The following is a 56,124-nucleotide window of genomic DNA, read 5'->3' as shown; positions in this document are numbered from 1 at the left end:
ACCGCTTTCGACGCCGCGCAGCGCGGACAGCCGCGCCGCATAATGCCCATCGAGCTTGAAATCCCAGGCCGGGACCAGCATCGCCCGGGCCTGGCGCTGGCCGTATGCGCGGCCCATGCCGGCAAAGTGCATGTCCTTGCAGATCGCCAGGCCGTAAGGCGTGCCGCCGATGCTGCGCACGTCGTACTCCGCGCCGGGCAGGAACTCGCGCTCGGGCGGTGCCATGTGATGCTTGGCGTAGCTTGCGTCGAGCTTGCCGTCGGGCGCGAACAGCCAGGCCAGGTTGCGCTTGCGGCCCGCCTCGTCGGTACCGATGCCCACGGCCAGCCACACGCGGTTGCGGGCCGCCAGCGCGGACAGCCAGGCAGACAGCCGGGCGGCTTCATCCGGCGGCACGACCGCGATTTTTTCCGGCAGCACCACGATGCGGGCACCCTGGGCAGCCAGCGTATCCACGTGGCGCTCGTACTGCGACCAGATGCGCCCGGCATGCGCCGCCGGCACGCGCGGGCCGATGAAGTCGTCGATCGCGGCCAGGCCGATGCGTTCCTTTCCCGCCGGCGCCGTGGCCGGAATGCGGGTGTAGCCAAAGGCAAAGAGGATGGCCGTGAGCGCGAGCGTGCAGCCAAGCACCGTGCCCATGGCAGGCCAGCCGCGCGTTGCCGCGAACGCAATCGCCGACGGTACCAGCGATACCGCGAACACCAGCCCGGCCATGCCCGTCACCGACACGATCTGCACGGCCGGCGCGAAGTCCGCCTGCGAATATGCCAGGCTGCTCCAGTTGCCGTCCGGGTGCAGGGCGGCCAGCAGCGTGTCCACGGCGCACCACAGCAGCGGGTAGGCCAGTACCGACCAGGGCGAAGCGGTGCGCAGCATCACGCGCCGCGCCAGCAGGATCACCAGCACCCATGCCAGCGCCAGCAGCACGGTCACCAGCACGGCGGCCGGCACGGGCATCAGCAGCGAGAAATAGGCAAACGAGCCGGTGGTGGCGATCAATCCTGCCAGCAGCGTGAGCAGGCCCGCGGCGGCGGTACCGCTGCGCAATGCGGCGACCAGCAACGGTGCGGGGGCGATCCAGGCCAGCCACCATACCGGCTCCAGGCCGAACGCCAGCCGCATGGCGAAGCCGCCGGCCAGTGCCAGCGCGGCATTGACGATGGTTTGCTGCGCGAGGCTGCTGGAATCCTTGCTGAAAGCGCCGCTGGTATCGACGGGCATGGCTGCTCCACGAATTGACGTGAGCGCTAACCTATCATGGCCGGACCGGACGGTAAATCAGGGCATGCGCGCGAAGGCAAGGAACAGCCATGCCACGGTGATGACGACCATGCCCGTCACCGTCACGCACGACCAGGTGAAGAACCAGGCCGACAGCAACGTGGCCTGCACCACCTTTTCAAACAGGATGCCCAGGCAGAAATCGAACGCCGCCAGCACGGACCAGCGGCGCAGGTAGACCGGCAGGTAGCGGCTCATGCGCTGGTTGTGCTGGCGCGCGGCATGGCGCTCGAACAGGTCGCGCGCCGCGTTCACGTCGCGGAACAGCCAGTCGAAAAACAGGAAGCGGTACAGGAGCTGGCCGAACGTGAGCTCCGGCTTGCCCGGCTCGGCAGCTGGCGGTGGCTGGAGTTCGCTCGTCATGATCGGCGGCCCAAGTAGGTGTGGAGGCGATGGGTGGAGGCGGCGGATGGATATACGCGGCAGTGACCATACTATGTCGAATCCGGCTGCAATATCAATTGCCGCGCCAATCGTGCTCGCGGCGCACGCCTGCCTTGTAACTTTCAACTTTCCAGCGGCTATGCCGGCGCCAGGCGTTCCCTGGCCGCCCTGGCGTCCCGCACCGGCGTGGTGCCGAACAGCCGCCCGTACTCGCGGGTAAACTGCGGCACGCTCTCATAGCCGACCGTGAACGCGGCACTGCTGGCCGAGGCGCCTTCGGCCAGCATCAGGCGGCGCGCCTCGATCAGCCGGAGCTGCTTCTGGAATTGCAGCGGCGACAGCGACGTCACCGCGCGGAAATGCTGGTGGAAGGAAGAAGGACTCATGCCCGCCACCTCCGCCAGCCGCTCGACCGGCAGCGTGCGGGCGAAATCCTTGCGCAGCAGTGCCACTGCGCGCGCCACGCGCTGCGCCGGCCCGTTCGGCCAGCCCAGGCGCCGCAGCGCGGCCCCGTGCCGCCCCGCCAGCAGCCAGTAATGCAGTTCGCGCACCAGCTGGGCATGCAGCACCGGCACGGCGGCCGGCCGGTCCAGCAGGCGCAGCAGCCGTAGCGCTGCATCCGCCACTTCGGCATCGGTGGTGTCGACACGTACCGGCGCATGGGTCTCCCCGGGAGCCGCGCCCATCTGCACGCCCAGTTCGGCGATCAGGGCCTGGTCCAGTTCCAGTACCAGCGACAGGTAGGGCGCCGCCAGGCTGGCCTGGGTGATCTGGCTGACGATCGGCACGTCGGCGGTGATCAGCAGCGATTCGCCGGCGCTGAAGTCCACCGATGTCGCCCCCATCGTCACGTTCTTGCTGCCCTGGACCACCAGGCAGACGATCGGCTTCGCGATCGCGTGCTGCAAGCCGCTGGGCGCGAATGCGCGCACGGTCATCAGGCCGGGAATGGCGGAGGTGCCGAGACCGCCGGCATCGGTGTGGATGTCGGCGTAGCGGCGCACGGCGTCGAGCAGGGTCGTCATGGTGCAAGCGTAACCCGAAAACCGGGCATGGCGCCGCCGTTTGGAGGATCAGGCAAAAACGCCGTGGTTTCGGGAAATTCCGGCCGGGCTCGCAGCCGCATCATGACGGCTCACCACCACGCATTCATCCAAGGAGCCCAGCATGACCACGATTTCCCTCGTTACCGGCGCCAGCCGCGGTCTCGGCCGCAACACCGCCCTCAGCATCGCCCGCAGTGGCGGCGATGTCATCCTGACTTACCAGAGCCGCGCCGAGGATGCGCAGGCGGTCGTGGCCGAGATCGAAGCGCTGGGCCGCAAGGCGCTGGCGTTCCGGCTCGACAGCGGCGACACCGCATCCTTTCCGGCCTTCGCGGAAACGCTGCAGGGGGCATTGCGCGACACGTGGCAGCGCGACACGTTCGACCACCTCGTCAACAATGCCGGCCACGGCGAATATGCGCCGCTGGCCGAAACGGCCGAAGCGCAGTTCGACCGACTGGTCGACGTGCATTTCAAGGGGGTGTTCTTCCTGGTGCAGGCGCTGCTGCCGCTGCTGGCCGACGGCGGCCGGATCGTCAACCTGTCGTCCGGGCTGACGCGCACCACCATCCCCGGCTATGCAGCGTATGCGGCGGCGAAGGGGGCGGTGGAAGTCATGACGCGCTACATGGCGAAGGAATTCGGCGGCCGCGGCATTACCGTCAACACGGTGGCGCCGGGCGCGATCGAAACCGATTTCGGCGGTGGCGCGGTGCGCGACAACCCCGACCTGAACCGCATGCTGGCGCAGATGACGGCGCTGGGCCGGGTCGGCGTGGCCGAAGACATCGGACCGATGATCGCCAGCCTGCTGTCGCCCGGCAACCGCTGGGTGACGGGCCAGCGCATCGAAGTGTCGGGTGGCCAGGCGCTGTAGGCATTCCCGTGGGACCTTGTCGCCAACAAAAAAAGGGGCCGAGCCGCACAACAGTACCCATGCCGTGGGACTATCGCTGTAGCACGACGGTATGGACCGTCACATGCACGCGGCATCGACCGCTTCCCGACCAGGAACCACGACATGAAACCAGTCCTGCCCGCCCTCCCCGCCCTGCTACTCGCATTCGTGCTGGCGGCACCCGCATGCACGAGTGCGCAATCCATCGACCCCGCGCGCCCCGGCACGGCGGTGCGCATCGACGCCCTTTTCACGCCGGACATCGGCGGCATCCGCCAGGCCATCGAGATCAAGACCGACGATGCCAGCAAGCCCGTGCTGCTGTTCCTGTCCGGCGGGCCGGGAAGCTCGATGATGAACAATTCGGATTCTTTCTCGAACATGCTGAAGAAGAAGTTCACGATCGTTCACTGGGACCAGCGGGACGCGGGCAGGACATTGAAACTGAATGCTTCGCCGAGCCAGCCCACGGTCGCGCAGATGGGCAGCGATACGCGGCAGGTCATCGAGTTCCTGCGGAAAAAGCTGAACAAGGAAAAAATCTACCTGCTGGGCAGTTCGTGGGGGAACGTGCTCGGCTTCCACATCGTCAGGCATCACCCTGAACTGATCCACGCATATTTTGCCGTGAATCCGGTCGTCAGCCAGCTGGCGAGCGAGAAGGAACTGCTGGCGGCGCTGAAGCGCCATTTCCAGGACGACCCAGTGGCGGCCGGCGAGCTGGCCAGCGTCAAGCTTCCGTTTGAAGATGACGACGACCTGTTTTTCCTGAGGAAATGGCTTTTCTACAAGGACGGCATGCGCCAGGCGACCAGCGAAGAATTCAGGACCGGTTTTCTGCAGTGGTCGAAAGCATGGTCGCCGGTGTGGCAGGAGGTGATGCGGATCGACTTGCCGAGGGAGTTGCCCAGGGCCGACTGCCCGGTGTATTTCTTCGTCGGTAAAAGCGATATCCAGACGTCCGCCGCCATCACCGGGCAATACTTCAGGCAACTGGAGGCGCCGAAGAAGGACCTGGTCCTGTTCGAACATTCCGGACACCAGATACACAAGGACGAGCCGGAAAAATTCCAGCACGCGATACTCGCCATCGCCGATGCGGGGCCAGGCGGTTGAGCCCGTGCTGCCGCGCTGTCGACCCGCGAGCGGGATGGCAGCGCGGTAAACGGAGACCGCCTTACAGGCTGGCGCGCAACGTCAGCGAGACATAGCGCGGATCGCCGTAGTAGTAGCTGATGCCGGTCGGCGCGAATTTCTTGTAGTACGTCTTGTCGAACAGGTTGTCCACGTTCAGCTGCACCGAATAGCGCTCGTTGAACTTGTAGCTCGCCATCGCGTTGAAGATCGAGTAGCCGCCCTGGCGCGCCGTCAGGCCGCCGGCGGTCACGTAGCTGCCATCCTGCGAGCGCACGCCGCCACCGACTGTCAGGCCGGCCAGCGCGCCATCGAAGCGATAGTTCGAGAACAGGTTCAGCTTGTGGCGCGGATCGATGCTGCGCAGCGGCAGGCCGGTGTTGGCGCTGCTGGTGTCGGTGATGTACTTGGTGCGGGTGTTGGTGTAGCCCGCCTGCACCTGCCAGCCCGGCAGGATCTCGCCGGCCACTTCCAGTTCCCACCCCTTGCTCTGCGTCTTGCCGCCGGCCACGCGGCAGAAGCCCGCGATGTAGTACGGCAGGCAGGGATTGATCGACGTGACATCCTCGACCGCCTTGCCTTCGTTGGTGATGTGGAAGATGCCGGCCGATGCCGTCAGCCTGCCGCCGAAGAAATCGCCCTTCACGCCGGCCTCGTAATCCTCGCCGCGGATCGGCTGCAGGATATTGCCACCTACATCCTTCACGTTTTGCGGGGTGAAGATTTCCGTGTAGCTCAGGTAGGCGTTCAGGTTCTGGTTGAAGTCGTATACCAGCCCGGCGAACGGCGTGGCTTCGCGCTCGATCTTGTAGTTGCTGGCCGGGGTGCGCGGCACCGCGTATTCCCACCACGACAGGCGGCCGCCGACCAGCAGCGTCAGCGGATCGGTGATGGACAGGCGGGCCGTGCCGAACACGCCCTTCTGGCGCGTGAAGTTCGGGTTGGCGCTGCCTGGCGTTGCCACGTCCCGCTCGGCGTAGGTGGTGTACGGGTCGAAGCTGCGGATGTCCACCACCTGCGGATACAGGTTGCCCTGGCCCCAGCTGTCGGTCGCCTCCGTGCGCAGCGCTTCGCCGCCCACGATCAGCTCGTGCTTGCGGCCGAACAGCGTGAACGGGCCGTTGGCCACCAGGTTGAAGACCTTCTGCGTGCTTTCCGAGCCGGTGTATTGCGCCGACGCCACGCTGAACAGGTATGGATTCGTGGTACCGGCGACGCGCGAGAAATACGACTGCTTGAAGCCGCCGTCCTTCAACGCCAGGTGCACCCAGGCGACGCTGGCCTTGGCCGTCCAGCCGTTGGCGAAGCGGTGCTCGATCTCGGCCTGGGCGATGTCGTTGTAGCGGTTCCAGCGGTTCCAGTCCACGCCCAGGTAGGTATCGCGTGGCAGGTACAGCGGCGAACCGTCGAAGTTGCCCGGCATGCCGCCCCAGGCGCCGGTGGCATCCAGGTCGGTGTGCTGCAGGCTGGCGGTGACCGTGGTGGCCGGCGCCAGGTCGTATTCCACCACGCCGTACAGCACTTCGCGTTTTTCCTGCTTGGCCTTCTGGAAGAATTCCTTCTCGTCCGCCACCACCACGGCGCGGGCGCGCAGCGAACCGGATGCATTCAGCGCACCGGAAATGTCACCCTCCACGCGATGGCGGTCCCAGCGGCCCACGGTGGCCGCGCCGGACAGCTGGAATTCCCGCGTCGGGCGCTTGCGCACCATGTTCACCGTGGCCGACGGGTTACCCGATCCACGCAGCATGCCCGAGGCGCCGCGCAGCACTTCCACGCGGTCCAGCACGGCCGTATCGGGCTGCACGAAGTGGGAACCGCTCTGGTTGATCGTGATGCCGTCGACCTGCAGCGCATCGATCTGGTAGCCGCGCGAGTGGTACGACACGCGTTCGCTGTCGGTGTAGTCGACCGACACGCCCGGCGTGTTCTGCAGCACGTCATGCAGGTCGAGCAGGTTGCGGTCGTCCAGCAGCTGGCGGGTGATCACGGTGACCGGCTGCGGGATATCGCGGATCGATTCGAAGCCCTTCATCACGCTGGCCTTGCGGGTGGCGAGCGAGCCGGTGTTTTCCGTGTTGTTGTCGGCGGTGCCGGTCACGGTGACCGTCTGCAGCGTGGTTTCCGCTGCCGGTGCTTCCGCGGCAGATACTTCGACGGCAGATGCGTCGGCCGCGTGCAGTGCCAGCGGATAGGCCAGCGACAGGCTTGCGCACAGCAGCGTCAACCGGGTGCCGCGCCTGCGGGACTGCGGGCGGAACGGGTGCGGGGCGGGACTGGCTGCGCGATCGGAAAACATTGACAACTCCTGGAGTGTGGACGTAATGAGAATACAAATGAGAATCAATCTCAATTATAAGTTGCATCCAGATAGTTTGTCGATGCCCCTTTCCGGTGATTGCGCGCTGAACGCGTTGCGATCGCGCGTTGTGTTCGCGCGTTGCCTGCCTGCTCGGCTTGCCGTCGGGAAGCGTGTCCTCCGGCGTTCACGACCGCTGCGCCGCCCCGATCGCGGATCGGGTAACTTGCACGGCTTCCGCATCCATTGAAAGGTGGTCAGCCATGAAGCAGGACACGTTACGCGTCGTCATTACCGGCGCATCGAGCGGCATCGGTGCCGCGACGGCAATCGCTTTCGCCAGGCAGGGCGCGCACCTCGTACTTGGCGCCCGCGGCAGGGAGGGACTGGAAGATATCGCCGGCCGTTGCCGGCAGGCGGGTGGACAGGCGACAGTGCAGGTGGTCGATGTCACCGACGCCGCCGCGGTCGCGGCGTTCGCGGCCGACGCGCGCGATACGCTGGGCGGCATCGACCTGTGGTTCAGCGATGTCGGCATCGGCGTCGTCGGCAAGTATCTCGATGTGCCGATCGCCGACCACCGCCACGTGGTCGAGACGAACCTCGTCAGCCACATGAACGAGGCGCATGCCGTGCTGCCGGTCTTCGTGGCCCAGGGCCGCGGCACCTGGGTCAACATGATCTCGCTGGGCGGCTACATGACGTCACCCTACGCGGCAGCCTATGCCGCCAGCAAGTTCGGCCTGCGCGGCTTCAGCGCGGCATTGCGCGGCGAAATGCGCGACCACCCGCACATCCACATCTGCGATGTCTATCCGACCTTCGTCGATACCCCGGCGGTCTACCACGCCGGGAACTACACGGGCGCCAGGCTGACGTATCCGCCCGGTGCGCTGGCACCCGAAAAGGTGGCCGACGCCGTGGTGAAACTGGCGCGGCATCCACGCGCCAGCACCGTGATCGGCATGCCGGCGACCATGCTGAAACTCGGCCAGTTCGCCAATCCGCTTGCCGCCACGCTGATGAACCGCTTCATGAACCGGTGGTCGAAGCGCGCCGAATCCGTGCCTGAAACCACCGGCACCATGTACACGCCACCGGCCGGCGCCAGCGGCATCCACGGCGGCCAGCGCCGGGCCGGCGGGCAGCGCAACACGGCGCTGGCGGTGGGCGCGGCGGTGGTCGGTGTCGCGATTGCCGCACGCCTGCTGAGCCGCCGCTGAACGGATACCCGGTCATGGACCAGGCCAGTGGTAGCTGCCTGTGCGGCAGCGTGCGCATCGTGGCGACCGGCCAGCCGTATCGGGTAGGGATCTGCCACTGCCTCGACTGCCGCAAGCACCATGGCGCGCTGTTCCACGCTTCGGCGATCTTTCCCCAGGATGCGGTAACGATCGAAGGCGAGACGCGCGACTACGCCGGCAGGTTTTTCTGTCCGCGTTGCGGGGCATCGGTGTTTTCGCGCAGCGCTGACGAAATCGAAGTCAGCCTCGGCGCGCTGGATGCGCCGGGCCAGTTCGCCCCCACGTACGAACTGTGGACGATTCGCCGCGAGCCCTGGCTGCCGGCGTTCCCGCTGGCGAAACGCTACGAGCGCGATCGGGACGGCGGCGGCCGCCAGGAAGGCTGACCGGTGCCGCTATACTGGCGGGCACCCACAGCCGCCCGCCAGCATGACGAACCGCAGTTCCCTGAGCATCCTCGTCGTCGAGGACCACCCGGCGATCGCCCGCCAGATCGTCGATTTCCTCGATGGCCTTCGATGGCAGACCGACCATGCCGCCACCGGTGCGCTGGCCATCGATCTCGCCACGCGCGAACCCTACGACGTGATCCTGCTGGACCTGAACCTGCCCGACATCGATGGCATCGAGGTGTGCCGGGCGATCAAGGCGCAGGCGCCGCGCAACGTGCCGGTGCTGATGCTGACCGCCCGCGATGCGTTCGAGGACAAGGCACGCGGCTTCCATGGCGGTGCCGACGACTACCTGACCAAACCGTTCGACCTGCGCGAACTGGCGCTGCGCTGCGAGGCGCTGGCGCGGCGCGGGCAGCTGCATGTCGACCGCGAACTGCGCGTAGGTCCGCTGACGCTTTTCCCCAGGGAGCGGCGTGCCCTCTGCAACGGCGCAACGGTCGCGCTGACGCAGGCCGGTTTCAGGATCCTGCTGATGCTGTGCGCCGCCCACCCGCGCGCCGTGGCGCGGTCGGCGCTGATGCACGAACTGTGGGGCGCGAACCCGCCGGACAGCGACGCTCTCAAGTCGCATATCTATGCGCTGCGCCGGCAACTGGAGCTGGCCGGCGTGCCGCACGGGATCGTGACCATTCCGCAGCTGGGCTACCGGCTGCAAACCGGTGTGGCGCGCGATGTTTAAGTCGATCCGGCATGGCCTGTTTGCCGCGCTGGCCGGCTTCGCGGTGCTGATCTGCGTCTGTTATACCGGGCTGGCGCTGGTCATCGCGTATGTGACGGAAGACATGCTGATCGACCGGCTGCTGCAACGGGAGGCGGCCGCCATCACGGCGCATTTCCAGGCGCGCGGCGAAGTGAAGACGCCGGGCCTGGATCTCATCAGCGTCCATCGCCGTTTCGATACGCTGCCGCCGGCCGTGCGTGCGCAGGCCGCCGGCAAGGCGCGCGCCGAAGTGTTTACGGACTCGGGCCGGCACTATCACGTGCGCGTGCTCGACCTGCACGCCGAAGGAAAAGCCCGCACGCGTGGCGCGCAGCGCATCTACCTGCTGGCAGATGTCGGCCCGCTGCTGGTGGTGGCAAAGCTGATCGGGGAAGTCGGCGGCGTGCTGCTCGGCGTCGCCCTCGGGCTGGTGGCGCTGGCGCTGCTGGTGGCCTGGCTGCTGGCCAGGCGGCTCGTCTCGCCGTTGCTGGTGCTGGCGCAGGAGGTACGCGCCGTGACGCCGGACGGCGCGGCCAGCTTCAGCGCCCGTCAGCGCCCGGACGAAATCGGCTACCTGGCGGAAAAGCTGGGCACCACGATCGCCGGACTGCATGCGGCCCTGGGTCGGGAGCACGCGTTCACGCGCGACGTCAGCCATGAATTGCGCACGCCGCTGACGGTGATGAACAACGTGCTGGGCCAGGCGTCCGCCCGCCCGCTCGACGCACCGGCTGTGACGCAGCTGCAGGCCAGCCTCGGCGAGATCCGCCACACCGTCGATGTGCTGTTCGCGCTGGCGCGCGCGGAGCATGTCGTCGAGGAGACGTTCGACCTGCGCGGCATCATCGAGGAAAGCCTGCTGCGGCTGGTGGACGACGGGGCCTGGAACGGTGCGGCGCTGGTGCTCGACCTGCCCGACCGGCTGGCAGTCACCGGCAATCGCCACCTGGCCAGGCTGCTCATCGATAACTGCCTGGGCAATGCCCGCTTCCACGGTGCGCCTGGCCTGCAGGTAGGGTGGCACGACGGGGTGCTGAGCATGACCAACACGGTCGACCCGGGCCGCACGGCCACGATGCAGGGTTTCCAGCATGGCCAGAACCTGCTGGCGCGGATCGCCGCGGCGATGCGGTGGCGGATCCGCTTCCATGCCGGTACCGCAAGCTACCGCGTGGCTATCGTGCCTGCTGGGCCAGTCCTGCCGCCGCCCGTGCGCTGAACGAGGGCTGTCAGAAACCGATCTTCAGGTTGGCCCTGGCGCCGGTGGCGTTGGTGGCCTTGCCGAACGTACTGGCCGCGTCGCCGTGCCTGCCGTATTGCGCGTCGATCGACGCCTTCTCGCTCAGCTTGTACTGGGCCCCTGCGCCCAGGTAGCGGCCCCGGTCGATCTCCTGCCTGCGCGCCGGCGTGGAGCCGGCGTGGCCGTCATCCAGCGCCATCTGATGGCCGGTCCGCGTCCTCACGCTGTGGGCAACGCCGACCTTGCCGAAGGCGCTCAGCCTGTCGGTCAGCGGCACTGTGTACTTGACGGCCAGGTGGCTGCTGAAATTATTGGTGTTCAGGCCGCCCGGTGCTTCGTCGGGGCCCGGTTCGATGCGATGGAAGCCGCGGTCCAGCAGGTAGACATAACCCGCCTCGATGGCCAGGTTCGGGAACAGTTCATAGCCGCCGACCAGGCGGGGATCGCGCTTGAAAAGCCCGTCGAACGCCTTGTCGTTGGGACTTGCCGCTTCGTTGCCGCCGTAGGCGCGCGGATAGGGCCGGTAAGCCTTGTCGAACAGTGCCTGCGTGGCCGACTGTCCTGGATTGGTGAACGTGCCCGGCGCCTGGTCCACGACCTGCGCGTGCGCGGAACCGGCAAGGAGGATTGCTGCTGCATGGGCCAACCGGTGCAATGTCATCGTTTCCTCCGTTGATTGTTCGTGGTCGTCGGCGGCAATGCTGTCACAGGCCTGGTTGAATGACAAGCACGGTAACAAGTCATCACAGACGCTATGCAGGATGCATTCCGCGAAAGGTGAACTCCGGCAGCATGCAGCGTCACGATGCCGCCTTCAGCCAGTCCCGTCCCTTGTCGTCGAGCGCGGCGTCGATCACTTCGGGCGGCAGGCTGTACACCGTGGCCCATGTGGCACGGCCATCGGCGGCATTGGAGGGGAAACTCGTGGTGTCGATCGGCCAGTGGTATTTGCGCTTCAGCGCGCGCACGATCGCGGCAAGCGTGACGCGGCCGCGCAGCGGTTCGGCGCCGGCCTGGTCGGCATTGGACAGGAGCACGGCCAGCACGGCGCCACGGGCGGTGCGGGGGCCGGGAAAGATGGGGTTTTTGCGGGGCATGGCGATATTCTAGCGGCAAGGCGGTGCCGAAGCGGGTCCGGCAACGGCGCGGCCGGGCGGTGCGGCTGGGCGGTACGGCTGGGCGGTGCAGCTGTATACTCGCGCCCATGGATATCAATCACATTATCGCCCAGCGCCTGCGCGAACTGCGCAGCGCGCGCGGCATGACCCTCGCGGTGCTGGCCGAACACAGCGGCGTGAGCCGGTCGAACATTTCACTGATCGAACGCGGTGAGAGCAGCGCCACCGCGACGGTGCTCGACAAGCTGGCCGCCGCCCTCGGCGTGCCGGTGGCATCGCTGTTCGAACGACCGGTCGACGCGACGTCGCCGATCGCGCGCGCCGATGAGCAGCCGGTCTGGACCGATCCCGGCTCGGGCTATGTTCGCCGCACCCTGTCGCCCACGGTGCCTTCGCTGATCCAGATGGTCGAGATCACCTTCCCGGCGGGCGCGCGGGTCGCCTATGAAACCTCGTCGCAGGACATCGACCGGCAGCTGTGGATGATCGAAGGGCAGATGGAAATCACCGTCGGCGACACCCGCTGGGATCTGGCCGCCGGCGACTGCCTTGTCATGCGCCTCGACGAACCGAGCACCTATCACAATCCTGGCGCCATCCCGGCGCGCTACCTGATCGCCCAGGTCATGCAGGCACCCATCGTTCCCCGCACCGTGGTGGAACGCCAATGACGAGCTAGCCCGCCAGCGCGCGGATCGCCGCCACCAGCGCATCGAGATCGTCGAGCGACGTATAGAGGTGCGGCGTCACCCGCACGCATTCCTCGCCGCCGATGCCGCGCACCACGGTGAAGATGCGGTGCTCATTCATCAGCCGTTCGGCCACCTCGCCTGCGGCGATGCCGGCGATGCCGAACGACGCCAGCGCGCCATGGCGGCATGCATCGCGTGGCGTGAACAGCCGCACACCCGGTATGCCGCGCACGCGGTCCATCCAGTAGCGGGCCAGGTAGCGCAGCCGTGCCTCCTTGTTGCGCGTGCCGATCGACGCATGGAAGCGCAGCGCATCCTCGATCGCCAGGATCGGCGCCGGCGGTACCGCGCTGAAGTGGCCGAGTTTCACGATGTCGCCCGGCGCATGCCCGACATCGCCGAACAGCGGAGCGATATCGGCGATGCGCTCCCTGGCGATGTAGAGCAGCCCGGTGCCGAGCGGTGCGCCGACCCACTTGTGCAGGTTGAACGCGGCGAACTGCACGCCCAGCCCGGGCACCGTGTAGTCGATGTGGGCCAGCGAGTGCGCCGCGTCGACGATGACGTCGATGCCGCGCCCGCGCGCCATCGCGGCGATCTTCGCCACCGGCATCAGCTGGCCGGTGCGGTGGACCACGTGGGTCAGCAGCAGGAGCCGGGTGCGCGGCGTGATCGCCCGCTCGTACAACGCCACGATCTGCTCGTCGCTGTCCGGATCGAGCGGCACGTCCACTGTCACCAGTTCCAGTGCCTTGCGCTCGCCGACCATGCCGAACGTGTCGATGACGCTGTCGTAATCGTGCCGCGCCAGCAGCACGGCATCGCCCGCCGCGAACGGATAGCCCTGGATCAGGATGTTCAGCGATTCCATCGCGTTGCGGGTGAGCAGCAGCTCGTCGCGTCCGACGCCGATGAACGCGGCCAGCGTTTCCATCACCCGCGCCAGCCGCTCGGGAAAACGCACGCGCAGGAAGTACGCATTCTCGCGGTCCACCTGGTCCTGGTAGCGGCGCAATGCGCGCTGCACAGGAATGGCCGGCATACCGAAATAGCCGTTTTCCAGGTTGATGAACGCATCCGATGGGGTGTACTGGCGGCGAATGGCGCTCCAGGACCATTCGTCGTCCGGGGCGATGCAGGCGGGATGACCGGTCAAGACGTGCTCCTGTGATATGGAAACAACAAAACTGGCGGTGTGCATAATCCAGTATACAAGATTAACCTGTCCGGTATACTGGAATTGCCAATGTGATTGGCGATGGCCAAACCAATTTTATAAGCCAGGAGCAAGGGATGAGCAACGAGGCCGCGGCGCAATGCCGGGAGGATGCCGCCGGAATACCAGTGCAGCAACAACGGGACGGGCAGGCACCGGACGCCCGCACATCGCCGGTGCCGCCGGCACCGCGTCGCACCATCGCCGGCGAAATCGTCCGGCTGCTGGCCGCCCTGGCGACCCGCTGAGCGAAGATCAGCTGCGCTTCAGTACAGGCTTCCCATCTGTACGGTACTTCTGACGCTGACGACACGGGTCCGTGTCACGTCGGCGCTGACGGTACCCTGGTAGCCGCTGCCGAAGTAACTATCCACGATCAGCCGCGGACCATTCGCGGAACTCAGTTCCACGTGCGAATCCGAAGTGGCGGACACATCGACCGACGTGGTGCCGCCGGCCGCGATATCGCCCACGGCGTACGAGCGGCCCGTGACGTGCACGACCGCCGAGCGCAGCGGCTCATTGCCGACGTTGACCAGCGTGACCGTGACATGTGCTGGATTCGGCCAGGCCAGCAAGGCAAGCAGCGCAAGTATCAGCACGCCAAGCGTCACCAGGCCAACGGCAGGCAGCAGCTTCACGGCCATCGCGGCGCGCACCGTCCGCGGCGCATCGGGCGCGTCCTGCAACGACCGGCTCATGTGCTTTCCTTGGCGACCGGCATGCCCTCGATCTTCCAGCGCAGCATGCCCCCGGCCAGGTTGGCCACCTGGCCGAATCCCGCCTTGGCCAGCAGCACGCATGCCTGCGCCGAACGCACGCCGGAGCGGCAGACGGCGACCACCGGGCGTTCCCTGTCCAGCTCCTCCAGGTGTTCCTTCAGTTGCGACAGCGGCACCAGCCGCGCATCGGGCAGGTGGCCCAGCTTGTCGATGAACTCCACCTCTTCGCGCACGTCGACGATCTGCGCCTTCGCGCCATGTTCGAGCAGTGCCATCGGCTCGATTTCCCATACGCCGGAAAAACGCAGGGTCAGCGGCGCCCAGTCGGGGGCTTCCGGCGGCAGCGCGCCGTCTTCCGGCTGGCCGCAGCGCAGGTTGGCGGGAACCGCCACCGCGATCAGTTTCGGATGCGGCAAATGCAGGTTGTCCATATGGCCGGTGAAATCGCCCACGTCCACTTCGCCGCCCAGGCGCGGGTTGAAGCGGCGCTCCTCGGCCACGCTGGTGACCGTGATGCCGCGATAGTCGTGCGCCGGATACAGCAGGCAGCTGTCGGGCAGCGACAGGATCTGCTCGCGCACGGACGTGAACAGCTGCCGCGCGCTGCCCTGCTGGAAGTCGGTGCGGCCGCAGCCGCGGATCAGCAGGCTGTCGCCCGTAAAGGCCATGCTCGCGTCGTCCAGCACATAGGTCAGGCAGCCGTTGGTATGGCCCGGCGTGGCCCGTACCTCCAGGTGGCGCGCACCGAACTCGATGCGGTCGCCGTGCCGCAGCGGGCGATCGACCAGGTCCGCGCCGGCCGCCGCGGCCAGCCCGATGCGGCTGCCGCAGCGCTGGTTCAGGCGCCACGCGCCGGTCACGTGGTCGGCATGCACGTGCGTGTCCAGCGTGGCCATCAGTTTCACGCCGAGTTCCTGCAGAAGCGCCAGGTCGCGCGGTACCTGTTCGTAGACGGGATCGATCAGCAGCGCCTGGCCGCCATCGGCGAGCAGGTACGTGTAGGTCGACGACGTAGGGTCGAATAACTGGCGGAAAATCATGTCGGGCTCCTGGCGAACGGCCGGCTTCGTGGACCGGCCCGATGGCATGCCAGGCGGGTTGCCTGGTCGTGCGCAGATAGGTTCGACCATTGTAAAGCCGGGGACCGGCCGTTCGGCCTTCTTCGGTGCCCGCGACCGGCGCGATGATCACGTCATCGTCGCGGTGTGTGGGTCCGGCAGGTGCTCGCCGGCCCGTGTTATCGATCCAGCCGCGCCACCGAGGCCCGCATCGTCACCGTCACGGGAAAGTCCCGCTCGACCGGCCGCTCCAGGCCATAGCACAGGTTGAGCAGCGCATTCAGGCCGTTCAGCGTCATCTGCTGCCACGGCATGCGCACCGACGTCAGGCGCGGCGCGGCATACTCGGCGCTCGGCGTGTCGTCATACGCCATGACGGACAGGTCTTGCGGCACGCGGATGCCCGCTTCCTGGAAATGCGACAGCGCGCCCACGGCCATCTCGTCATTGGCGCAGAACAGCGCGGTGGGCTTGCGGCCGGATGCCACCAGCTCGCGCGCCGCGGCCCAGCCGCTGGCGGGTGAAAAATCGCCTTCATGGCGCCACATCGCGGCGGTGTCGATGCCTGCCGCCGACAGCTCGGCGAGGAAACCGTCGATGCGCGCCACGCTGTCCTCCAGCACCATCGGACCGGTCAGCAGGGCGATGTCGCGGTGGCCGTTCTCCAGCAGCGTGCGCGCGGCCAGGCGCCCGCCCAGCGCGTGGTCGACGGTGAAGCACTGGTCCGGGATCGTCGCGAAACCATGGTTCAGCGCTACCAAGCGCGACAGGCGGCTGCCGGCCACCGCGAGATCGTCTTCGTTCAGCGCGCTGGTCATCACGACCAGGCCGTCGCAGCCGCGCTCGACGAGGAACTCGATACCCTCGAGCGCCTGGCGCCGCGCATCGCCGAGGCCCACGCCGAAGGCCACCACCATGTGCAGGCCGGCCGCGCGCAGCTCGGTATCGATGATCTGCAGGATCGGCGTGAAGAAGGTGCCGGACAGCGCCGGGATGTAGACGCCGATCATCTTCGACGAGCCGGACAGCAGCGCGCGCGCCGCATGCGATGGCCGGAAGTCCAGCTCCTCGATCGCCTTCCGCACCCGCTCCAGCGTGGCCGGCGACACCGGCCCGCTGCCGTTGATGGCACGCGACGCGGTGCCCAGGCCCACGCCCGCCAGTCGGGCGACGTCTTTGATGGTTGCCACTGATATTCCTGTTCCGCTGACAAAACATGACGAGCATACTGGAAGTGACTATTCCGCGCCAACCGCCGCGCGGCGGTCCGCATGCCTGCGCGCCAACCGGCGCGCGCCGGTCCGCACGCCTGCGCGCATCCCGCCGGGTGGCGGTCCGCACGCCTGCGCTCAGCGGGACTTCACGTACTTCATGATGTTCAGGAAGGTGTCGGTCCAGTACAGCTTGCGGTTGTCGGCCAGGTACTTCACCAGTTCCTCGTGCGCGGCGCTGGAATTGGCCAGGTGGTCGCCGCCGATGCCGTGGAACGTGAATGCGATCATCGTGCCCTTGTCGGCCGCTTCCTTCACCATCGCGATCAGCTGCTGCCCTGTGAGCCCCACGGGAGCCACCACCGGCACCAGGTAGGGATCGAGCGTGGCCATCGACGGTACGGCACCGCCGCCGGTGCCGGCCTTGATCGCCACGAATCCGGACTGCACCGCCGGCAGGTAATTCTGCCCGCCGGCCAGCACGTCGCCGCACGGCGCCGTGAAGGTGCGTTCGCGGCGGCCGTCGATCGCGTACAGCATCGTGTTGGCCAGCGTGACCTGGTCCTTCAGTTGCGCCACGCTGGCCGTGTCCAGGTCGCGGTGCGGCGCGACCCAGCCGCGCTCCGGCAGCGAGCGGCGGCACTGGTGGAACAGCGTGTGGTTGGCCAGCTCGTGGCCGCGTTGCGCGGCGGCGCGCCATTCGGGCAGGCGCTGGTCGATGGCCGGGCTGGAAAGCGTCAGGTAGAACGTGCCTTTCACGCCGTATTTGTCGAGTGCGGGAATCGCATGATCGAGCTGCGAATCGGCCGCATCGTCATAGGCCAGGCTGACGGCGGCTTTCGCGCCGTTCGGCCAATGGAACGGTTCGGCGGCAGCGGCGCCGCCCGACATGCCGGCCAGTGCCAGCAGGGGCCACAAGGTTTTCATCATCTCGAGTCCTGTATGTGACAAGAACGCAACGCATGCTGCAATACGCGTTGCAGTGCGAATTGCGCTGAGTAAGTGGAAACGTTACCATGCAACGACATTCATCTTTGCACGCGCCTGCCGCGCCGTCAATCGGGGGGAACCATGGCTGCTTTCCATCGACGTTCGAGCACCGCCCTGCTCGCGCTGCTGCTAGCCGCGCTGGCTGCCTGCGGCAGCGTAGCGGCGGAAGCGACCGAAGCGGCCGCCGGCGGCCGGCCCGCCGGCTGGCAGCTCGTGTGGGCCGACGAATTCGAGGTGGACGGCTTGCCCGACCCGGAAAAGTGGGCGTACGACACCGCGGCCAACCGCACCGGCTGGCATAACAGGGAACTGCAGTACTACACCAGCGCGCGCCGCGAAAACGCCGAAGTGAAGAACGGCCGCCTGGTGATCACCGCCCGCAAGGAAGCGCTGGCGTCGATGCCGGATTACGGCGGCCAGGCCTACACGTCGGCGCGGCTGGTCACGCGGGGCAAGGCCAGCTGGACGCAGGGCTTCATCGAAGTGCGCGCCAGGCTGCCGTGCGGGCCGGGCAGCTGGCCGGCGATCTGGATGCTGGGCACGGGCGGCAAGTGGCCGGCCGACGGCGAGATCGACATCATGGAACACGTGGGCCACAAGCCCGGCGAGATCCTCGGCAGCATCTACACGAATGCGCAGAACTGGCCGCGCGGCACCGGCAAGACCAGCAAGACGATGGTGCCCGACGCGTGCGACGCCTTCCACGACTACCAGCTCACGTGGACGAAGGACCGGATACGCGTGGGCGTCGATGGCCGCAACTACGCCGAACTGGCGAACCCGCAGGACGGCGACTACGACAAGTGGCCGTTCGACCGGCCGCAGTACCTGCTGCTGAACCTGGCGGTAGGCGGCGACCTCGGTGGCGCGGTGCGCGACGACAGCCTGCCGTGGCGCATGGAAGTCGAATACGTCCGCGTCTTCCAGCCTGCCCGATGAGTTTTTACAACAGTATCGTCCAACAATAAATCTGTTCCGATTGACAACGCGAAATCGCCAACCTACCATTGACCGGCCAAATATGGAAACGTTTCCATTTATCTTGTAAAGCAAGAACACCGTATCTCGTGAAGCGAGAACACCGAAGACCGGCTGCCCATCCGAGCCCGATAAAAACCGATTTGCAGAAAACCATAAGAACACAGGAGACCACATGCAATATCCGCAGACCAAACAGAAACTGATCGCGCTGGCCGTATCCGGCGCCTGCGCCACCGCCGCGCTGCCGGCATGGGCACAGGACGTCGCGCAAAGCCAGGGCGCCGACCTGTCGTCGTCGCAGCCGGTGCAGTCGGTGGTGGTGACCGGCATCCGCGCATCGATGCAGTCGTCGCTGAACCTGAAGCGCAATTCCGACGGCATCGTCGACGGCATCGTCGCAGAGGACATCGGCAAGTTCCCCGATACGAACCTGGCCGAATCGCTGCAGCGCATTTCCGGCGTGTCGATCGACCGCTCGATCGGCGAAGGCTCGAAGGTAACGGTGCGCGGCGTGGGTCCCGACTTCAACATGGTGCTGCTCAATGGCCGCCAGATGCCGACCTCGAACCTGGGCGACCTGAATGGCCGCGCCTTCGACTTCGCCAACCTCGCTTCCGAGGCGGTGTCGCAGCTGCAGGTCTATAAGACCAGCCGTGCCGAAACGCCGACCGGCGGCATCGGCGCGACGCTGAACGTGATGACGGCACGCCCGCTCGACCGCCCCGGCATGCAGGCCTCCGTTGGCGTAAAAGGTGTCTACGACAAGTCGTCGTCGAACCTGCCGGGCGACGTGAAATCGGGAGATCGCGTCACGCCGGAGGTGTCGGGCATCTACACCAACACGTGGAACGACAACATGTTCGGCATCGCCGTGACCGGCAGCTACCAGGAGCGCAACCTGGGCTACAACACGGCGTCGGTCTCCAGCGGCTGGAAGGGGCCTTACCTGGGCAGCTCCACCGCGGGCGGAACGATTCCCCAGCCCGGCGCGCCGGGTTCCCAGAACATCACCAACCGCCCCGGCCCGAACGACGTCTATTCGCTGCCGCAAAACCTGAACTACGCGTTCTCCGGCGTGCAGCGCGAACGCACCAACGGCCAGCTCACGTTCCAGTTCGCACCCCGCAAGGACCTGACCACCACGCTGGACTACACCTACTCGCAGAACAAGATCCACACGCGCCGCCAGGATCTGTCGGCCTGGTTCAACTTCGGTCCGTCCGCCTCGAACTGGACCGGCGGCCCCGCCGCCGGCCCGCTGTCGTACACCGAGTTCCTGCCGGCGGCCAACAGCGACATCGCGATGGGCGGTGCCGATTTCGCCACCGTCAGCGAAAACAAGTCGGTCGGCTTCAACGCCCTGTGGAAGGTCAACAGCGCCCTGCGGCTGGAGTTCGACGCGCACAGTTCCAGCGCCGAATCGCAGGCCGACAGCCCGTGGGGTTCGGACAACGTGATCGGCACGGCGTCGTTCAGCCGTGGCGACACCACGGCCGATTTCAGCCAGGACTTCCCGGTGCTGTCGATCCAGGGCGCCGACTTCACGCGTGCGCCGCAGCAGGTCACCGGTTCGGCGTTCCGCAACGGCTACATGCGCGGCGATATCGACCAGGTGCAATTCAAGGGCCGCCTGAAGGTGATGGAACGCTCCCAGCTGAACTTCGGCCTGTCCGCCACGGAAGTGAAGAACCGTTCCGCGTTCTCCACGATGCAGCGCGACACGTGGGGCGGCGCCACCAGCCCGGCCGACTACCCGAGCAGCGTATGGCACCCGGAAACCGTGCGCGGCTACTTCGACAAGATCGATGGTTCCGGCAATCCGAACCTGTTCAACAACTTCTACACGTTCAACTTCGGCGAAGTGCGCGACGTGGCGATCGCCGCATCCGGCCGGCCCGACCTGTATTCGCCGAAGACCACCTGGGACACGGACCAGCGTACCGAGGAAAAATCCAAGGCGCTGTACCTGCAGTTCAATACCGACTGGGATACCGCGCTGCCGATCCGCACGGCGATCGGCGTGCGCTACGAAAAGACGGACATCGTCTCGAGCGCGCTGGTACAAACCGCCACCGGCATCACCTGGGTATCGCAGAACGAATTCCCGGTGACATTCGGCGCCCCGGATTTCACCACGCTGAGCGGCAAATACAAGCACCTGCTGCCGAGCGTCGATACCGAAATCGAACTGCGCGACGACATGAAGCTGCGCGTGTCGTACGGCGAAACGATCGGCCGCCCCCGCTACGACCAGATCCAGGGCGGCACCGTGCTGAGCAACCTGGCGCGGGTCGATGGCGGCACCGGCACCTCGGGCAACCCGGGCCTGAAGCCGGTGGAATCGAAGAACCTGGACCTGTCCTATGAGTGGTACTACGGCACGCAGAACTTCTTCGCCCTCGGCTTCTTCAGAAAGAACTTGGACAACTACGCCGGCGTGTCGCAGGTCGATGCGACGCCGTTCAACCTGCACACGCCGGTCGGCGGCGCACTGTGGAACGAAGCGATGGCCAATGGCTGCGCGACGTCCGACACGACTTGTATCCGCAATTACATCTTCCGCACGCATCCGACCGCACCGGGCGTCGTGCGCGGCCCGGATGACGCATCGGGCAACGCTACCGGCGTGATCACGGGCCAGCCAGGCGATCCGGTGGCGAACTTCCGCATCACGTCCTTCTCGAACCAGAAGAAGGCGAGCCTGAAAGGTTTCGAGGTCAACGTGCAGCACATGTTCGGCAACAGCGGCTTCGGCGTCTCGGCCAACTACACCTACGTGGACTCGGGCCTGGGCTTCAACAACGCCAGTGCCGGCGAGCAGTTCGCGCTGGTGGGGCTGTCGGATTCGGCCAACCTGATCGGCATCTACGAGAACGACAAGTGGAATGTCCGCGCCGCGTACAACTGGCGTGACGACTTCCTCGCGTCCACCTTCGATGCGGCGGGGCCCAACCCGGTCTACACCGAGGCCTACGGGCAGTTCGACCTGTCGATCGGTTATGCGATCACGCCGAACCTGTCGATGCAGTTCGAAGGCATCAACCTGACCAACGAAACGACGCGCCAGCACGGCCGCAACGAGCGCATCCTGGTCAACGCCACGCAGGCTGGGCCGCGCTACATGTTGGGTCTGCGCTACAAGTTTTGACGATCGTTTTCATACTATGAGAGGGGAGCGGCTCCGCAGGTGGCGGAGCCGCTCCCGTTTTTTCTCATTTGCCACGGCGAGGGTTAGTTTTTCGGTTAGACTAATTGCCACTTTGTCGTTCCTTGGCAGTTTCTTTCGTATTCGGGTTCCTCATGTCCAGCATGGTCCATCACGTGGTCATCGTCGGCGGCGGTTCCGCCGGCTGGCTGACCGCCGGCGTCATCGCGGCCGATCATCCGTCGCTCTCCGTCACGCTGATCGAGTCGCCGGACGTGGCACCGATCGGTGTCGGCGAAGGTACCTGGCCGTCGATGCGCGATACGCTGCACCGCATCGGCGTGTCGGAATCGGCATTCTTCCGCGAGTGCGACGCCGCATTCAAGCAGGGTTCCCGCTTCAACGGCTGGCGCAACGGCGGCGGCGCCGAGGATTATTATTTCCACCCGTTCGTGCTGCCGCAGGGTTTCGGCGAGGCCGACCTGGTGGATCGCTGGCAGCGCGATTTCCCGAACGTGCCGTTCGCTGACCTGGTGAGCTTCCAGCCGCATCTGTGCGTGCAGGGACGCGCGCCGAAGCAGCCGGCCACGCCGGAATTCGCCGCGGTGGCCAATTATGGCTATCACCTCGATGCCGGCAAGTTCGGCGTCTTCCTGCGCAAGCACTGCCTGGAAAAGCTGGGCGTGCGCTATGTGCCGGACCACGTCACGGCCGTCAACAGCCGCGAGAACGGCGACATCGCCTCGCTGCAGACGAAGGAACACGGCGCGCTCGAAGGCGACCTGTTCGTCGATTGCACCGGCATGCAGTCGCTGCTGCTGGGCCGCCACTACGGCGTGCCGCTGCTGCGCCGCAAGGACGTGCTGTTCAACGACAGCGCGCTGGCCGTGCAGGTGCCGTACGAGCGCGAGGACAGCCCGATCGCCTCGCAGACCACGTCCACCGCGCAGCGTGCCGGCTGGATCTGGGATATCGGCCTGCCGACCCGGCGCGGCATCGGCCACGTGTATGCGAGTTCGCACATCACCGATGAGCAGGCCGAGGCGGATTTGCGTGCCTACGTCGGCGTGGACATGCCCTCGCCCCGCAAGCTGACGTTCGAGCCCGGCTACCGCGAGCAGTTCTGGCACCGCAACGTGGTCGCCATCGGCCTGTCCGCCGGCTTCATCGAACCGCTGGAAGCTTCGGCACTGGCGCTGGTGGAAATGTCGGCGGCGATGGTCAGCGACGACCTGCCGGCCACGCGCGACGCGATGGACATCGTGGCGCGCCGCTTCAACGACGCCTTCACGTATCGCTGGGAGCGCGTCATTGAATTCCTCAAGCTGCACTACGTGCTCAGCGGCCGGACCGATTCCGACTACTGGCATGACAACCGCCGCTCCGAAACGATTCCCGCGCGGCTGCGCGAGCTGCTGGTGCTGTGGCGCCACCGGCCGCCATCGCGGCTGGACTTCAACCGTATCGAGGAAGTCTTCCCGTCCGCCAGCTGGCAGTACGTGCTGTACGGGATGGACTTCAAGCCCGACCGCGAACGCATCACGCGTCGCGAATCCGATGGCAACCGCGCCGGCGATGCCGACGGCTACTTCCGCGAAGCCGCCGAGCTCACGCGCAAGATGCTGCGCGCGCTGCCATCGAACCGCGAAATGATCGACCATATCCGCCTTCACGGGCTGCAGAAAATTTAGATTCAATCGGAAATAGATGTGATTTTTGGAAGCCAAAACACATTTATTTCCGATCAAATACTAGAACAGACGAGACAAGCATGACGAACCACGTATTACTGAACAACGTCCAGCACAAGGACCTGAAGGTCATCACCCGCCACGGCCACGGCTTCGGCGACGAGCTGATGTACGCTGCCACCTTCCCCGCCGAATTCCGCACGCTGCAGGCGCATTATCCGATCGTGTTCCGCAAGGCCGAGGATGGCCGCAGCTTCGAGCCGATCGTGCTGTTCGGCTTCCAGGCCGGCGAGAACCTGTTCCTGAAGGCCGATGGCTGGGACGCGCCGGAAATCCCGCTGATGATCGAGCGCCAGCCGTTCCTGATCGGCCGCAACGGCGACGAGATGCTGGTGCACGTGGATCTCGACAGCCCCCGCGTCTCCCGCACCGAAGGCGAGGCGGCGTTCCTGCCGCATGGCGGCATCACCGAATACCTGGAACGCATCAACTCGATCCTGTTCACGATCCATGAAGGCTTGCAGAGCAACGTAGGCTTCGTCGAAGCGCTGCTCAAGCATGAGCTGCTGGAATCGTTCGTGTTCGACATCGAACTGGACGACGGCTCGCAGAACCGCCTCGCCGGCTTCTACACGATCCACGAAGAGCGCCTGCACGCGCTCGATACGGAAGCCATCGGCGCGCTGCACCGGGCCGGCTACCTGCAGCCGATCCACATGGTACTGGCATCGCTGTCGCAATTCCGTGCGTTGATCGACCGGAAGAACCGGAAGCATGCTGCCGGTCGCTGAACTGCGCGGCCTGACGCCGCGCGACCTGAACGACCGGATCCTGACGTCCACGCAGCCGCTGCTGCTGCGCGGCCTGGTGGCGCACTGGCCGATGGTGCAGGCCGCACTGGCGTCGCAGGAAGCGGCGTCCACCTACCTGAAGCGTTTTTATTCGGGCGCTCCGGTGGTGGCGATGCTCGGCCTGCCGGACATCGGCGGCCGCTTCTTCTACAACGACGATATTTCCGGCTTCAATTTCCGGCCCGTGCATGCGCCGCTGGGCGGCGTGCTCGATGAGCTGGAGGCGCACCGCAACGACGAGCGGCCGCCGTCAATCTACGTGGGCTCGACCACGATCGACGCGTTCCTGCCGGGTTTCCGCGCCGACAACGACGTCGACCTGGGCGCCGGCCGCGAACCGCTGGCCTCGATCTGGATCGGCAACCGCACGCGCATCGCCGCGCATTACGACGCGCCGGACAACCTGGCCTGCGTGACCGCGGGCCGGCGCCGCTTCACGCTGTTCCCGCCCGAGCAGCTGCCGAACCTGTACGTGGGGCCGCTGGACTTCACGCCGGCCGGGCAGGCGATCAGCCTGGTCGACCTGCACGCGCCCGACTTCGCGCGATTCCCGCGCTTTGCCGAGGCGCTGGAGCACGCCCAGGTGGCCGAGATGGAACCGGGCGATGCGCTGTTCATTCCCAGCATGTGGTGGCACCACGTCGAGGCGCTGGAAGCGTTCAATGTGCTGGTGAATTACTGGTGGCGCCAGTCGCCCGACCATGTCGATACGGGGACCAGCGCGCTGATGCACGCGATCATGACGATCCGCGACCTGCCGCCCGCGCAGCGCAAGGCATGGGAAGGCCTGTTCCGCCATTACGTGTTCGAGCAGGATGGCGAGACGGCCGCCCATATTCCACCGGCGGCGCAGCGCATGCTGGCGCCGATGACCGAGGACATGACGCGCGCGCTGCGCGCCCAGCTGCTGAAGCGGTTGAATCGCTGAGCGCATCCATCACAAGAAGGCATAAGGCCGAAGGAGACGAACATGGAACAACAACGCCAGAAAAAGCCGGTGCGCCGCGTGGTGATCGCCGGCGGCGGCACGGCCGGCTGGATGGTCGCGGCCGGGCTGTCGAAATCGCTGGGCAAGCTGCTCGACATCAAGCTGATCGAGTCCGAGGAGATCGGCACCGTCGGCGTCGGCGAAGCCACTATTCCCACGCTGTTGAATTTCCACCACCTGATGGAAATCAACGAGCAGGAATTCATGGCTGAGACGATGGCCACCTTCAAGCTGGGCATCAGCTTTGAAAACTGGCGCAACGTGAACGAGGATTACATCCACTCGTTCGGCACCACCGGCACCGACCACTGGACGGCCGGCTTCCAGCACTTCTGGCACAAGGGCCGCGAGCGCGGCATCGCCGGCGACTACGGCGACTACTGCCTCGAGCTGAAGGCGGGCCTGAAGGACAAGTTCGCGCACCTGCCGAACAACGGCATGAACTACGCCTACCACATGGACGCGGGGCGCTACGCGAAGTTCCTGCGCCGCTTCTCCGAGCGCTACGGCGTGCAGCGCGTGGAGGGCAAGATCGTCGAGGTGCGCAAGAACCTGCTCAGCGGCGACATCACCGCGCTGCGCCTGGACTCCGGCTCGGAACTCGAGGGCGACCTGTTCATCGACTGCACCGGCTTCCGCGGCCTGCTGATCGGGCAGGCCATGGGCGTGGAATACGAGGACTGGTCGCACTGGCTGTTCAACGACAGCGCCGTGGCGCTGCAGACGAAGTCCGTGCGCGATGCGGTGCCGTACACCCGCTCGATCGCCCGCGACGCCGGCTGGCAGTGGCAGATCCCGCTGCAGCACCGCGTCGGCAACGGCCTGGTGTACTCCACCCGCTACACGGACGACGACACCGCGCTGCGCACGCTGCGGGCGGCCGTCGACGGCGAGCCGCTGATGAATCCGCGCGTGATCCGCTTCACGCCGGGCCAGCGAAAGCAGACGTGGAAGGGCAACTGCGTCGCCATCGGCCTGGCCAGCGGCTTCCTGGAGCCGATCGAGTCGACCAGCATCCACCTGATCCAGCGCGGCATCATCCGCCTGATGCAGATGTTCCCACAGGACGGCATCAGCCAGGCCGACATCGACGAATACAACCAGCAGGCCGACTACGAAATCCAGCACATCCGCGATTTCATCATCCTGCATTACAACGTGACGAACCGCCGCGACACGCCGTACTGGCGCGACGCCGCCACGATGAAACTGCCGCCGTCGCTGCAGCACCGCATCGACCTGTTCCGCGACACCGGCCGCGTGTTCCGCGTGCCGAACGAACTGTTCGCCGAAAATTCCTGGATCCAGGTCATGCTGGGCCAGGGCATCATGCCCGCCTCGCACCATCAGACCGCCGACCTGATGGGCGACGAGGAACTCGCCCACTTCCTCGGCAACATCAGCGGCGCTATCGACCGCACCGTGGCCCAGCTGCCCTCGCACCAGAAATACGTCGAACAGTACTGCTCCGGCACCGGGTGGTAATCAACAACAGGGTGGTAAATAAGTAACAGCACGATAAGCACGTATTTCCCAAAACCGGGGTCAGACCCCGGTTTTGGGAAATTAGTTGCATTGTGATAAAGAGTGAGTTTTCAACCGCTGCCGATGCGCTATAAACGGGGTTTGCCACTGCGGAGCTCATTTTGCGAATTGCCGTTGCCCGTCCTGCCATTGCCGCGCTGCTGGTGCTGTCCACCTGCCTCGGCCAGGCCCAGGAATACCGGATGAAGGCGGAGGAGGCGCGTACCGGGTCGCTGCTCAAGCGCGAGAATGCGCGTCTCAGCCTGCCGCCCGACAAGACCTACGCCGAGCTGGCCGAGGCCGACAAGGCGCGCCTGCGCAGCATGTATGAAAACATGGGTGCCGGGGACGAGCCGCCCTTCCCCGCCCGCGGCTATCGCAGCCTGATGCGCGCGATGTCGGCCGTGCAGGAGCGATTGCAGGTCGCAGGCACCGTGGACATGGGCGTGATCGTCGGCCCGGACGGCCGCGCCAGGGAGGTCAAGGTTTACGGTTCGTCCAATCCGCAGCTGACGACGGTCATCGCCAACGTGCTGGTGCTGGAAAAGTACAAGCCGGCGCTGTGTGGCGGTACACCCTGCTTGCAGGAATTTCCCTTCAGGATGAATTTCACGCTGCGCCATTGAACGCTTGACAGGCGGGCTGCCGGCGCGTAATTTACCAATTGGTTAATTAACCTTTTGGTTTACTTGTTGTGAACGAAGCATTTTCCACCACTGAACAGTCGAGCGAGCAGCTGAGCCTGACGTTCGCCGCGCTGGCCGACCCCACCCGCCGGGCGATCCTAGCGCGGCTGGCGCAAGGCGAAGCATCGGCGTCCGAACTGGCGGCACCGTTCGACATAACGCAGCCGGCGATCACGAAGCACCTGAAGGTGCTCGAGCGCGCCGGCCTGATCTCCCGCGGCAGGCATGCGCAGTGGCGGCCTTGCCGGCTGGAAGCGGCGCCGCTGCGCGAGGCCAGTGGCTGGATCGAGCAGTACCGCCAGCTGTGGGAAGACCGCCTGGACCGCCTCGACGATTACCTGACCGGACTGCAAACCAAGGAGAAACAGCATGGCAAGCGCTAACGAAGTTGGACTCACCATTCGCCGCGTATTCGACGCGCCGCGCGAACTGGTCTTCGCGACGATGACCGACCCGGATCACCTGCGGCACTGGTGGGGCCCGAAGGAATGCACGATCACCGTGGTGCAGGCCGACGTGCGGCCGGGCGGCATGTTCCACTATTGCATGCACGCGCGCGACAGCATGGCTCCCATGGACGTGTGGGGCCGCTTCGACTTCCGCGACATCGAGGCGCCGCACCGCTTCGCCTTCGTCAACGGTTTCGCGGACGAGCAGGGCAACCGCATCCGCTACCCTCTCCTGCCCATGTGGCCGCTGGAGGTGCTGAATACCGTCGCACTGGAAGAAGACAATGGCAAGACGGTCTTCACGCTGCACTCGGTCCCCGTCAACGCCAGCGAGGCGGAGTACGCCATCTTCCTCGCCAGCCATGCGTCGATGGAGGGTGGCTTCGGCGGCATGTACGACGTCTACGAGCAGTACCTGACCACCATGGCGGCAGGCGCGCCGGATGCGGCGGATGCGGCGGACACCGCGGACCGCGAGATCGTCATCACCCGCACGCTGCGGGCCGCGCGCGAGCGCGTGTTCGACGCGTTCACCGATCCGCAGCAGGTCGGCAAATGGTGGGGGCCGAACGGCTTCACGGTGGCCACGGCATCGATCGACGTACGCCCCGGCGGCAGCTGGCGTTTCGATATGGATGGGCCGGACGGCACGCGCTGGCCGAACCTGATCGAATACACGGAAGTGGTGCGCCCCGAGCGGCTGGTGTATCACCACGGTAGCGGCACCGCGGGCGACCCGGGCTTCGACGTGCGCGTCACATTCGAGGAGGCCGGCGATGGCGCCACGCTGCTGACGATGCGTACGATCCTCGCCAGCCCCGAGGCACTGGCCGCGGTCAGGAAATTCGGCGCCGAGGAACTGGGCAACCAGACCATCGACAAACTGGCCGCCTACCTCGAGGGCAGGCCGCAATAACCGTCACACCGCGTGACGCGTGGCCGCGGCCGGCATGGCTGCTGCCATCGCAACGATACGCACCGGCACAAGCCGCTCAGCGGTTCGTCAGCGTCACGCCCGCCGCCACCAGCACGCCGCCGGCCACCATCGATGCCAGCACCTGTTCGCCCAGCAGCAGGGCGGCCAGGCCGATGCCGAATACCGGCACCAGGTTGTTGAACACGGCGGTGCGCGAGGCGCCGATCGCTTTCACGCCCTCGTAGTACCAGACGAAGCCCAGCACCGTGCCGAACGCGCCCAGGTAGCCCAGGCTGCCCCACACCTGCCAGGCGATGGCGCTCCACTGCAGCGTGACCAGGTCGCGCCCGGCACCCACCAGCAGGAACAGCAGGCCCCACAGCGCGGCGTAAGTGGTGGCGGCTACCGGCGTCAGCCCCTTCAGCGCGGCGCGGCCCACCAGCGTGTAGGCGGCCCAGCTGCTGATCGCACACAGCATCAGCAGTTCGCCCTTGCCCAGCGACTGGCCGATGTCGTGCAACGCCGCCACCGGATCGCCACGCGTGATGACGATCGCCGCGCCGCAGAACGCCAGCGCGATACCGGCCCATTTCACGGCATGCAGGCGCTCGCGCAGCAGCACGGCGGCGGCCAGCGCGGTCACGATCGGGTTCAGTGCGATGAACAGCGCGGCGCGCCCGGCCGGCATCGAACCCAGCGCGCCGAAGAAGCACAGGTTGTACAGGAAGATGCCGGTCAGGCCCAGGGCCGCGGTGGCCGCCATCTGCTTGCCGCTCAGGCGCGGCAGGCCGCCCTCCTTCAGCCAGGCGACCAGCAGCAGCAGGGCCGCCGCCACGGCGAAGCGCAGCGCGGCGGCGGTCATCGCCGGCAGCGCATGCGCGACGATGCGGCCGGCAATGAACGTACCGCCCCAGAACAGGGTGACCAGTACGAGCTTCACGTACACCAGGTTGTTTTTCAGGAGAGCGCTGTTCATATTTTTCTTGCATGCGGGTTGGGGAAGCCATACAGTATTACTTATCCAAACTCATATGCAAATGAGCAAAAGCTCATGAGCAGGGCGCCCGGCAAGGCACTCTGTTTCCTGGACGATCATGACCTTCACCCAGCTGGAAATCTTCGTGATGGTGGCCGAGATGCGCGGCTTCACCTCGGCGGCGCTGCGCCTCGGCATCAGCCAGTCCGCCGTCTCGCACGCGATCCGCTCGCTCGAACAGGAGCTCGACGCGCAACTGGTCGAGCGCCAGCAGGCCGCCGTCGAGGTAACGGAGCTGGGCAGCCGCCTGCTGCTGCGCGCCCGCGAGATCCTCGGCCTGCAGGAAGCGATGCGGCAGGATGCCGCCGTGGCGCGTGGCCTGAACCAGGGTCTGATCCGCATCGGCTCGTTCGGCCCCACGTCGTCGCTGAAGCTGCTGCCGGCAATCCTGAAGGCGTTCCGCGCCCGCTATCCCGGCATCGAGGTGCAGATCGACGAGGGACCGGATGCCGCCGTCATCCAGTGGGTGGCAGACCGCCGCGTGGATGTCGGCTTCGCCGTGCTGCCGGACGATCGTTTCGACACGATACCGCTGGTCGAAGACCAGCTGGTGGCGCTGGTGCAGCGCGATCATCCGCTGGCGGCGAAGCGCTCGGTCACGCTGGAAGAGCTGACAGGGCTGCCCTTCATCATGCCGGAACAGGGCTGCTCGGCGCTGGTCGAGCCGCTGTTCTCCAACGCCGGGCTGGCGCCGCGCGTACGCTACCGCATGTCGCAGATGGTCACCGTGCTGGGCCTGGTCGACAATGGCGACGGCATCACCGTGATGCCCGAGCTGGCGCTGCCGCACGCCATGGCCGAAACGCATCCGCGCATCCTGGCCCGGCCCCTGCGGCCGATGGTGCGGCGGCGCGTGGGGCTGATCCTGCGCAACCTGTCGCGTGCCGCGCCGGCGGTGCAGGCCTTTGCGGAGATCGCGCGATCGGCGGCGAAGGCCGTTCGATGACGCCTGCAGCCCGCCGCCGGCGCGCAGCGTGGCACTTCGGCCGGCATGCGGGGTACATATCGCATTAGAATGGCCGGGTGCCCCGACCAACGGAGAGATCATGGATGAAAGCAGCAAGGACATCGAGCCCGGCATGGCCGATTGCAGCATCGTGACCACCCGCGTGCTGGATGCGCCCCGCGCACGGGTATTCGCCGCCTTCAGCGACCCCGGGCAGCTGGCGCAATGGTGGGGACCGGAAGGTTTCACGAGCACCTTCCAGGGATTCGATTTCGCGCCGGGCGGCGCGTGGACGTTCGTGATGCACGGGCCAGACGGCACCACCTACCCGAACGAATCGCACTTCGTGGAAATCGTTCCGGAGGAGCGCATCGTGTTCGATCACGTTTCCGGCCATACGTTCCGCGCCACGTTCGTGTTTGCCGATGCGGACGGCAAGACGCGGCTGCACTGGACGATGCATTTCGGCGACCCGGCCGAGTGCGCCAAGGTGGCGCGCTTCGTGGCCGGCGCCAACGAGCAGAACCTGGACCGCCTGGCCGCGCTGCTGGCCAGAGGATAGTCCAGGCTGGTGGAAGCGGCGCCCGGAGACCCTCACGCTCCGGGCGCGCCCGCCATCAATGCCCTTCCGAGGCGTTGAACATCGACTTCGCGTAGACCAGCCCCAGGCCGTAGGCGCCGCCGTGCTGCACCGAGGTCTTCACCGTCTGGTCGTACGTTTCGCCGCGGGCCCAGTCGCGCTGCAGTTCGAGCAGGTATTGCAGCGACGTGATCGGGCGGGCACCGGCCTGCACCATCCGCTGCACGGCGCGCTCGTGGGCTTCCTCGGTAATGTCGCCGGAAGCGTCGGTGATCACATACACCTCGAAGCCCTGGTCCAGCGCGGACAGTGCGGGGCCGACGATGCAGACCGACGTCCACAGCCCGGCCAGCACGATGCGGCCCTTGCCGATTGCATTGACGCGGTCGGCGATGCGCTGGTCTTCCCAGGTGTTCATCGTGGTGCGGTCGATCGGCTTCTGGTCCGGGAACACCGACTGGATCTCGTCGTAGATCGGGCCGGAGAACGAATCGGCGGCCACCGTGGTGAGAATGGTCGGCACCTTGAACTCGGCTGCCGCCTTCGATACCAGCGCCGCGTTATTGCGCAGCACGGTGGCATCGATCGATTTCGTCGCGAACGACATCTGCGACTGGTGGTCGATCATGATCAGCGTGTGGTCGTTACCGTTCAGCAGGGTTTTACCGGCTTGGGCTTTGGCGATTGGCATGATGTTTTCTCCTGAAATGATGAGTGAGTTGTCGATATCTTCGAAAGTCTGACGCTGCGTTTAATTCGGGCTGTTTCGTGTTCGCTGCGTCGATGGAATGCAGTATGAGCAATCCAGGAAGAAAACAAAAACGGAAAGATTACCGTTCTATTATCGAAATTTTCGAACGGCCATTTACAGGTATTTTCCATGCGATCCTGGCTGCGGCGGTCCGATGGCGGCGCCGCCCGCGCCGACTTTTCGCTAAGGTGGCAAGGGCCGGCCCGCTGCAAGCGGTACGGCAGGGGACAACCGCAATCTTCGGAGGACACGCATGGACAACTGGAAGCAGGTCATCATCAAGGGCATGATGCCCGGCGCGCTGGCGAGCCTGGCATCGACCGGCGCGCTGGCGCTGCGCTCGAAGCAGGAAACCGGCAGCCCTTATGCGGGAGCGAATGCGATCAGCCACGTGCTGTGGGGCGACAGGGCGTTCGTGCATGACGAACCCACGTGGAAATACACGCTGACGGGCTATGCGATCCACCATGCCAGCTCGCATTTCTGGGCCAGCATCTTCGAGCAGGCTGCGGGCAAGGTGTTCGACAGGCCCGGCGTGGCCTCCAAGCTTGCCTCGGCGGCGGCGGCATCGGCCGTGGCTTGCTTCGTCGACTACAAGCTCACGCCGCAGCGCCTGCAGCCGGGCTTCGACGTGCGCCTGTCGAAACGTTCGCTGGCGCTGGTGTACGGCGCATTCGCCATCGGCCTGGCGGCCGGCGCGCTGTTCAACCACCGGGAACGTTCGTAGTCATTCCCCCGCGCCCTGGTCGAGCCAGGCGCGGCCCGCTTCCAGCACCAGCGCCAGTTCGTGGCGCACGGCCGCGAAATGCGGTGCCAGCTGGCTGGCGGGCGATTCCGCGATCGCCAGCTCGGCATCCATCGTGGCCTTGATCAGGCGCTTCGCGCCCAGCACGCCGATGGCACCGCGCAGCGCGTGGAAGGTATGCGCCGCCGCCTGCACATCGCCGCTTGCCAGCGCACGATCCGCTTCGTCGGCCGGCGCCATGCCGCCTTCCAGCGCACTTTCCACCATCCTGCGCATCAGTGCCCGGCCTTTCGGATCCCGGCCCATCACGCGTGCCAGGCTGTCCATGCTGAACACGGGCTCGCCGCCTCGCACGGCCGGCGGTTCCGACTGCGGCTCGCGCGCCCGCGCTTTCTCCTGCGCTTCCAGCTGCGCTTCCAGCTGCGCTTCCTGTTGCGCTTCCAGCCGCGCTTCGAGCCGTGCTTCCTGCCGTCCTTCCTGCCCCGGTTCCGCCGGCCTGCGCCGGGCCGGCAGGTAGCGCTCGATGACCGCCATCATCTCGTCGACGACGACCGGCTTGGCGATGAAATCCGTGATGCCGGCCGCCATGCAGCGCTCCCGCTCGGACGCCAGCACGCCGGCGGTCATCGCGATCACCGGCAGGCGCAACGCCAGTTCCGAGCGTATCGCCGCGGTTGCCGAGAAGCCGTCCAGCACCGGCATCTGCATGTCCATCAGCACGATGTCGTAGCGCTGCGCGTCGATGCGCAACACGTCGAGGGCCTGGCGGCCGTCGCCTGCCACGTCGAGCGTGGCGCCGGCATGTTCGAGGATGCCGCGTGCCACCGCCTGGTTCAGCGGATTGTCCTCGACCAGCAGGAAGTGCACGCCCTGCAGGCGGCCCGCATAGCCCTGGGCGGTGGGCGGCAGCAGTTCGCTGCCGCCGCCCTTCACCGCCAGGGCCTGGTGCAGCGCGTCGAACAGCGTGGAACTGGTGATCGGCTTGACCAGTACCGCATCGGCCTCGGCACTTCTCGAAATCTGTTCGAGGCGCTCGCGCGCGAAGGCGTTGAGCATGACCACGATCGGCTGGCGGTGTCCGTCCGCCTCGCGCCGGATCGCGGCGGCCGGCGCATTGCCGTCGGGGCCGGCCATATGCCAGTCGGCCAGTACCACGTCGTACGGCCGGCCGGTGCGCATGCGGAAGGTGAACATCGCCAGCGCGGCACTGCCCGAATCGACCAGGTCCGCCTCCCAGCCCCACGCCTTGATCAGCCGGCCGATCAGGTTGCGGCTGGTGGCGTTGTCGTCCGCCACCAGTACGGCGAGGTGGCCGGCGGCCGGCTTGCGCGGTGCTTCCAGCCGCGGCAGCACACCGAACGGCAGTGCGAACCAGAAGCAGCTGCCCTTGCCCGGTTCGCTTTCGACGTGGATCTCTCCGCCCATCAGTTCGATCAGGCGGTGCGTGATCGCCAGGCCCAGGCCGGTGCCGCCGAAGCGGCGGGTGATGCTCTCGTCGGCCTGCGTGAACGCCTGGAACAGGTGCGACAGCTGTTCCGGATTCATGCCCATGCCGGTGTCGCGCACCTCGAAGCCGAGAACCGCCACGGTGTCGTCCGCACGGTATTCCTCCAGGCCCACTTCGACCACGACTTCGCCCTGCGCGGTGAACTTGATCGCATTGCCGGCCAGGTTCACCAGTACCTGCTGCAGCCGCAGCGCATCGCCGCGCAGCAGCCGGGGCACCTCCGGGTCGACGATGATGGCCAGCTCCAGTTCCTTGTCGCCGGCGTTCATCGTCATCGTCGTGGCCAGGGTGCTCATCGATTCGTCGAGGTCGAACTCGACGGGCGACAGTTCCATCCGCTGCGCTTCGATCTTGGAGAAATCCAGCACGTCGTTCAGGATGCCCAGCAGCGAATCGCCGGCGGTGCGGATCATGTGCAGGTACTTGCGCTGCTGGGGGGACAGGTCGGTGTTCTGCAGCAGTTGCGCCATGCCCAGCACGGCATTCATCGGTGTGCGGATTTCATGGCTCATGTTGGCCACGAAATCGCTCTTTGCCCGGTTGGCTGCTTCGGCGCGGTCGCGCGCCCGTTCCAGCTCGGCGGCGCGGGTCTCCAGCTCGTCCATCAGGTCGCCGGCATGCGCATCGGCCGCCGAACGTTCCCGCATCAGTTCATTGAAGGCGCCGGTCAGTTCGCCGATCTCGTCGCGCGACGTGACCGGCAGCGGGGCGAACTGCTGCGGCGCGCCGCGCAGCGCGCCGATCGCATCGCGCAGCCGCATCAGCGGCGACATCAGGCGCAGCATGGTCCATGTGATGACGGCTGCGGTGACGAGCGAGGCCAGCGTGCCCCACAGGGCGAGCCGCGCCAGCAGGTCTTCGAACGGTTCGAAGGCTTCCTCGGCCGGCAGGTTGGCAATCAGGATCCACGGTACCGTCTTCAGGCGCTTGTAGCTGAGCAGCGCGCGCACGCCGCGGCCGTCGGTGCTGATCGTGGTGCCTTCGAACCCTTCGCGGATCGCCAGCATGGTGGCGGCGTAGCCTTCCGGGTTGCGTGGTTTCAGCAGCCGGGTTGGATCCGGGTGCACGACATACACCGACGGCTCGTAGCCGGTGACGATGAAATAGTAGCCGGTGCGGCCCACCTTGGCCGTGCGCAGGTGTCCCAGCAGGTTGTTCTTGTAGAGCCGTAACACGCCAATCAGCACGCAGGCCACGTCGCCGTCCTCGCTCAGCACCGGGGCGACCATCTGCACCACGGGTTGCCGGTTCGCCTTGCCGATCACCGGCTCGGCGATCAGGGGAGACTTTTCCACCAGCACGCGCTGGAAGTAGGCGCGGTCCGTCACGCTGACGCCGGGGCGGCCCGGCAGCGCGGGTACGTCGGCCACGATGACGCCGGCCGGGCTGACGACGATGATATCGTCGAACAGGCGCAGGACGGCGCTGTAGTCGTAGTGCGCGCGCAGCGCCGGCGGGTCGGCACAGATGTCGCTGGGCTGCCAGCGTGCCGATTCGGCGACGATGTCGCGCAGCAGCGTCATCTTTTCATCCACCTCGAGCGCGGTGCGCGCGATCAGCGCATCCTGCTGGGCAAACAGCACGCGCGAGACACCCTCCTGCATGCGCTGGGCCTGCAGCACGGTCACGAGCGCGATCATCACGATGGATGTGACTGTCGTCGCCAGTGCGACTTTCGCCTTGATACCGAGCGGTCGCATGGTCTCCCCCCGCCGCGTTGTTATCGGTTCACTATGCGCCGCTTCGCCTCTGGCGTACTGTGCGGAAGGGCACGCAAGCTGCAAGTTGCGGCGAGCCTGGCGCGCCCGCCGGATCAAGTACACTGTGGGTCAACCGTAACCGACCATGACAAAGATGCATGAGCTTCCCTCGCTGACCCTGCCCGGCGCCACGATTGAAATCCTGAAGGCGCGCTGCTCGACCTGCAGCATGCACCAGCTGTGCCTGCCGATGGGGCTGGACATGGGCGACATGGACAAGCTGGACAAGATCATCGGCCGCCGCCGCAAGGTGCAGAAGGGCGAGAACCTGTTCCGTATCGGCGAGCAGTTCACGAACCTGTACGCGATCCGGCTTGGCCATTTCAAGACTTACCAGATCAACGCCAACGGCGAGGAACAGGTGACGGGCTTCCAGATGGGCGGTGAATTGCTGGGCATGGACGCGATCAGCACCGACCGGCACTATTGCAGCGCGCTGGCGCTGGAGGACAGCGAAGTATGCGAGATCCCGTTCGCCAGCCTGGAACGGCTGCTGGTGGACATGCCCACCCTGCTGCGCCACTTCCATCGCATGATGAGCCAGGAGATCACGCGCGAGCAGAGCGTGATGCTGCTGCTGGGGAATATGCAGGCCACGCAGCGCTTCGCCGCATTTCTCGTCAACCTGGCTTCGCGCTACGAGGTGCGCGGTTATTCCAGCACCGCGTTCCAGCTGCGCATGTCGCGCGAGGACATCGGCAACTACCTGGGCCTGACGATCGAGAGCATCAGCCGGCTGCTGAACAAGTTCAAGAAGCAGGGGCTGCTGAAGGTGTCGAACCGGGAAGTCGAGGTGCTCGACCTGCCGCGGCTCAAGGCGATCACGGCCGGCACCGAGACCTGCGCGTAGTGACCCACTAGTGCTATAGGGCCGCCAGCGTCACCTGCCGCGCCGCCGGCCAGTGCCATTGGCCTTCCAGGCGCCAGGTGCGCCGTTCATCTTCCACCAGCACGGTCCAGCGGCTGCGTTCGAGCAGCGGCAGCGGCACGGCGAAGCGGCCGGCCGCGTCGGGGCGCACCAGCAGGCGCAGGTCCTTCTCCGGCTGCGTGGCATGCGCCAGGTGCAGTTGCAGCGGGCCGCTGCGCACCGGTTCGCGCATGGACAGGCGGCCATGCAGTACGCCATGTGCGGCGTCGTAGCGCAGCGCGATGGCGGCGCCCAGCGCGGCGGCGCTGCGGTCGCGCCGCAAGTCCTGGTTGATCGCCTTGCCGCGCTTGTAGTAATCGCCCACCACCAGCGCATCCTGCTGCGCGAAGGCCAGCCAGCCGGTATAGGCGCCGGCTGCCAGCACGGCGGCCGGGCCGGCCATCAGCAGCCATGGCCAGCGCTCGCGGTACCAGGGTGTGGCGGAAATCGTGTGCATCGTGGACTCCTTTTCAGCGCGGGATGATGAAGACCGCGGCTTCCTCGACGGCGAGGCTGGCATCGTCGAGCGCCGTCAGCGTGAAGGCGATCCCGTTGGAGCCGGTCTTGCCGGCGCCGTGCGGGGCCCGTACCCGCACCGGCACGGCACGCGTTTCGGTGCCGGCCAGCGCGACGACATCTTCCGACGCCAGCGCCAGGCCGGGCAGGCCGGTGGCGGCGATCCGGTAGCGGTGCGGCCGCTCCGACGTATTCATGATCTGCAGCCGGTACACGTTCTCGATGGCGCCGCCATCCACTTCGCGGCCCATCGAGCCGCGGTCGCGGATCACGTCCATTTTCAGCGGCGTGCGGGTAGCCAGCGCATGGCCGACCGCCAGCGTGACCGCCAGCAGCGCGGCGCAGTAGGCCAGCACGCGCGGACGCAGCGCACGCCGCCGGATCTGCGCCGCCGTCATGTTCGTGGCCATCGCCCGGTCCGTGCTGTAGCGCACCAGGCCGCGCGGCTGGCCGACCTTGTCCATCACATCGTTGCAGGCATCCACGCAGGCGGCGCAGCCGATGCATTCGTATTGCAGGCCGTTGCGGATATCGATGCCGGCCGGGCATACCTGCACGCACAGCGTGCAGTCGATGCAGGCACCGCCCGTGGCCTTCTTGCCGCGCGGTTCGCCGCGCCCCGTGTCGTAGGTGATGATCAGCGTATCGCGGTCGAACATCGAGCTCTGGAAGCGGGCGTACGGGCACATGTACTTGCAGACCTGCTCGCGCAGCCAGCCGGCGTTGCCGTAGGTGGCGAAGCTGTAGAACAGCACCCAGAACCATTCCCATGGCCCCAATGCCAGCGTGGCGATGCCGGTGCCCAGCTCGCGCACCGGCGTGAAGTAGCCGACAAAGGTAAAGCCGGTCCACAGCGCGACGGCGCCCCATGCCAGATGCTTGGCGACGCGCCTGGCGAACTTGCGCGCCGAAGGGCCTTGCCGGTCGAGCGCGATGCGCGCCGCGCGCGAGCCTTCGATCCTGCGCTCGATCCACAGGAAGATCGAGGTGTACACCGTTTGCGGGCAGGCGAAGCCGCACCACACGCGGCCGGCCACCGCCGTCACCAGGAACAGCCCCCAGGCGCAGATGATCAGCAGCGCGGCCAGGTAGATGAAATCCTGCGGCCACAGCACCAGGCCAAACAGGTAGAACTTGCGTGTGCCCAGGTCGAACAGCACGGCCTGGCGGTCGTTCCACGCCAGCCATGGCGTGCCGTAGAACGCCAGCTGCGTCAGCCACAGGCACAGCCAGCGCAGGCGCGCGTAGCGGCCATCCGTCTCGCGCGGATGAATCGGCTGGCGCTTCTCGTACATCCGGATCACCTGTTCGGGCACGGGGGCGTTCATGCCTGTCTCGTTTCGTGTCATTTCGCTTCGTTGGACAGGCCCCACACGTAGGCCGACAGCACGTGCACCTTGCCTTCGCCGAGGAAGTCGCCGAACGCCGGCATGGTGTTGTCGCGGCCCGTGCGGATGGTTTCCATGATCGTCTCGGCGCTGCCGCCGTACAGCCAGGTCTTGTCGGCCAGGTTCGGCGCGCCGAGCGCATGGTTGCCGGTGCCGCCGGCGCCATGGCAGGCCAGGCAGGCGGTGAACTTGCCTTTGCCAAACACGCTCTTGATCGGATCGGCCGCGCTGCTGCCGGAAAGGCTCAGCACATAGTGCGCGACGTTCTCGACATCCTTGTCGGAACCGACCGCCGCGCCCATCGGCGGCATCACGCCGTGGCGGCCGTTCATGATCGTCTGCCTGATCGTGTCCGGCTCGCCGCCGTGCAGCCAGTCCTTGTCGGCCAGGTTCGGAAAGCCCTTGTTGCCGCGCGCATCGGAGCCGTGGCATTGCGCGCAGTAGGTAAGGAACAGCCGCTCGCCCATCGCGCGCGCCTGCGGATCGGCGGCCACCGCCTTCAGGTCCTGCTTGCGGTACTTGTCGAACAGCGGGCCGTAGGCATCGTCGGCCTTCGCCAGTTCCTCCCTGTACTGCCCTGCAGACTGCCAGCCAAGCTTGCCGGCGTAGGTACCCAGGCCCGGGTACAGGAACAGGTAGGCGGCGCCGAACACGATCGTCAGGTAGAACAGCCACATCCACCAGCGCGGCATCGGCGTATTCAGTTCCGTCAGGTCGTCGTCCCACACGTGGCCGGTGGTGGCGATCTTGCCGGCCGCCGCATCGGCGGCCGATACCTTGTGCACCGACTGCGTGTACAGCAGCACGCCGCAGCCGAGGATGCCCAGCACCGTCAGCACGGCGATGTAGAGGTTCCAGAAATCGCTGGTGAAATCAGACATCGCCAGTCTCCTCGCCGCGCGGGTCGTCCATGAACGGAAGCTGTGCCGCCTGCGCGAAATCCTGTTGCTTGCGGGTGGACCAGGCCCACGCCCAGATGCCGGCGAAGGTGATGAACGAAACCACCGTCATCACGCTGCTGGCGCTGTCGAAAATGTGTTCGATGCTCATTGCGTCAATTCCTCGATTTGATCAGCGTGCCCAGGCCTTGAAGGTAGGCGATCAGCGCGTCTTCTTCCGTCTTGTCCACCAGCTCCGCCGGTGCGGCCTTGATTTCGGCGTCGGTATATCCGTCGCCCAGGCGCTGCAGCGCGCGCAGCTTCGGCACGATGTCCTGCGGGACCAGCCTTGTTTCAGCCAGCCACGGGTAGCCGGGCATGTTCGATTCCGGCACCACGTCGCGCGGGTTGCGCAGGTGCGTGCGGTGCCATTCGTCGCTGTAGCGGGCGCCCACGCGGGCCAGGTCGGGGCCGGTGCGCTTCGAGCCCCACTGGAACGGCCGGTCGAACACGAACTCGCCGGCCACCGAGTAGTGGCCATAGCGCTCGGTCTCGGCGCGGAACGGGCGCACCATCTGCGAATGGCAGGCGTAGCAGCCTTCGCGCACGTAGATGTCGCGGCCGGCCAGGCGCAGCGGAGAGTAGTGCGTGAGGCCGGCCACCGGTTCGGTGGTCGATTTCTGGAAGAACAGCGGCACGATCTCGACGGCGCCGCCGACCGATACCACCAGCGTCACCAGGGCGATCAGCAGCCAGGGGTTCTTCTCGATCCACTCATGGGAAAAATGCGTGATGAATTTCATGTCGTTGTCCTCAGGCTGCCTTGAGTTGCGGGATGGCGGCGACCGGCACGTCGCGGCCGCGCAGCGTCATCCACGTGTTCCAGGCCATGATCACCATGCCGGCCAGGTACAGCGTGCCGCCGGCGAAGCGCACCACGTAGTAGGGGTAGGTGGCTTTCACGCTCTCGACGAAGGTGTACGTGAGCGTGCCGTCCGGATTCACCGCGCGCCACATCAGGCCCTGCATCACGCCGGCGATCCACATCGCGGCGATGTACAGCACCACGCCGATGGTGGCCACCCAGAAGTGCAGGTCGACCAGGCGGGTGCTGTACATCTTCGTCTGGCCGGCCAGGCGCGGCAGCAGGTAGTAGATCGAGCCCATCGTGATGAAGCCGACCCAGCCCAGCGCGCCGCCATGCACGTGGGCGATGCCCCAGTCGGTGTAGTGGGACAGCGCGTTGATGGTCTTGATCGACATCATCGGGCCCTCGAACGTGGCCATGCCGTAGAACGACAGCGAAACGATCATGAACTTCAGGATCGGATCCGTGCGCAGCTTGTGCCATGCGCCGGAGAGCGTCATGATCCCGTTGATCATGCCGCCCCACGAAGGCGCCAGCAGGATCAGCGAGAACACCATGCCCAGCGACTGCGTCCAGTCGGGCAGGGCGGTGTAGTGCAGGTGGTGCGGGCCGGCCCACATGTAGGTGAAGATCAGCGCCCAGAAGTGCACGATCGACAGGCGGTACGAGTACACCGGGCGGCCGGCCTGCTTCGGGATGAAGTAGTACACCATGCCCAGGTAGCCCGCGGTGAGGATGAAGCCCACCGCGTTGTGGCCGTACCACCACTGGATCATCGCGTCCTGCACGCCGGTGTACATCGAATACGATTTCGTCAGCGTGGCCGGCATGACCATGCCGTTCACCACGTGCAGCAGCGTGACGGCCAGGATGTAGCCGCCGAAGAACCAGTTGGCCACGTAGATATGCCTGACCTTGCGCCTGACGATGGTGCCGAAGAAGACCACGGCGTAGGCGATCCACACCACCGCGATCAAAATCGCGATCGGCCATTCCAGCTCCGCGTATTCCTTGCCGCGCGTGAGCCCCATCGGCAGCGTGATCACGGCGGACACGATCACCGCCTGCCAGCCCCAGAATGTGAACGCGGCCAGCCTGTCCGAGAACAGCCGCACCTGGCAGGTGCGCTGCACCACGTAGTACGAGGTGGCGAACAGGCCGGAGATGCCGAAGGCGAAGATCACGCCGTTCGTGTGCAGCGGCCGCAGGCGACCATAGGTAAGCCATGGCACATCGAAATTGAGCGCGGGCCACGCCAGCTGCGCGGCGATGACCACGCCGACCAGCATGCCGACGACGCCCCACAGCACCGTCGCGATCGCGAACTGCTTCACGACCTTGTAGTTATAGTTCTGTTCCACCTGAACACCCCTGAGTTCTTGATATGCATCACAGATTACGCAGCGGGGTGTTTAAAAACTTTGACCTACATCAAAATTGACTGAGTGCATCACCAAGCCGATTTCGCGCTCCGCAACGTGTTGTAAAAGCGTTGTGTTTCCAAGAACCGGGGTCAGACCCCGGTTCTTGGAAACATTGCCGAAATTCGGGGTCAGACCCCGGTTTTTGGAAATATTTCTTGGGGCGGCTAGTTGCTTGCGGCGCGGATGTGTTGCTGGCAACGAGGCCCTGGCGGGGTCAGTCGTCGTCTTGCAGGATGCGCAGGGCCGGGCCTTCGAGGTCGTCGAACTGGCCGTCGTCGGAGGCCTTGAAGAAGATCCACAGCGCGCCGAAGACCAGTGCGATGGACAGGGGGACCAGCAGGTACAGCGATTCCATCGGGGCCTCCGTCAGCGGTAGCGCAGCCGCAGTGCGTTGAGGATCACCAGCGCGGAGCTGGCGGCCATGCCGACGCCGGACAGCCACGGCCCGAGCAGCCCGAGCGCGGCGGCGGGGATCGCGGCCGCGTTGTACACGGTGGCCCAGGCGAGGTTTTGCCGGATCACGCGCATCGTCGCGCTGGCGGTGGCGGCGGTGTCGGCGACCAGCCCAAGCTGGCCGTGCAGCAGGACGGTGTCCGCGCTGACCTGCGCGAGCGCGGCGCCGCTGCCCATCGCGAACGACACGTCGGCGGCGGACAGCACGGCCGCGTCGTTGATGCCGTCGCCGACCATCGCGACGATGGCGCCGCGCCGCTGCAGCCGCTGCACGTAATCGAGCTTGCGCGCCGGCAGGCAGTCGCCGATGGCCTTGGCGATGCCCAGCTGCGCGGCCACCGCGTCGGCCAGTACCTGCCGGTCGCCGGACAGCAGGATCACCTGCTTGCCCGAGGCGAGGAAGCGATTGACCGTGGCTTTCGCATCGGGCCGCAACGGGTCGGCGATCGCGAAGCAGGCCAGCCATGCGCCATCGGTGCCGAGGTAGACGGCGCTGCTGTCCGGCAGCGCGGCAGGTGCCGTGCCGCCGGCAAGCGCGCCGACGAAGCCGCCGTTGCCGAGCCGGTACCGCCGGCCCTGTACCGTGCCTTCCAGACCCTGCCCGGGCGTTTCCGACAGGGCGTCCGCATGCCAGTCGTGCATGCGCGGCAGTTCGCTGTCCAGCGCCGCGATGGCCCGCCCGATCGGGTGCAGGCTGCCTTGCTCCAATGCGGCAGCGATGGCGATGCAGGCGTTGCGGTCCACGTCGCCGTGCAGCCGTACCGACTGCACCGTGGGCCGGCCGGCGGTCAGCGTGCCGGTCTTGTCGAACACCACGTGCGTGGCACGGTGCAGCGTCTCCAGCACGTGCGGCCGCATCACCAGCACGCCCTTGCCCAGCAGCGCATCGGTGGCGGCGGCCAGCGCGGACGGCGTGGCCAGCGACAGCGCGCAAGGGCAGGACACCACCAGCACCGCGATCGCCACCGGCCAGGCCTGCGCCGGGTCGACGAACTGCCATGCCGTGAACGCCAGCAATGCCAGAAGCAGCAGCGCGGCCGTGAAGCGCGATGCGACGCGGTCGGCCCACTGCGCGATGCGCGGCTTGGCGTTGCCGGCCTGTTCCACCAGTTTCAGCAAACCTGACAGGGTGCTTTGCCCGGCCGCCTGCGTGACGCGCAGCACGACGGCCGGCCCGGCATTGACGGCACCGCCCGGCACGTCCTCGCCCGGGCCGCGCGGCTGCGGCGCCGATTCGCCGGTCAGCAGCGACAGGTCGACGCAGGTGCGTCCTTCGGCGATCAGGCCATCCGCGGCGAATGCCTCGCCGGTTCGGACGAACACGTGATCGCCCGGCACCAGTGCGGCGGCAGCGACGATGCCGGTGCTGCCGGACGACGGCCAGGTGTCGAAGCGCGTGGCGGCGGCCGGCAGGGCATGCCGCATGCGTTGCAGCGTGCTGGCCGCCTTTTGCCGCGCGTGCAGCTCCAGCCAGCGGCTGGCCAGCAGCAGGAACACGAACATCGTGACGGAGTCGAAATATACGTCGCCGCCGCCACGCACCGTGGCCACCACACTGCCGCCGAACGCCGCGGCGATGCCCAGCGCCACCGGCACATCCATGCCGGGTGCCCGGGCGCGCAGGCTGGCCCATGCGCCCTTGAAGAACGGCTGCGCCGAATAGACGACGGCGGGAATCGTCAACAGCAGGCTGGCCCAGCGCATCAGCGCGGCCATGTCGGCATCGAGCGTGCCGTCGCCGGCCAGGTAGGCGGGCGCGACGTACATCATCACCTGCATCATCGACAGGCCGGCCACGAACAGTTGCCGGCCCAGCGTGCGGCCGGCCCTGGACAGCTGTTCCTCGTGGCGCGCGGCATCGTAGGGCCAGGCGCTGTAGCCGATCGTGCGCAGCGCCTGCAGGATGGCGGACAATGCCACACGCTCGCCATGCCAGCTGACCGTCAGCCGCTCGGTGGCCACGTTCAGGCTGGCGGCGATGACGCCGGGCAGCGCCAGCAGCCGTCCCTCGACCAGCCACACGCAGGCGGCGCAGCGGATGCCGTCGACCAGCAGTACGGCTTCGTGTTCCGTATCGCTGGCACTGCTGCGCGAAACGAAGCGCGGATCGGCATCGTACAGGCGCAGTTCTGGCGGTACCAGGCCGGAATCTTCCGCCGTGGCGGCAAAACCGGTGCGCTCGCGGTAATAGCTTTCGTGGCCGATGTCGACGATCGTCTGGCAGACCGCCGCGCAACCGGGGCAGCACATCTCGCGCGGTGCGCCATCGACCGTCACGCGCCATGCGGAACCCGCCGGCACCGGCAGGCCGCAATGGAAACATTGCGGTTTCAGCACCGCGTTCATGCCGGTACTCCCAGGCACAGTGCGTCGAGCCAGCCATGCGGCAGGCCGGCGCCGTAACGGACCAGGCCCAGCACGCCGAAGCCCAGCACCAGCAAGCCGCAGCCGGCGCGCACGGCAGGGTGCTGCAGCGCCTGGCGCAGCCCCGCGCCGGCCATGCCGAGTGCCAGCAGCATCGGCAGCGTGCCGGCGCCGAACGCCAGCATCGCCGCGGCACCGCCCGTGGCGGAACCGGCCAGCAGCGCCGTCAGCAGCACGCTGTACACCATGCCGCACGGTACCCAGCCCCACAGCGCACCGAGTGCGAAGGATTTCGGCAGCGTGTCGGCCGGCAGCAGGTAGCGCAGCGCCGGCAGCAGCCGGCGCCACAACACGTTGCCGGCCGTTTCCAGGCGCGCCAGGCCATGCCAGGCGTTCATCAGGTACAGCCCGAGGGCGACCAGCATCGCGTTGGCCAGCAGGTAGGCCACGCCCTGCCAGCGCGCCGCCAGCGCCAGCGTGCCGGCACCGTTCGCGAGCCCGCCGGCGATCGCACCGGCAACCATGTAGCTGGCGATACGGCCGGCGTTATAGGCCAGCACGCGCACGGCGCCATCGAGGTCCGTCGTGGCTGCCATGGCGGAAGCGGCCGGCACGATCGGGATCGTGCGGCGCACGCCGGTGCCGCCCAGCGCCCCACTCAGCGCACCCACGATGCCGCCGCACATGCCGATGCAGTGCACGCTGCCGGCCAGGCCGACGGCGAACAGCGGCAACAGGTTCAGCCCATCCATGCCGGTCTCCTTGGCCGCGCTCAGATGGTGCGCGAATAGCGCAGCGGCTGCGCGGACGCCGGCGCCGCCGCGGTTGCCGGCATTGCGGCGGCCTGCAGGCGTGCCTGCCGCAGGTGGCGGTCGAACACCATGCAGATGTTGCGGATCAGCAGGCGGCCCTTCGGCGTGACCGTCAGCCAGTCATCTTCGAGCGTTACCAGGCCATCGGCCACGAATGCACCCAGTTCCGTCAGTTCCGGCGCGAAGTACTCGCGGAAGGGCACCGCCATGCCTTGCGCGACCGATGCCAGGGACAGTTCGAAATTGCACATCAGCCGCTGGATCACGACGCGGCGCAGCAGGTCGTCGTTGCCGAGGCGGTAGCCGCGCGCGATCGGCAGCTTGCCGGCATCGAGCCTGGCGTAATACGCGTCGGGCGTTTTCTCGTTCTGGCTGTAGGTGCCGTTGACGGCGCTGATGGCCGAGACACCGCACGCCACCAGGTCCATCTCCGCATGGGTCGAGTAGCCCTGGAAGTTGCGGTGCAGGCGGCCCTGGCGCTGGGCCACGGCGAGATCGTCTTCCGGCCTGGCGAAATGGTCCATGCCGATGTATACGTAGCCGGCAACGGTCAGGCGGCTGATGCACAGCGCCAGCATGTCCAGCTTGACGGCGGGCGCCGGCAGGTCGGCCTCGCTGATGCGGCGCTGCGGCTTGAACAGGTGCGGCATGTGCGCGTAGTTGTACAGCGCGATGCGGTCCGGATTGGCCGCGATGATCTTCGACAGCGTCTCTTCCATCGTCCGCATCGTCTGTTTCGGCAAGCCGTAGATCAGGTCCACGCTGATCGAGCGGAAACCGGCGGCGCGCGCCGCGTTCATCACCACCATCGTTTCCTCGTGGGGCTGGATGCGGTTGACGGCCTTTTGCACGTCCGGATCGAAATCCTGGATGCCCAGGCTGACGCGGTTGAAACCCTGCGCGCGCAGCGAATGGATGCGTTGCGGATCGACGGTGCGGGGATCGATCTCGATCGAGTATTCGCCTTCCCGGTCCGGTGCGAGCTCGAAGTGGCGGCGCAGGTGCGCCATCAGTTCCGCCATCTGCGCGTCCGAGAAATACGTGGGCGTGCCGCCGCCGAAGTGCAGCTGCTCCACGCGGTGCATGCCGGCGAACAGCTTGCCCTGCATGGCCGTTTCCTGCTTCAGGTAGCCGAGGTACGTGGCCGCCTTCGAACGGTCCTTCGTGATGATCTTGTTGCAGGCGCAGTAGTAGCACAGCCGGTCGCAGAACGGCACGTGCAGGTACAGCGACAGCGGCCGGCGCCGGCCCCGGTAGGTGAGCCCGGCCAGCGCTTCGAGGTAGTCGCCGTAGCCGAAATCGGCCGTGAAACGGTCGGCGGTCGGGTAGGAGGTGTAGCGCGGTCCGGACATCGACAGCTTGCTAATGATGTTCGCATCGAACTGCACGGACGGCATGGTGGTCATGATGGTTCCAGTCGGGTCAGGTGGCGGTAGTTCAGGCGGCCAGGCGCTGCACGTCGCGCGCCGGAGCGCGGCCGGGGCGCTGCGGCGCTTGCCGGATGCCCTTGCCGAAGTTGAACAGGCTGACGGCCTGCGTAAGGCCGTGTGCCTCGTCGGCCAGGCTGCTGGCGGCGGCCGCCGCTTCCTCCACCAGCGCTGCGTTCTGCTGCGTCACTTCATCCATGTGGCCGATGGCCTGGTTGACCTGGCCGACGCCCAGGCTTTGCTCGTGCGACGCCGTGGATATTTCCTGCATGATCGCCGTGACTTGCCGGACCGAGGCAACCACGTGTTCCATCGTGGCGCCGGCCCGGTGCGCGCGTTCCATGCCCGCGCCGACCTTGCCGACCGAGGCGTGGATCAGCCCCTTGATATCCTTCGCCGCCACGGACGAGCGCTGCGCCAGGTTGCGCACTTCGCCCGCCACCACCGCGAAGCCGCGCCCCTGTTCTCCGGCGCGGGCCGCTTCGACGGCGGCGTTCAGCGCCAGGATGTTGGTCTGGAAGGCGATGCCTTCGATCAGTCCGATGATGTCGACGATGCGCTTCGACGAGGCATTGATGTCGTCCATCGTGGCGATCACCTCGGCGACGATGGTGCCGCCTTCCTCGGCCACCTGCGAGGCGGCCACGGCCAGTTCGCTGGCCTGCCGCGAGTTGTCCGCATTGGCTTTCACCGTGGACGAGAATTCGTCGACCGATGCCGCCGTTTCTTCCAGGCTGGCCGCCTGCGCCTCGGTGCGGCCGGACAGGTCGGCATTGCCGGCGGCGATCTGGCGCGTGGCCACCGCCATCGTTTCCACGTTGACGCGCACGTCGCGGATGGTGGCGATCAGGTTGCTGTTCATTTGCTGCAGCGCGCGCAACAGCTGGCCCACTTCATCGGTGCTCTGGGTGTCGAAGGAGCCGGAAAGGTCGCCGGCGGCGATGGCGCGCGCGCCGTCGAGTGCGCGGGCCAGCGGCTGCAGCATGCCGGTGCGCAGCGTGTACCACAGGAAGACATTGATCAGCAGTCCGGCGAAGGTGGCGGCGAAGATGCCATAGCGAACGCCGGCACTTGCTTCATCGGCGAACAGGCTGGCCAGGCACACCATCAGCAGCAGCACGTTGACCACGCTGGTGGAAAGCCAGATGCGCTGGGCGAGCGACACGTGCGACAGGCGCGCGAGCAGGTGCGGCAGGCCATGGCGCACGATCTGGCCGTGGCGCATCGAGAGTGCGCTGGTACCGGCACGCAGCGCGGCGTACGCGGCGGCCGCGTCGGCGACCTGCTCGCGCGTCGCGCGGGTGCGCACGGACATGTAGCCGATCGTCCGGCCGCCATCGCGGATCGGCGTGATGTTGGCTTTCACCCAGTAGTGATCGCCGTTCTTGCAGCGGTTCTTGACGATGCCGGTCCACGGCATGCCGGCGCGGATCGACGCCCACAGGTCGGCGAAGGCCTCGGCCGGCATGTCCGGGTGGCGCACGATGTTTTGCGGTGCGCCGATCAGTTCTTCTTCGGCGAAGCCGCTGATGTGGATGAAATACGGGTTGACGTAGACGATGTTGCCGTCGAGGTCGGTCTTCGACACGATCGCCTGGTGTTCGTCGAGCTCCACCTCGCGGGTGGTGACGGGCAAATTCTTGCGCATCTGTTGTTACTCCTGAGCCTGGATATATTTTTATGTTTCTTAATGGCAATTTCGCCACGTGTCCAGTTTAGGTAGAGCAACACTTTAAAACCTTGATGTAGATCAAAAATGGAACAGGCACCCGTTGCCGAGCATTGCTCGACAACAGTTGCCTGTTCTGGAAGCGTGATGTTTTAGCGCGACAAGAGCGGTTGCAAGCATATCGACCGCTTCACTTCCCTTCTGCTTTCTCGTGCAATATTGCGTTCAGTGCATCGAAACGCTGTTCCCACATCCGGCGATTGAGCTCCACCCAGTGTGCAAGGACGTCGAGTCCGTGGCCGTCGAGCTCGCACATGCGAACCCGGCCGACCTTGTGCGTCCGCAGCAGCCCGCAGGTTTGCAGTACCCGCAGATGCTGGGAGATGGCGGTCAGCGTCACATCCAGCGCCGCGGCCAGGGAGCTGACCGATTGCGGCCCCTGGGCGACCAGCCTGACGATCGCGCGGCGGGTGGCGTCGCCCAGCGCGGCGAAAACCTGGTCCGCCGCGTCCGCCTGCGTTGCCTGTAACTGGTGCATGCCGGCCCTTTACCGGACCGCCAGGGCGGCATGCAACTGGTCCAGCAGTTGCTGCCAGCCGTTGCGCCGCAGTTCCGGGCCATCCGCACCGTCGCCGTACATCGCCTGGTGGGTGAAGGCCAGGCGCGTGGCGGGCCCATCACTGAAGAATTCAAAGGTGTGCAAGGACGCGGAAAAACGCCGTTCTCCCATCGCCATCGTGGCGGCGGCGACGATGCGCTGTTGCGGCACGATATCAAGGATGTATCCGTCCGATTCCAGCGCCACGCCCGCGAAGGGCGTACCGGGCTTGAAGCGGTAGCGCGCCAGTTCGCGCCCGCCAACTTCGAACTGCATGTCGTAGTGTTCGATCTCATGCTGGGCGCCCTCGGCAAACCAGCGCTTCTTCTCGCGCGGATCGCTGAACGCCTGGAAGACGCGCGCCAGCGGGGCGGCGAAGGTACGTTCCAGGGTGAAGGTATCGAACTGCGCTGCCTGAGCCATGATCTGCCTCCAATAGTGAAGTTGAGACTTCAGTGTAGGACACTTGAAGCTGAAGTCAAGGCTTCACTAATGAGGCGTCGGTAATGGTGTATGCCCGCGCAGCCGCTGGCGTATGCCGGGTTCTGCCGGGCGTTTTCAGGCTTGATCGTGGAGGGCGTCGACGGGTTCCGCGCTGTCGCGCACGTTCTTCTGCACGGCCACGGCCGCGAACAGGCTCAGCGCGAACGACATTGCATAGAACCCTTTTTCGCTGGGCGCCAGCGCGGCATTCCACAGGCCCACGCCCAGCAGCAGCAGCGCGGCCAGCACGGAAACCCAGCACAGGCCGAAGTACAGCGTCGTGACGCGGATGCCTTCCATCCGGTCGCGCACGGACTTCTGCAGCGAGACGGCGGCGAACAGGCCGTACAGCAGCAGCGTGAAGTAGTAGCCCTTCTCGTTCAGCTGCATCGTGGCGTTCCACAGGCCGACCAGGTAGGTGATGACGCCGACCAGCAGCGCCAGCCAGGATGCGCCGACGAAGGCAGAAGTAGGGCGTTGAGTGATTGCCATGAAAACTCCTCGGGAATGGTGTCGATGCGGGCGCGGCGCCGGATGCGCCGCCCACGGATCAGACCAGAACCATCAGGCCTTGCGTTTGATGCCGCGCAGCATCTTGCCGACGACCGTCACGACCGCCAGCACGATCGCGCCGGTGATCACGCCAACGACGATGTCGGCCACGTGCGGGGTGATCGCGCCCAGCACCGGACCGCCCGCCGCCGAGGCGCTTTCGATCGCATGGTGCAGGAACGGCGCACCGTGCGTGATGATGCTGCCGCCCACCATGAACATGGCCACGGTGCCCAGCACCGACAGCAGTTTCATCAGTTTCGGCGCGGCGGCCAGCAGGCCATGGCCGATGGCGCGCGGCACCGCCATGCCGGCGCCGGTGCGCTGCGTGAGATACAGGCCGGCGTCGTCCATCTTGACGATGCCGGCCACCAGGCCATACACGCCGACCGTCATCGCCAGCGCAATGGCGACCAGTACCGATACCTGCTGCGAAAACGGCACGCCGGCCACGGTGCCCAGCGCGATCACGATGATCTCGGCCGACAGGATGAAGTCGGTGCGAACCGCGCCCTTGATCTTTTCCTTTTCCAGCGCCACCAGGTCGATGTGCGGATTGGCCAAGGCCGAGACGAGTTCGGCGCGGTGGGCATCGTCCTGTTCCTTGCTGTGCAGGAACTTGTGGGCCAGTTTCTCGAAACCTTCGAAGCACAGGTAGGCGCCGCCGATCATCAGCAGCGGCGTGATGGCCCACGGTGCAAAGGCGCTGATCGCCAGCGCGGCGGGCACCAGGATGGCCTTGTTTTTCATCGAGCCGACTGCCACCGCCCATACCACAGGCAATTCGCGGTCCGCCTTCACGCCGGAGACCTGTTGCGCGTTCAGGGCCAGGTCGTCGCCCAGCACGCCGGCGGTTTTCTTCGCGGCGACCTTGCTCATGGCGGCAACGTCGTCGAGGATGGAGGCAATATCGTCGATCAGGGCAAGCAGGCTGGTTCCGGCCATCGGACAATCTCTCAATAATGATAATGCGGCAATCTTACCTTACTCGTTCGCCGGCGCGGCCACGCTACAATCGCTTATTTACCTGGATTTCTCTATGAGCTTCGCTACCTGGCTCGGTTTTGCCGTTTCCGCCATCATCATCGCGCTGTCGCCCGGTTCCGGCGCGGTGCTGTCGATGTCGCATGGCCTGTCGTATGGCGTGAAGAAGGCCAGCGCCACGGTGATCGGCCTGCAACTGGGCCTGCTGCTGGTGCTGTTCATCGCCGGTGCCGGCGTCGGTTCGCTGCTGCTGGCTTCCGAAGTGGCATTCAATATCGTCAAGACGGTGGGTGCGCTGTACCTGATCTGGCTGGGCCTGTCGCAGTGGCGCGCCAGGGTGAAGGAGGGCGCGGAAGTCGAAGTGGCGCGCGCCGCGGCGCCGTCCGTGAAACGCCGCCTGCTGACCGGCTTTCTCACCAATGCCACGAACCCGAAGGGCATCATCTTCATGGTCGCGGTGCTGCCCCAGTTCATCACGCAGGGCGAACCGGTGCTGCCGCAACTGCTGATCCTGGCTGCGACGATGGTGGCGATCGACATGACGGTCATGCATGGCTATGCATTCCTGGCTTCCACGATGCAAGGCTATTTCCGCGACGCGCGCGCCATGCGCCTGCAAAACCGGGTGTTCGGCGGGCTGCTGATGGCGGTGGGCACGGCGCTGTTTTTCGTCAAACGTAACGCCTGATCGCCGATTCGAAAATATTTGTAACGGGCGTCTTCTTCGGCGTGGTTTCGGCGTTATATGAGACAGCTGAACCACATAACGATCCACATAACATCGCCGGAGATCCCGATGTCCCGCAAAATCCTGCATTTCCTGTTGCTGGCCGCCCTGGTGGCCGCTTCGTCGTTTGCGCTGGCCGTCGAGCCGCCGACGCTGGTCGGCCGCATCTCCGCCACCGAGGGCCAGGTCACGGTGCAAACCGATGACGGCGACGAAACCGGCAACCTGCTGAACTGGCCCGTCAAGGGCGGCGACCGCATCGCCACCGCACGCGGCGCGCGCACCGAATTCCGCGTGGGCCCGGTGGCCGTGCGCCTCGACGGCGACAGCGCGCTGGACATCGAGGAACTGGACGAGGACGTGATGCGGCTGCGCCTGAACTATGGCACGGCCAGCGTGCGCATCCGCGATCCGCAGGCGCTGTCCGGTTTCGAGCTGGCCACGCCGCATGGCCGCGTGCTGCTGACGGAACCCGGTACCGTGCGCGTCGATACCGAGCGCGAACCGGATACCACAAGCGTTTCCGTGCTGATGGGGATCGCCCGCCTGGAAGCGGCCGGCACGGCGCTCACGCTGCGTACCGGCAAGCGCGCCGAGATCCGCGGCGACGACGTGCGTACCGGCCAGGCGCTGCAGGATGCATTCGATTCCTGGGCCTTCGCGCGCGACCGCCGCGACGATGCCGCGATCGCCACCCGCTACATTCCCAATTATGTGACCGGTTACGAAGAGCTGGACCAGTACGGCAGCTGGACCGTCAACGACGACTACGGCCCGCTGTGGGCGCCCCGCTCGATTGCCTCGGGCTGGTCGCCCTACAGCGATGGCCGCTGGGCCTGGGTGGCCCCGTGGGGCTGGACCTGGGTCGACAACGCGCCGTGGGGCTACGCGCCGTTCCACTACGGCCGCTGGGTGACCGTGCGCAACCGCTGGTACTGGGCGCCCGGTCGCATCGTCGGCCGGCCCGTGTGGGCGCCGGCACTGGTGGGCTGGGTGGGCGGCGACGGCTGGTCCGTGTCGTTCAGCGACCGCCGCCACCGTCCTGGCCTGGGCTGGTATCCGCTGACCCCGCGCGACCGCTACGTGCCGCACTACCAGGTATCGCCGGACCATGAGCGCCGCCTCGGCTGGCAATACCGCGGCAACGAACGTTGGAAAAACACGCCGGTGCGCCGCGAAGGCATCACGATCGTGCCGCGCGAGCAGTTCGAGGACCGCCGCAGCGTGCGCGTCAACAATCTGCCGCGCGCATCCGTGGTGAATCGGGCCAATCTGCCAACCGCCGCGCCGGTGGTGCCCGGCTTTGCCCGCTCGCCGGACCGCAACCGCGACGGCATCGCCGGACGGCCGCAGGGTAATGGCGTGCAGGTCGACCGGCCGAACATCAACCGGCTGCAGACCGACCGCGGCGACGATGGGGCGCCGGGCCGCGTGCAGGTGGGCCGCGACCGCGAAAGCATCGCCGATCGCGCGCAGGCCGACCGCAACCGCGACGGTACGCCGGACCGGCTGCAGCTCGAGCGCGGCCGCGATATGCCGACGGTCAACCGCATCCAGACCGATGGCGCGCCGGATCGCGCCCAGGTGGACCGTAACCGCGATGGCATCACCACCCGGTTCCAGTCGGATCGCAACATCGACAGCGTGGCCGAACGGATGCAGCGGGAACGGAATATGGCTCCGCTGCGCAGCAATAACGTGATCGTCACCGATCGGCCGCAGGTGGACCGGCCGCGCGTGGAGCGGCCGCAGGTCGAGCGCCCGGTGAGCCAGCCGGCGTTCAATGCACCGGCGCCGCTGGCGACACCGCAGCCGGCACCCCAGCCGCGTCCGCAGGTGGACCCGGACGCGGGCCGTCCGTTCCACAACGAGCGCCTGGAGCGGCAGCGCGAAGCGGCGCAGATGCGCACGCAGGAGCGCATGCAGGAACGGGCCGATGCGCAGCGCGAGATGGAAAGCCGCCGGCAGGCGGTGCAACGCATGTCCATCCAGCAGGCGGCACCGGCTCCGGCACCGATTGCCCAGCCGCGGCCGGCTCCCGCGCCCATGCCTGCGCCGCCGCCCGTCATGCAGCCCCGCCCGGCACCGCCACCGCCACCGGTGATGCAGCCCCGTCCGGCACCGGTTGCCCAGCCGGCGGCACCGGCGCCGGCGCCCAGCGTGCAACCGCGCGGTGGGCGGCCCGACCGTTCGGAAGGCTCGCGCGAACGCTGACCACCGGAATATTCCACGGCTGGGCGCCGTTTTTGCCGCCCAGCCCGGAATTTTGTTCGTTCATCCGCGCTTTCGTGCAGCCTGTCACAAAGCCGTAGCGAGCTCTTTGTACACTGTCTACAGTGTCGAAATGCCGGGAAAGCACGCACGACAGGTCCCCAGATGGTCCGCAGCAAGGCATTCCCGTGACTGTACCGATGTCCCAACTATTCCGTGCGCAGTGTGTTTTTCTCAGCCCAGAATAGTTTTTCGGCCAGCCTCCAGGGCTGGCCATTTTTTTGGTTCATCGCACTTTGCCGGGGAACGCATTCTTGATTTTCAAGAAGAAGTAGGATGCGTCCCGGAATCCGTAAGCCATGCGTTTGATCACTTTGATGCGATTGTTGACGCCTTCCAGGATGGATGAGTTCATCGGATAGATGGCCGAAGCCAAGATACCGCGCCGGTATTTGGCCAAGCGTTTAGCGAACTGGATCAGCGGTGCGATCTGGCTTTCCAGGGCGAGCTTGAGCCAGGTTTTCCATCGACGAGCACCTTCCCAGGCCGATGGCGCATACCAGATCTCTTTCAGTTCGGTCTTGAGCAGGTAGACCGTTGCCAAGGGCTGGTTGGCGGCGAGCAGTTCGTCAAGTTTGATCGCCTGGTCGGTTTTGAGATTGTCGCGATTACGCAGCAAAAGCCATCGGCTGCGCTTGATGACCTGACGGGCTTTTGGCTCTGCACGTAGTGCATTGGCTTGATCGACCCGTACCCGGTCAACGACTTCGCGGCCAAAACGGGCCACGACATGAAATAGGTCGTAGACCACCTCGGCATTGGGGCATTGCTGGCGCACTTCGAGATCCATAGCCGTGTTCATGTCCATCGCCACGGCTTCAATCCGCTGGCAGCCTTCCGGTCCCAGCATCTCGAAAAATGGCCGGATCGCTTCCCGGCTATTGCCTTCTCCAACCCACAATACGCGCATCCGTTCAGCATCGAGCGCGACAGTGGCATAGCGGTGTCCCTTGTGCAGGGCGAATTCGTCCATCACCAGGCGCCGTACACCCTCTGCTGAGAAGTCAGCATGCAAGTGCTTCAAGCGCCGATGATCGATCTCTTTGACGGTATGCCAGTGTAGGCCGGTCAGCCGGGCCACATGTGCTATCGGAAGCAGTTGCGCCAGCGCCTCGACCCACAGGCGCACACGATGCGTAATGCGTGAACGCCGGTCAAGCCAGACAATGTGCTCGGCAACCCGTGCATTACAGTGATGGCAGTCCAGTCGCCGCACTGGCACATCAAGCCAGACGCGTTTGTCCAGAATATCGCGGTCGCGCACCTTGCGTCTTCGGCGCTCATGCACCAAGGCGCAAGGCTGGCGGCACGACCCACACAAAGCATCACTTGTCGGACAGGGTTCGAGAACGATCAGCAGGGAACCGTCTTTCTGTTCTTGGACGGAGTCGAGAATATGGCCTTCCCAAAACGGGAGAGACGACATAGCATTGAGCATGGCGGTGGTTTGAAAGATTGACTTGTTTGGCGACTATCAATCTACCAACTTCAGACCCCCGCCACCACTTCCTGCTCAGATCGTCAATCCCGTCTTCCCCCATTCCCCGCGAAGAACC

Annotated in this window: 53 protein-coding genes (1 of these 53 only partly in view); 23 read left to right on the top strand and 30 right to left on the bottom strand. The window is 66.2% G+C overall.

What is annotated here, in order from left to right; all coding sequences use genetic code 11:
• From ACY34H_RS00265 to ACY34H_RS00255, 3 genes are all read right to left on the bottom strand, one after another.
• Positions 1–1,224 carry the 5' portion of a nitrilase-related carbon-nitrogen hydrolase gene (locus tag ACY34H_RS00265; RefSeq protein WP_464975484.1) on the bottom strand. The gene continues 252 nt to the left of window position 1, outside the view, so only the first 1,224 of its 1,476 coding nucleotides appear in the window; its start codon is at positions 1,222–1,224; its stop codon lies beyond the left edge, outside the window.
• A gap of 57 nt (positions 1,225–1,281) precedes the next feature.
• The gene (locus tag ACY34H_RS00260; protein ID WP_464975483.1) at positions 1,282–1,647 is read right to left on the bottom strand and encodes a hypothetical protein; all 366 of its coding nucleotides are present in this window, start codon (positions 1,645–1,647) and stop codon (positions 1,282–1,284) included.
• Between the two features lie 158 nt (positions 1,648–1,805).
• Positions 1,806–2,693: an AraC family transcriptional regulator gene (locus ACY34H_RS00255; protein ID WP_464975482.1), complete on the bottom strand. Its 888-nt coding sequence runs from the start codon at positions 2,691–2,693 to the stop codon at positions 1,806–1,808.
• 142 nt (positions 2,694–2,835) lie between these two features.
• Between ACY34H_RS00255 and ACY34H_RS00250 the strand changes: the two genes are divergently transcribed.
• Positions 2,836–3,591 (top strand): SDR family NAD(P)-dependent oxidoreductase, encoded by a 756-nt coding sequence (locus ACY34H_RS00250; protein WP_464975481.1) that lies wholly within the window; start codon positions 2,836–2,838, stop codon positions 3,589–3,591.
• Positions 3,592–3,735: 144 nt separating this feature from the next.
• Positions 3,736–4,728, top strand: coding sequence for an alpha/beta fold hydrolase (locus tag ACY34H_RS00245; protein WP_464975480.1), 993 nt, complete (start codon positions 3,736–3,738; stop codon positions 4,726–4,728).
• A 61-nt stretch (positions 4,729–4,789) separates the two neighbouring features.
• Here ACY34H_RS00245 and ACY34H_RS00240 read toward each other — a convergent pair whose 3' ends face one another.
• Complete coding sequence (locus ACY34H_RS00240; protein WP_464975479.1) at positions 4,790–7,045, bottom strand: TonB-dependent siderophore receptor; 2,256 nt, start codon at positions 7,043–7,045, stop codon at positions 4,790–4,792.
• Between the two features lie 263 nt (positions 7,046–7,308).
• Between ACY34H_RS00240 and ACY34H_RS00235 the strand changes: the two genes are divergently transcribed.
• Genes ACY34H_RS00235 through ACY34H_RS00220 form a run of 4 tightly spaced genes read left to right on the top strand, consistent with a single transcriptional unit; the run spans position 7,309 to position 10,663 of the window.
• The gene (locus ACY34H_RS00235) at positions 7,309–8,268 is read left to right on the top strand and encodes an SDR family oxidoreductase (protein ID WP_464975478.1); all 960 of its coding nucleotides are present in this window, start codon (positions 7,309–7,311) and stop codon (positions 8,266–8,268) included.
• A gap of 14 nt (positions 8,269–8,282) precedes the next feature.
• On the top strand, positions 8,283–8,675 hold the full coding sequence (locus ACY34H_RS00230) for a GFA family protein (protein WP_464975477.1): 393 nt from the start codon (positions 8,283–8,285) through the stop codon (positions 8,673–8,675).
• A gap of 43 nt (positions 8,676–8,718) precedes the next feature.
• The gene (locus tag ACY34H_RS00225; protein WP_464975476.1) at positions 8,719–9,423 is read left to right on the top strand and encodes a response regulator transcription factor; all 705 of its coding nucleotides are present in this window, start codon (positions 8,719–8,721) and stop codon (positions 9,421–9,423) included.
• The gene (locus ACY34H_RS00220) at positions 9,416–10,663 is read left to right on the top strand and encodes a sensor histidine kinase (protein ID WP_464975475.1); all 1,248 of its coding nucleotides are present in this window, start codon (positions 9,416–9,418) and stop codon (positions 10,661–10,663) included. The genes ACY34H_RS00225 and ACY34H_RS00220 overlap by 8 nt, the downstream gene beginning before the upstream one ends.
• Before the next feature lie 10 nt (positions 10,664–10,673).
• On the opposite strand, the gene ACY34H_RS00215 is transcribed toward ACY34H_RS00220, so the two are convergent.
• Both ACY34H_RS00215 and ACY34H_RS00210 read right to left on the bottom strand, forming a co-directional pair.
• Complete coding sequence (locus ACY34H_RS00215) at positions 10,674–11,345, bottom strand: outer membrane beta-barrel protein (RefSeq protein WP_464975474.1); 672 nt, start codon at positions 11,343–11,345, stop codon at positions 10,674–10,676.
• 139 nt (positions 11,346–11,484) lie between these two features.
• On the bottom strand, positions 11,485–11,781 hold the full coding sequence (locus tag ACY34H_RS00210) for a hypothetical protein (protein WP_464975473.1): 297 nt from the start codon (positions 11,779–11,781) through the stop codon (positions 11,485–11,487).
• Between the two features lie 107 nt (positions 11,782–11,888).
• Here ACY34H_RS00210 and ACY34H_RS00205 point away from each other — a divergent pair, with 107 nt between their 5' ends.
• Complete coding sequence (locus ACY34H_RS00205) at positions 11,889–12,473, top strand: helix-turn-helix domain-containing protein (protein WP_464975472.1); 585 nt, start codon at positions 11,889–11,891, stop codon at positions 12,471–12,473.
• 4 nt (positions 12,474–12,477) lie between these two features.
• Here the strand turns inward: ACY34H_RS00205 and ACY34H_RS00200 are convergent, their stop codons facing one another.
• Positions 12,478–13,650 (bottom strand): aminotransferase class V-fold PLP-dependent enzyme, encoded by a 1,173-nt coding sequence (locus ACY34H_RS00200; protein WP_464975471.1) that lies wholly within the window; start codon positions 13,648–13,650, stop codon positions 12,478–12,480.
• A gap of 137 nt (positions 13,651–13,787) precedes the next feature.
• Here ACY34H_RS00200 and ACY34H_RS00195 point away from each other — a divergent pair, with 137 nt between their 5' ends.
• Positions 13,788–13,958, top strand: a complete 171-nt coding sequence (locus tag ACY34H_RS00195) for a hypothetical protein (RefSeq protein ID WP_464975470.1) — start codon at positions 13,788–13,790, stop codon at positions 13,956–13,958.
• Between the two features lie 18 nt (positions 13,959–13,976).
• Here the strand turns inward: ACY34H_RS00195 and ACY34H_RS00190 are convergent, their stop codons facing one another.
• From ACY34H_RS00190 to ACY34H_RS00175, 4 genes are all read right to left on the bottom strand, one after another.
• Positions 13,977–14,411 (bottom strand): hypothetical protein, encoded by a 435-nt coding sequence (locus tag ACY34H_RS00190; protein WP_464975469.1) that lies wholly within the window; start codon positions 14,409–14,411, stop codon positions 13,977–13,979.
• Complete coding sequence (locus ACY34H_RS00185) at positions 14,408–15,472, bottom strand: MBL fold metallo-hydrolase (protein WP_464975468.1); 1,065 nt, start codon at positions 15,470–15,472, stop codon at positions 14,408–14,410. The genes ACY34H_RS00190 and ACY34H_RS00185 overlap by 4 nt, the downstream gene beginning before the upstream one ends.
• A 197-nt stretch (positions 15,473–15,669) precedes the next feature.
• On the bottom strand, positions 15,670–16,680 hold the full coding sequence (locus ACY34H_RS00180) for a LacI family DNA-binding transcriptional regulator (RefSeq protein ID WP_464975467.1): 1,011 nt from the start codon (positions 16,678–16,680) through the stop codon (positions 15,670–15,672).
• A 159-nt stretch (positions 16,681–16,839) separates the two neighbouring features.
• Positions 16,840–17,631 carry a polysaccharide deacetylase family protein gene (locus tag ACY34H_RS00175; RefSeq protein ID WP_464975466.1) on the bottom strand — a complete coding sequence of 264 codons (792 nt, stop codon included), beginning with the start codon at positions 17,629–17,631 and terminating at the stop codon, positions 16,840–16,842.
• Between the two features lie 141 nt (positions 17,632–17,772).
• Between ACY34H_RS00175 and ACY34H_RS00170 the strand changes: the two genes are divergently transcribed.
• From ACY34H_RS00170 to ACY34H_RS00130, 9 genes are all read left to right on the top strand, one after another.
• Positions 17,773–18,630 carry a glycoside hydrolase family 16 protein gene (locus tag ACY34H_RS00170; RefSeq protein ID WP_464975465.1) on the top strand — a complete coding sequence of 286 codons (858 nt, stop codon included), beginning with the start codon at positions 17,773–17,775 and terminating at the stop codon, positions 18,628–18,630.
• A 214-nt stretch (positions 18,631–18,844) separates the two neighbouring features.
• Positions 18,845–21,820 carry a TonB-dependent receptor gene (locus ACY34H_RS00165; RefSeq protein ID WP_464975464.1) on the top strand — a complete coding sequence of 992 codons (2,976 nt, stop codon included), beginning with the start codon at positions 18,845–18,847 and terminating at the stop codon, positions 21,818–21,820.
• 152 nt (positions 21,821–21,972) lie between these two features.
• Positions 21,973–23,508, top strand: coding sequence for a tryptophan halogenase family protein (locus ACY34H_RS00160; RefSeq protein WP_464975463.1), 1,536 nt, complete (start codon positions 21,973–21,975; stop codon positions 23,506–23,508).
• A gap of 80 nt (positions 23,509–23,588) precedes the next feature.
• Positions 23,589–24,299, top strand: a complete 711-nt coding sequence (locus ACY34H_RS00155; RefSeq protein ID WP_464975462.1) for a SapC family protein — start codon at positions 23,589–23,591, stop codon at positions 24,297–24,299.
• Entirely contained in the window at positions 24,283–25,287 is a 1,005-nt protein-coding gene (locus ACY34H_RS00150) for a cupin-like domain-containing protein (RefSeq protein ID WP_464975461.1), read from the top strand. The genes ACY34H_RS00155 and ACY34H_RS00150 overlap by 17 nt, the downstream gene beginning before the upstream one ends.
• Before the next feature lie 42 nt (positions 25,288–25,329).
• A complete protein-coding gene (locus ACY34H_RS00145; RefSeq protein ID WP_464975460.1) occupies positions 25,330–26,832 on the top strand; it encodes a tryptophan halogenase family protein in 1,503 nt (500 codons plus the stop codon).
• A gap of 161 nt (positions 26,833–26,993) precedes the next feature.
• Complete coding sequence (locus tag ACY34H_RS00140) at positions 26,994–27,497, top strand: energy transducer TonB (protein ID WP_464975459.1); 504 nt, start codon at positions 26,994–26,996, stop codon at positions 27,495–27,497.
• Between the two features lie 68 nt (positions 27,498–27,565).
• Positions 27,566–27,940 carry an ArsR/SmtB family transcription factor gene (locus ACY34H_RS00135; RefSeq protein WP_464975458.1) on the top strand — a complete coding sequence of 125 codons (375 nt, stop codon included), beginning with the start codon at positions 27,566–27,568 and terminating at the stop codon, positions 27,938–27,940.
• Positions 27,927–28,922, top strand: a complete 996-nt coding sequence (locus tag ACY34H_RS00130; RefSeq protein WP_464975457.1) for an SRPBCC domain-containing protein — start codon at positions 27,927–27,929, stop codon at positions 28,920–28,922. The genes ACY34H_RS00135 and ACY34H_RS00130 overlap by 14 nt, the downstream gene beginning before the upstream one ends.
• Positions 28,923–28,998: 76 nt before the next feature.
• Here ACY34H_RS00130 and ACY34H_RS00125 read toward each other — a convergent pair whose 3' ends face one another.
• The gene (locus ACY34H_RS00125) at positions 28,999–29,898 is read right to left on the bottom strand and encodes a DMT family transporter (RefSeq protein WP_464975456.1); all 900 of its coding nucleotides are present in this window, start codon (positions 29,896–29,898) and stop codon (positions 28,999–29,001) included.
• Positions 29,899–30,016: 118 nt separating this feature from the next.
• On the opposite strand from ACY34H_RS00125, the gene ACY34H_RS00120 reads away from it, so the two are divergent.
• Both ACY34H_RS00120 and ACY34H_RS00115 read left to right on the top strand, forming a co-directional pair.
• On the top strand, positions 30,017–30,904 hold the full coding sequence (locus ACY34H_RS00120; protein WP_464975455.1) for a LysR family transcriptional regulator: 888 nt from the start codon (positions 30,017–30,019) through the stop codon (positions 30,902–30,904).
• Positions 30,905–31,004: 100 nt separating this feature from the next.
• A complete protein-coding gene (locus ACY34H_RS00115) occupies positions 31,005–31,466 on the top strand; it encodes an SRPBCC family protein (protein ID WP_464975454.1) in 462 nt (153 codons plus the stop codon).
• Between the two features lie 55 nt (positions 31,467–31,521).
• On the opposite strand, the gene ACY34H_RS00110 is transcribed toward ACY34H_RS00115, so the two are convergent.
• On the bottom strand, positions 31,522–32,175 hold the full coding sequence (locus tag ACY34H_RS00110) for a hydrolase (protein ID WP_464975453.1): 654 nt from the start codon (positions 32,173–32,175) through the stop codon (positions 31,522–31,524).
• A gap of 313 nt (positions 32,176–32,488) precedes the next feature.
• On the opposite strand from ACY34H_RS00110, the gene ACY34H_RS00105 reads away from it, so the two are divergent.
• A complete protein-coding gene (locus ACY34H_RS00105; protein ID WP_464975452.1) occupies positions 32,489–32,962 on the top strand; it encodes a hypothetical protein in 474 nt (157 codons plus the stop codon).
• On the opposite strand, the gene ACY34H_RS00100 is transcribed toward ACY34H_RS00105, so the two are convergent.
• On the bottom strand, positions 32,963–36,187 hold the full coding sequence (locus ACY34H_RS00100; protein WP_464975451.1) for a response regulator: 3,225 nt from the start codon (positions 36,185–36,187) through the stop codon (positions 32,963–32,965).
• Positions 36,188–36,341: 154 nt separating this feature from the next.
• Between ACY34H_RS00100 and fnr the strand changes: the two genes are divergently transcribed.
• The gene (gene fnr / locus ACY34H_RS00095) at positions 36,342–37,097 is read left to right on the top strand and encodes a fumarate/nitrate reduction transcriptional regulator Fnr (RefSeq protein WP_464975771.1); all 756 of its coding nucleotides are present in this window, start codon (positions 36,342–36,344) and stop codon (positions 37,095–37,097) included.
• A 13-nt stretch (positions 37,098–37,110) separates the two neighbouring features.
• Here the strand turns inward: fnr and ACY34H_RS00090 are convergent, their stop codons facing one another.
• The 15 genes from ACY34H_RS00090 to ACY34H_RS00020 form a co-directional block, all read right to left on the bottom strand.
• Complete coding sequence (locus ACY34H_RS00090) at positions 37,111–37,611, bottom strand: FixH family protein (protein WP_464975450.1); 501 nt, start codon at positions 37,609–37,611, stop codon at positions 37,111–37,113.
• A gap of 13 nt (positions 37,612–37,624) precedes the next feature.
• Entirely contained in the window at positions 37,625–38,998 is a 1,374-nt protein-coding gene (ccoG, locus tag ACY34H_RS00085; RefSeq protein WP_464975449.1) for a cytochrome c oxidase accessory protein CcoG, read from the bottom strand.
• Between the two features lie 17 nt (positions 38,999–39,015).
• Positions 39,016–39,939 (bottom strand): cytochrome-c oxidase, cbb3-type subunit III, encoded by a 924-nt coding sequence (ccoP, locus tag ACY34H_RS00080; RefSeq protein ID WP_464975448.1) that lies wholly within the window; start codon positions 39,937–39,939, stop codon positions 39,016–39,018.
• Positions 39,932–40,108: a cbb3-type cytochrome oxidase subunit 3 gene (locus ACY34H_RS00075; RefSeq protein WP_464975447.1), complete on the bottom strand. Its 177-nt coding sequence runs from the start codon at positions 40,106–40,108 to the stop codon at positions 39,932–39,934. The genes ccoP and ACY34H_RS00075 overlap by 8 nt, the downstream gene beginning before the upstream one ends.
• Before the next feature lie 4 nt (positions 40,109–40,112).
• The gene (gene ccoO, locus ACY34H_RS00070) at positions 40,113–40,739 is read right to left on the bottom strand and encodes a cytochrome-c oxidase, cbb3-type subunit II (RefSeq protein ID WP_464975446.1); all 627 of its coding nucleotides are present in this window, start codon (positions 40,737–40,739) and stop codon (positions 40,113–40,115) included.
• A 10-nt stretch (positions 40,740–40,749) separates the two neighbouring features.
• The gene (gene ccoN, locus ACY34H_RS00065) at positions 40,750–42,165 is read right to left on the bottom strand and encodes a cytochrome-c oxidase, cbb3-type subunit I (RefSeq protein WP_464975445.1); all 1,416 of its coding nucleotides are present in this window, start codon (positions 42,163–42,165) and stop codon (positions 40,750–40,752) included.
• 277 nt (positions 42,166–42,442) lie between these two features.
• Complete coding sequence (gene ccoS, locus ACY34H_RS00060) at positions 42,443–42,583, bottom strand: cbb3-type cytochrome oxidase assembly protein CcoS (protein ID WP_464975444.1); 141 nt, start codon at positions 42,581–42,583, stop codon at positions 42,443–42,445.
• 11 nt (positions 42,584–42,594) lie between these two features.
• A complete protein-coding gene (locus tag ACY34H_RS00055; protein ID WP_464975443.1) occupies positions 42,595–45,027 on the bottom strand; it encodes a heavy metal translocating P-type ATPase in 2,433 nt (810 codons plus the stop codon).
• The gene (locus tag ACY34H_RS00050) at positions 45,024–45,797 is read right to left on the bottom strand and encodes a sulfite exporter TauE/SafE family protein (RefSeq protein WP_464975442.1); all 774 of its coding nucleotides are present in this window, start codon (positions 45,795–45,797) and stop codon (positions 45,024–45,026) included. The genes ACY34H_RS00055 and ACY34H_RS00050 overlap by 4 nt, the downstream gene beginning before the upstream one ends.
• Before the next feature lie 20 nt (positions 45,798–45,817).
• On the bottom strand, positions 45,818–47,263 hold the full coding sequence (gene hemN, locus ACY34H_RS00045; RefSeq protein ID WP_464975441.1) for an oxygen-independent coproporphyrinogen III oxidase: 1,446 nt from the start codon (positions 47,261–47,263) through the stop codon (positions 45,818–45,820).
• Positions 47,264–47,294: 31 nt separating this feature from the next.
• Entirely contained in the window at positions 47,295–48,932 is a 1,638-nt protein-coding gene (locus ACY34H_RS00040) for a methyl-accepting chemotaxis protein (protein WP_464975440.1), read from the bottom strand.
• A gap of 211 nt (positions 48,933–49,143) precedes the next feature.
• Complete coding sequence (locus tag ACY34H_RS00035) at positions 49,144–49,491, bottom strand: ArsR/SmtB family transcription factor (protein WP_464975439.1); 348 nt, start codon at positions 49,489–49,491, stop codon at positions 49,144–49,146.
• Positions 49,492–49,500: 9 nt separating this feature from the next.
• Entirely contained in the window at positions 49,501–49,974 is a 474-nt protein-coding gene (locus tag ACY34H_RS00030) for an SRPBCC domain-containing protein (protein WP_464975438.1), read from the bottom strand.
• Positions 49,975–50,109: 135 nt separating this feature from the next.
• Entirely contained in the window at positions 50,110–50,526 is a 417-nt protein-coding gene (yiaA, locus tag ACY34H_RS00025) for an inner membrane protein YiaA (RefSeq protein WP_464975437.1), read from the bottom strand.
• Positions 50,527–50,598: 72 nt separating this feature from the next.
• Complete coding sequence (locus ACY34H_RS00020; RefSeq protein WP_464975436.1) at positions 50,599–51,531, bottom strand: DUF808 domain-containing protein; 933 nt, start codon at positions 51,529–51,531, stop codon at positions 50,599–50,601.
• Between the two features lie 94 nt (positions 51,532–51,625).
• On the opposite strand from ACY34H_RS00020, the gene ACY34H_RS00015 reads away from it, so the two are divergent.
• Positions 51,626–52,258, top strand: coding sequence for a LysE family transporter (locus tag ACY34H_RS00015; protein WP_464975435.1), 633 nt, complete (start codon positions 51,626–51,628; stop codon positions 52,256–52,258).
• A gap of 108 nt (positions 52,259–52,366) precedes the next feature.
• Entirely contained in the window at positions 52,367–54,511 is a 2,145-nt protein-coding gene (locus ACY34H_RS00010; protein ID WP_464975434.1) for a DUF6600 domain-containing protein, read from the top strand.
• Between the two features lie 283 nt (positions 54,512–54,794).
• Here the strand turns inward: ACY34H_RS00010 and ACY34H_RS00005 are convergent, their stop codons facing one another.
• Complete coding sequence (locus ACY34H_RS00005; RefSeq protein ID WP_464975433.1) at positions 54,795–56,006, bottom strand: ISL3 family transposase; 1,212 nt, start codon at positions 56,004–56,006, stop codon at positions 54,795–54,797.
• Between the last annotated feature and the right edge of the window lie 118 nt (positions 56,007–56,124).

The organism is Pseudoduganella sp. jia 9, from assembly GCF_055502615.1.
The sequence above is the reverse complement of the archived record's forward strand: the minus strand, read 5'-3'. Positions and strand labels throughout refer to the sequence as shown.

Bases quoted from the DNA above. Each gene is read 5' to 3' on its own strand.
- ACY34H_RS00260 (WP_464975483.1), bottom strand. From the start codon at position 1,647: ATGACGAGCGAACTCCAGCCACCGCCAGCTGCCGAGCCGGGCAAGCCG.
- ACY34H_RS00255 (WP_464975482.1), bottom strand. From the start codon at position 2,693: ATGACGACCCTGCTCGACGCCGTGCGCCGCTACGCCGACATCCACACC.
- ACY34H_RS00250 (WP_464975481.1), top strand. From the start codon at position 2,836: ATGACCACGATTTCCCTCGTTACCGGCGCCAGCCGCGGTCTCGGCCGC.
- ACY34H_RS00245 (WP_464975480.1), top strand. From the start codon at position 3,736: ATGAAACCAGTCCTGCCCGCCCTCCCCGCCCTGCTACTCGCATTCGTG.
- ACY34H_RS00240 (WP_464975479.1), bottom strand. From the start codon at position 7,045: ATGTTTTCCGATCGCGCAGCCAGTCCCGCCCCGCACCCGTTCCGCCCG.
- ACY34H_RS00235 (WP_464975478.1), top strand. From the start codon at position 7,309: ATGAAGCAGGACACGTTACGCGTCGTCATTACCGGCGCATCGAGCGGC.
- ACY34H_RS00230 (WP_464975477.1), top strand. From the start codon at position 8,283: ATGGACCAGGCCAGTGGTAGCTGCCTGTGCGGCAGCGTGCGCATCGTG.
- ACY34H_RS00225 (WP_464975476.1), top strand. From the start codon at position 8,719: ATGACGAACCGCAGTTCCCTGAGCATCCTCGTCGTCGAGGACCACCCG.
- ACY34H_RS00220 (WP_464975475.1), top strand. From the start codon at position 9,416: ATGTTTAAGTCGATCCGGCATGGCCTGTTTGCCGCGCTGGCCGGCTTC.
- ACY34H_RS00215 (WP_464975474.1), bottom strand. From the start codon at position 11,345: ATGACATTGCACCGGTTGGCCCATGCAGCAGCAATCCTCCTTGCCGGT.
- ACY34H_RS00210 (WP_464975473.1), bottom strand. From the start codon at position 11,781: ATGCCCCGCAAAAACCCCATCTTTCCCGGCCCCCGCACCGCCCGTGGC.
- ACY34H_RS00205 (WP_464975472.1), top strand. From the start codon at position 11,889: ATGGATATCAATCACATTATCGCCCAGCGCCTGCGCGAACTGCGCAGC.
- ACY34H_RS00195 (WP_464975470.1), top strand. From the start codon at position 13,788: ATGAGCAACGAGGCCGCGGCGCAATGCCGGGAGGATGCCGCCGGAATA.
- ACY34H_RS00190 (WP_464975469.1), bottom strand. From the start codon at position 14,411: ATGAGCCGGTCGTTGCAGGACGCGCCCGATGCGCCGCGGACGGTGCGC.
- ACY34H_RS00185 (WP_464975468.1), bottom strand. From the start codon at position 15,472: ATGATTTTCCGCCAGTTATTCGACCCTACGTCGTCGACCTACACGTAC.
- ACY34H_RS00175 (WP_464975466.1), bottom strand. From the start codon at position 17,631: ATGATGAAAACCTTGTGGCCCCTGCTGGCACTGGCCGGCATGTCGGGC.
- ACY34H_RS00170 (WP_464975465.1), top strand. From the start codon at position 17,773: ATGGCTGCTTTCCATCGACGTTCGAGCACCGCCCTGCTCGCGCTGCTG.
- ACY34H_RS00165 (WP_464975464.1), top strand. From the start codon at position 18,845: ATGCAATATCCGCAGACCAAACAGAAACTGATCGCGCTGGCCGTATCC.
- ACY34H_RS00160 (WP_464975463.1), top strand. From the start codon at position 21,973: ATGTCCAGCATGGTCCATCACGTGGTCATCGTCGGCGGCGGTTCCGCC.
- ACY34H_RS00155 (WP_464975462.1), top strand. From the start codon at position 23,589: ATGACGAACCACGTATTACTGAACAACGTCCAGCACAAGGACCTGAAG.
- ACY34H_RS00150 (WP_464975461.1), top strand. From the start codon at position 24,283: ATGCTGCCGGTCGCTGAACTGCGCGGCCTGACGCCGCGCGACCTGAAC.
- ACY34H_RS00145 (WP_464975460.1), top strand. From the start codon at position 25,330: ATGGAACAACAACGCCAGAAAAAGCCGGTGCGCCGCGTGGTGATCGCC.
- ACY34H_RS00130 (WP_464975457.1), top strand. From the start codon at position 27,927: ATGGCAAGCGCTAACGAAGTTGGACTCACCATTCGCCGCGTATTCGAC.
- ACY34H_RS00125 (WP_464975456.1), bottom strand. From the start codon at position 29,898: ATGAACAGCGCTCTCCTGAAAAACAACCTGGTGTACGTGAAGCTCGTA.
- ACY34H_RS00120 (WP_464975455.1), top strand. From the start codon at position 30,017: ATGACCTTCACCCAGCTGGAAATCTTCGTGATGGTGGCCGAGATGCGC.
- ACY34H_RS00115 (WP_464975454.1), top strand. From the start codon at position 31,005: ATGGATGAAAGCAGCAAGGACATCGAGCCCGGCATGGCCGATTGCAGC.
- ACY34H_RS00110 (WP_464975453.1), bottom strand. From the start codon at position 32,175: ATGCCAATCGCCAAAGCCCAAGCCGGTAAAACCCTGCTGAACGGTAAC.
- ACY34H_RS00105 (WP_464975452.1), top strand. From the start codon at position 32,489: ATGGACAACTGGAAGCAGGTCATCATCAAGGGCATGATGCCCGGCGCG.
- ACY34H_RS00100 (WP_464975451.1), bottom strand. From the start codon at position 36,187: ATGCGACCGCTCGGTATCAAGGCGAAAGTCGCACTGGCGACGACAGTC.
- fnr (WP_464975771.1), top strand. From the start codon at position 36,342: ATGCATGAGCTTCCCTCGCTGACCCTGCCCGGCGCCACGATTGAAATC.
- ACY34H_RS00090 (WP_464975450.1), bottom strand. From the start codon at position 37,611: ATGCACACGATTTCCGCCACACCCTGGTACCGCGAGCGCTGGCCATGG.
- ccoG (WP_464975449.1), bottom strand. From the start codon at position 38,998: ATGAACGCCCCCGTGCCCGAACAGGTGATCCGGATGTACGAGAAGCGC.
- ccoP (WP_464975448.1), bottom strand. From the start codon at position 39,939: ATGTCTGATTTCACCAGCGATTTCTGGAACCTCTACATCGCCGTGCTG.
- ACY34H_RS00075 (WP_464975447.1), bottom strand. From the start codon at position 40,108: ATGAGCATCGAACACATTTTCGACAGCGCCAGCAGCGTGATGACGGTG.
- ccoO (WP_464975446.1), bottom strand. From the start codon at position 40,739: ATGAAATTCATCACGCATTTTTCCCATGAGTGGATCGAGAAGAACCCC.
- ccoS (WP_464975444.1), bottom strand. From the start codon at position 42,583: ATGGAATCGCTGTACCTGCTGGTCCCCCTGTCCATCGCACTGGTCTTC.
- ACY34H_RS00055 (WP_464975443.1), bottom strand. From the start codon at position 45,027: ATGAACGCGGTGCTGAAACCGCAATGTTTCCATTGCGGCCTGCCGGTG.
- ACY34H_RS00050 (WP_464975442.1), bottom strand. From the start codon at position 45,797: ATGGATGGGCTGAACCTGTTGCCGCTGTTCGCCGTCGGCCTGGCCGGC.
- hemN (WP_464975441.1), bottom strand. From the start codon at position 47,263: ATGACCACCATGCCGTCCGTGCAGTTCGATGCGAACATCATTAGCAAG.
- ACY34H_RS00040 (WP_464975440.1), bottom strand. From the start codon at position 48,932: ATGCGCAAGAATTTGCCCGTCACCACCCGCGAGGTGGAGCTCGACGAA.
- ACY34H_RS00035 (WP_464975439.1), bottom strand. From the start codon at position 49,491: ATGCACCAGTTACAGGCAACGCAGGCGGACGCGGCGGACCAGGTTTTC.
- ACY34H_RS00030 (WP_464975438.1), bottom strand. From the start codon at position 49,974: ATGGCTCAGGCAGCGCAGTTCGATACCTTCACCCTGGAACGTACCTTC.
- yiaA (WP_464975437.1), bottom strand. From the start codon at position 50,526: ATGGCAATCACTCAACGCCCTACTTCTGCCTTCGTCGGCGCATCCTGG.
- ACY34H_RS00020 (WP_464975436.1), bottom strand. From the start codon at position 51,531: ATGGCCGGAACCAGCCTGCTTGCCCTGATCGACGATATTGCCTCCATC.
- ACY34H_RS00015 (WP_464975435.1), top strand. From the start codon at position 51,626: ATGAGCTTCGCTACCTGGCTCGGTTTTGCCGTTTCCGCCATCATCATC.
- ACY34H_RS00010 (WP_464975434.1), top strand. From the start codon at position 52,367: ATGTCCCGCAAAATCCTGCATTTCCTGTTGCTGGCCGCCCTGGTGGCC.
- ACY34H_RS00005 (WP_464975433.1), bottom strand. From the start codon at position 56,006: ATGCTCAATGCTATGTCGTCTCTCCCGTTTTGGGAAGGCCATATTCTC.